General features: G+C 63.0%; 56 protein-coding genes. 27 read left to right on the forward strand and 29 right to left on the reverse strand.

The window, feature by feature from the left end:
• Together A3A9_RS0113390 and A3A9_RS0113395 are read right to left on the reverse strand one after the other, a co-directional pair.
• A partial coding sequence (locus A3A9_RS0113390) for a transposase (RefSeq protein WP_027059233.1) occupies positions 1-172 on the reverse strand: 172 nt, incomplete at its 3' end.
• 28 nt (positions 173-200) lie between these two features.
• Entirely contained in the window at positions 201-2,162 is a 1,962-nt protein-coding gene (locus A3A9_RS0113395) for an ATP-binding protein (RefSeq protein ID WP_033838542.1), read from the reverse strand.
• 52 nt (positions 2,163-2,214) lie between these two features.
• Here A3A9_RS0113395 and A3A9_RS44795 point away from each other — a divergent pair, with 52 nt between their 5' ends.
• The gene (locus tag A3A9_RS44795; RefSeq protein WP_245279030.1) at positions 2,215-2,862 is read left to right on the forward strand and encodes a hypothetical protein; all 648 of its coding nucleotides are present in this window, start codon (positions 2,215-2,217) and stop codon (positions 2,860-2,862) included.
• 302 nt (positions 2,863-3,164) lie between these two features.
• Here the strand turns inward: A3A9_RS44795 and A3A9_RS44800 are convergent, their stop codons facing one another.
• Together A3A9_RS44800 and A3A9_RS41750 are read right to left on the reverse strand one after the other, a co-directional pair.
• Positions 3,165-3,476: a hypothetical protein gene (locus tag A3A9_RS44800; protein WP_027059236.1), complete on the reverse strand. Its 312-nt coding sequence runs from the start codon at positions 3,474-3,476 to the stop codon at positions 3,165-3,167.
• Positions 3,454-3,681 (reverse strand): hypothetical protein, encoded by a 228-nt coding sequence (locus A3A9_RS41750; RefSeq protein WP_051370896.1) that lies wholly within the window; start codon positions 3,679-3,681, stop codon positions 3,454-3,456. The genes A3A9_RS44800 and A3A9_RS41750 overlap by 23 nt, the downstream gene beginning before the upstream one ends.
• A gap of 219 nt (positions 3,682-3,900) precedes the next feature.
• On the opposite strand from A3A9_RS41750, the gene A3A9_RS0113415 reads away from it, so the two are divergent.
• Positions 3,901-4,416 (forward strand): hypothetical protein, encoded by a 516-nt coding sequence (locus tag A3A9_RS0113415; RefSeq protein ID WP_027059237.1) that lies wholly within the window; start codon positions 3,901-3,903, stop codon positions 4,414-4,416.
• 210 nt (positions 4,417-4,626) lie between these two features.
• Here the strand turns inward: A3A9_RS0113415 and A3A9_RS0113420 are convergent, their stop codons facing one another.
• From A3A9_RS0113420 to A3A9_RS0113430, 3 genes are all read right to left on the reverse strand, one after another.
• A complete protein-coding gene (locus A3A9_RS0113420) occupies positions 4,627-6,267 on the reverse strand; it encodes an ABC transporter substrate-binding protein (RefSeq protein ID WP_027059238.1) in 1,641 nt (546 codons plus the stop codon).
• A 509-nt stretch (positions 6,268-6,776) separates the two neighbouring features.
• Entirely contained in the window at positions 6,777-7,283 is a 507-nt protein-coding gene (secB, locus tag A3A9_RS0113425) for a protein-export chaperone SecB (protein ID WP_027059239.1), read from the reverse strand.
• Between the two features lie 256 nt (positions 7,284-7,539).
• Complete coding sequence (locus tag A3A9_RS0113430) at positions 7,540-8,040, reverse strand: FxsA family protein (RefSeq protein WP_027059240.1); 501 nt, start codon at positions 8,038-8,040, stop codon at positions 7,540-7,542.
• A gap of 198 nt (positions 8,041-8,238) precedes the next feature.
• Here A3A9_RS0113430 and A3A9_RS0113435 point away from each other — a divergent pair, with 198 nt between their 5' ends.
• The 4 genes from A3A9_RS0113435 to A3A9_RS0113450 are packed head-to-tail and all read left to right on the forward strand — an operon-like array spanning position 8,239 to position 10,986.
• Positions 8,239-8,946, forward strand: coding sequence for a Tim44/TimA family putative adaptor protein (locus tag A3A9_RS0113435; RefSeq protein ID WP_027059241.1), 708 nt, complete (start codon positions 8,239-8,241; stop codon positions 8,944-8,946).
• Positions 8,947-8,970: 24 nt separating this feature from the next.
• Entirely contained in the window at positions 8,971-10,068 is a 1,098-nt protein-coding gene (mltA, locus tag A3A9_RS0113440; protein WP_027059242.1) for a murein transglycosylase A, read from the forward strand.
• On the forward strand, positions 10,068-10,598 hold the full coding sequence (locus A3A9_RS0113445; RefSeq protein ID WP_027059243.1) for a Smr/MutS family protein: 531 nt from the start codon (positions 10,068-10,070) through the stop codon (positions 10,596-10,598). The genes mltA and A3A9_RS0113445 overlap by 1 nt, the downstream gene beginning before the upstream one ends.
• A gap of 19 nt (positions 10,599-10,617) precedes the next feature.
• Entirely contained in the window at positions 10,618-10,986 is a 369-nt protein-coding gene (locus A3A9_RS0113450) for a helix-turn-helix domain-containing protein (protein WP_027059244.1), read from the forward strand.
• Positions 10,987-11,055: 69 nt separating this feature from the next.
• Here the strand turns inward: A3A9_RS0113450 and A3A9_RS0113455 are convergent, their stop codons facing one another.
• The 4 genes from A3A9_RS0113455 to A3A9_RS0113470 all read right to left on the reverse strand — a co-directional run bounded on the left by A3A9_RS0113455 (position 11,056) and on the right by A3A9_RS0113470 (position 14,301).
• Positions 11,056-11,298 (reverse strand): hypothetical protein, encoded by a 243-nt coding sequence (locus A3A9_RS0113455; RefSeq protein ID WP_027059245.1) that lies wholly within the window; start codon positions 11,296-11,298, stop codon positions 11,056-11,058.
• 184 nt (positions 11,299-11,482) lie between these two features.
• The gene (locus A3A9_RS0113460) at positions 11,483-12,097 is read right to left on the reverse strand and encodes a transglutaminase-like cysteine peptidase (protein WP_027059246.1); all 615 of its coding nucleotides are present in this window, start codon (positions 12,095-12,097) and stop codon (positions 11,483-11,485) included.
• Between the two features lie 273 nt (positions 12,098-12,370).
• The gene (locus A3A9_RS0113465; RefSeq protein WP_027059247.1) at positions 12,371-13,648 is read right to left on the reverse strand and encodes a polyhydroxyalkanoate depolymerase; all 1,278 of its coding nucleotides are present in this window, start codon (positions 13,646-13,648) and stop codon (positions 12,371-12,373) included.
• Between the two features lie 284 nt (positions 13,649-13,932).
• Entirely contained in the window at positions 13,933-14,301 is a 369-nt protein-coding gene (locus tag A3A9_RS0113470) for a septal ring lytic transglycosylase RlpA family protein (RefSeq protein ID WP_027032087.1), read from the reverse strand.
• 308 nt (positions 14,302-14,609) lie between these two features.
• On the opposite strand from A3A9_RS0113470, the gene A3A9_RS45190 reads away from it, so the two are divergent.
• A complete protein-coding gene (locus A3A9_RS45190; RefSeq protein ID WP_202596372.1) occupies positions 14,610-14,786 on the forward strand; it encodes a hypothetical protein in 177 nt (58 codons plus the stop codon).
• 302 nt (positions 14,787-15,088) lie between these two features.
• Here the strand turns inward: A3A9_RS45190 and A3A9_RS0113485 are convergent, their stop codons facing one another.
• From A3A9_RS0113485 to tauA, 8 genes are all read right to left on the reverse strand, one after another.
• Entirely contained in the window at positions 15,089-15,886 is a 798-nt protein-coding gene (locus tag A3A9_RS0113485; RefSeq protein ID WP_027059248.1) for an ATP-binding cassette domain-containing protein, read from the reverse strand.
• A gap of 5 nt (positions 15,887-15,891) precedes the next feature.
• Positions 15,892-16,668, reverse strand: coding sequence for an ABC transporter permease subunit (locus tag A3A9_RS0113490; RefSeq protein WP_027059249.1), 777 nt, complete (start codon positions 16,666-16,668; stop codon positions 15,892-15,894).
• Entirely contained in the window at positions 16,665-17,852 is a 1,188-nt protein-coding gene (gene ssuD, locus A3A9_RS0113495) for an FMNH2-dependent alkanesulfonate monooxygenase (protein WP_051370899.1), read from the reverse strand. The genes A3A9_RS0113490 and ssuD overlap by 4 nt, the downstream gene beginning before the upstream one ends.
• Before the next feature lie 70 nt (positions 17,853-17,922).
• Positions 17,923-18,876, reverse strand: a complete 954-nt coding sequence (locus A3A9_RS0113500) for a sulfonate ABC transporter substrate-binding protein (protein ID WP_027059251.1) — start codon at positions 18,874-18,876, stop codon at positions 17,923-17,925.
• 238 nt (positions 18,877-19,114) lie between these two features.
• On the reverse strand, positions 19,115-19,303 hold the full coding sequence (locus A3A9_RS0113505) for a hypothetical protein (protein ID WP_027059252.1): 189 nt from the start codon (positions 19,301-19,303) through the stop codon (positions 19,115-19,117).
• 25 nt (positions 19,304-19,328) lie between these two features.
• A complete protein-coding gene (gene tauC, locus A3A9_RS0113510; RefSeq protein ID WP_027059253.1) occupies positions 19,329-20,189 on the reverse strand; it encodes a taurine ABC transporter permease TauC in 861 nt (286 codons plus the stop codon).
• The gene (locus tag A3A9_RS0113515) at positions 20,186-20,959 is read right to left on the reverse strand and encodes a taurine ABC transporter ATP-binding protein (RefSeq protein WP_027059254.1); all 774 of its coding nucleotides are present in this window, start codon (positions 20,957-20,959) and stop codon (positions 20,186-20,188) included. Before A3A9_RS0113515 ends, tauC begins: the two co-directional genes overlap by 4 nt.
• 159 nt (positions 20,960-21,118) lie before the next feature.
• Positions 21,119-22,132, reverse strand: coding sequence for a taurine ABC transporter substrate-binding protein (tauA, locus tag A3A9_RS0113520; RefSeq protein ID WP_027059255.1), 1,014 nt, complete (start codon positions 22,130-22,132; stop codon positions 21,119-21,121).
• An 888-nt stretch (positions 22,133-23,020) separates the two neighbouring features.
• Between tauA and A3A9_RS0113535 the strand changes: the two genes are divergently transcribed.
• Positions 23,021-23,470 (forward strand): RrF2 family transcriptional regulator, encoded by a 450-nt coding sequence (locus A3A9_RS0113535; RefSeq protein WP_027059258.1) that lies wholly within the window; start codon positions 23,021-23,023, stop codon positions 23,468-23,470.
• A 25-nt stretch (positions 23,471-23,495) separates the two neighbouring features.
• The gene (locus tag A3A9_RS0113540; RefSeq protein ID WP_027059259.1) at positions 23,496-24,854 is read left to right on the forward strand and encodes an FAD/NAD(P)-binding protein; all 1,359 of its coding nucleotides are present in this window, start codon (positions 23,496-23,498) and stop codon (positions 24,852-24,854) included.
• Positions 24,855-24,866: 12 nt separating this feature from the next.
• Here A3A9_RS0113540 and A3A9_RS0113545 read toward each other — a convergent pair whose 3' ends face one another.
• Positions 24,867-25,637 carry a type 1 glutamine amidotransferase domain-containing protein gene (locus A3A9_RS0113545; RefSeq protein ID WP_027059260.1) on the reverse strand — a complete coding sequence of 257 codons (771 nt, stop codon included), beginning with the start codon at positions 25,635-25,637 and terminating at the stop codon, positions 24,867-24,869.
• Positions 25,638-25,748: 111 nt separating this feature from the next.
• Here A3A9_RS0113545 and A3A9_RS0113550 point away from each other — a divergent pair, with 111 nt between their 5' ends.
• Positions 25,749-26,102, forward strand: coding sequence for a winged helix-turn-helix transcriptional regulator (locus A3A9_RS0113550; protein ID WP_027059261.1), 354 nt, complete (start codon positions 25,749-25,751; stop codon positions 26,100-26,102).
• Between the two features lie 13 nt (positions 26,103-26,115).
• Here A3A9_RS0113550 and A3A9_RS0113555 read toward each other — a convergent pair whose 3' ends face one another.
• Complete coding sequence (locus tag A3A9_RS0113555; RefSeq protein ID WP_027059262.1) at positions 26,116-26,763, reverse strand: cysteine hydrolase; 648 nt, start codon at positions 26,761-26,763, stop codon at positions 26,116-26,118.
• Complete coding sequence (locus tag A3A9_RS0113560) at positions 26,760-27,092, reverse strand: hypothetical protein (RefSeq protein ID WP_027059263.1); 333 nt, start codon at positions 27,090-27,092, stop codon at positions 26,760-26,762. Before A3A9_RS0113560 ends, A3A9_RS0113555 begins: the two co-directional genes overlap by 4 nt.
• A 168-nt stretch (positions 27,093-27,260) precedes the next feature.
• Between A3A9_RS0113560 and A3A9_RS0113565 the strand changes: the two genes are divergently transcribed.
• The 7 genes from A3A9_RS0113565 (at position 27,261) to A3A9_RS0113600 (ending at position 35,749) form a co-directional block, all read left to right on the forward strand.
• Positions 27,261-27,662: a RidA family protein gene (locus tag A3A9_RS0113565; RefSeq protein ID WP_027059264.1), complete on the forward strand. Its 402-nt coding sequence runs from the start codon at positions 27,261-27,263 to the stop codon at positions 27,660-27,662.
• Positions 27,663-27,870: 208 nt separating this feature from the next.
• The gene (locus tag A3A9_RS0113570) at positions 27,871-29,310 is read left to right on the forward strand and encodes a pyridoxal-phosphate dependent enzyme (protein WP_027059265.1); all 1,440 of its coding nucleotides are present in this window, start codon (positions 27,871-27,873) and stop codon (positions 29,308-29,310) included.
• Positions 29,307-30,488, forward strand: a complete 1,182-nt coding sequence (locus A3A9_RS0113575) for a trans-sulfuration enzyme family protein (protein ID WP_027059266.1) — start codon at positions 29,307-29,309, stop codon at positions 30,486-30,488. Before A3A9_RS0113570 ends, A3A9_RS0113575 begins: the two co-directional genes overlap by 4 nt.
• Positions 30,489-30,728: 240 nt before the next feature.
• Positions 30,729-31,697 (forward strand): GlxA family transcriptional regulator, encoded by a 969-nt coding sequence (locus A3A9_RS0113580; protein WP_027059267.1) that lies wholly within the window; start codon positions 30,729-30,731, stop codon positions 31,695-31,697.
• Positions 31,698-32,584: 887 nt separating this feature from the next.
• Positions 32,585-33,889 carry a M24 family metallopeptidase gene (locus A3A9_RS0113590; protein WP_027059269.1) on the forward strand — a complete coding sequence of 435 codons (1,305 nt, stop codon included), beginning with the start codon at positions 32,585-32,587 and terminating at the stop codon, positions 33,887-33,889.
• Positions 33,890-34,118: 229 nt separating this feature from the next.
• Positions 34,119-34,799, forward strand: a complete 681-nt coding sequence (locus A3A9_RS0113595; protein WP_027059270.1) for an isochorismatase family protein — start codon at positions 34,119-34,121, stop codon at positions 34,797-34,799.
• Positions 34,796-35,749: an alpha/beta hydrolase gene (locus A3A9_RS0113600; RefSeq protein ID WP_027059271.1), complete on the forward strand. Its 954-nt coding sequence runs from the start codon at positions 34,796-34,798 to the stop codon at positions 35,747-35,749. Before A3A9_RS0113595 ends, A3A9_RS0113600 begins: the two co-directional genes overlap by 4 nt.
• 27 nt (positions 35,750-35,776) lie before the next feature.
• Here A3A9_RS0113600 and dnaQ read toward each other — a convergent pair whose 3' ends face one another.
• From dnaQ to A3A9_RS0113625, 5 genes are all read right to left on the reverse strand, one after another.
• Entirely contained in the window at positions 35,777-36,472 is a 696-nt protein-coding gene (gene dnaQ, locus A3A9_RS0113605) for a DNA polymerase III subunit epsilon (protein WP_027059272.1), read from the reverse strand.
• Positions 36,473-36,682: 210 nt separating this feature from the next.
• Positions 36,683-37,264 carry a dephospho-CoA kinase gene (gene coaE, locus A3A9_RS0113610; RefSeq protein WP_027059273.1) on the reverse strand — a complete coding sequence of 194 codons (582 nt, stop codon included), beginning with the start codon at positions 37,262-37,264 and terminating at the stop codon, positions 36,683-36,685.
• Complete coding sequence (locus tag A3A9_RS0113615) at positions 37,261-38,103, reverse strand: shikimate dehydrogenase (protein ID WP_027059274.1); 843 nt, start codon at positions 38,101-38,103, stop codon at positions 37,261-37,263. The genes coaE and A3A9_RS0113615 overlap by 4 nt, the downstream gene beginning before the upstream one ends.
• Entirely contained in the window at positions 38,096-38,695 is a 600-nt protein-coding gene (locus A3A9_RS0113620) for a Maf-like protein (protein ID WP_027059275.1), read from the reverse strand. The genes A3A9_RS0113615 and A3A9_RS0113620 overlap by 8 nt, the downstream gene beginning before the upstream one ends.
• A 169-nt stretch (positions 38,696-38,864) precedes the next feature.
• Positions 38,865-39,686, reverse strand: a complete 822-nt coding sequence (locus tag A3A9_RS0113625; RefSeq protein ID WP_027059276.1) for a pyruvate, water dikinase regulatory protein — start codon at positions 39,684-39,686, stop codon at positions 38,865-38,867.
• 405 nt (positions 39,687-40,091) lie between these two features.
• Between A3A9_RS0113625 and hemE the strand changes: the two genes are divergently transcribed.
• The 3 genes from hemE to rho all read left to right on the forward strand — a co-directional run bounded on the left by hemE (position 40,092) and on the right by rho (position 43,172).
• Positions 40,092-41,123, forward strand: coding sequence for a uroporphyrinogen decarboxylase (hemE, locus tag A3A9_RS0113630; protein WP_027059277.1), 1,032 nt, complete (start codon positions 40,092-40,094; stop codon positions 41,121-41,123).
• The gene (gene hemJ / locus A3A9_RS0113635; protein WP_027059278.1) at positions 41,123-41,671 is read left to right on the forward strand and encodes a protoporphyrinogen oxidase HemJ; all 549 of its coding nucleotides are present in this window, start codon (positions 41,123-41,125) and stop codon (positions 41,669-41,671) included. The genes hemE and hemJ overlap by 1 nt, the downstream gene beginning before the upstream one ends.
• Positions 41,672-41,906: 235 nt before the next feature.
• A complete protein-coding gene (gene rho / locus A3A9_RS0113640) occupies positions 41,907-43,172 on the forward strand; it encodes a transcription termination factor Rho (RefSeq protein WP_027032049.1) in 1,266 nt (421 codons plus the stop codon).
• A gap of 301 nt (positions 43,173-43,473) precedes the next feature.
• Here the strand turns inward: rho and A3A9_RS0113645 are convergent, their stop codons facing one another.
• Positions 43,474-45,492, reverse strand: coding sequence for a thioredoxin domain-containing protein (locus A3A9_RS0113645; RefSeq protein ID WP_027059279.1), 2,019 nt, complete (start codon positions 45,490-45,492; stop codon positions 43,474-43,476).
• A 62-nt stretch (positions 45,493-45,554) separates the two neighbouring features.
• Here A3A9_RS0113645 and mnmE point away from each other — a divergent pair, with 62 nt between their 5' ends.
• From mnmE to A3A9_RS0113670, 5 genes are all read left to right on the forward strand, one after another.
• The gene (gene mnmE, locus A3A9_RS0113650) at positions 45,555-46,883 is read left to right on the forward strand and encodes a tRNA uridine-5-carboxymethylaminomethyl(34) synthesis GTPase MnmE (RefSeq protein ID WP_027059280.1); all 1,329 of its coding nucleotides are present in this window, start codon (positions 45,555-45,557) and stop codon (positions 46,881-46,883) included.
• Positions 46,884-47,147: 264 nt separating this feature from the next.
• A complete protein-coding gene (gene mnmG, locus A3A9_RS0113655) occupies positions 47,148-49,019 on the forward strand; it encodes a tRNA uridine-5-carboxymethylaminomethyl(34) synthesis enzyme MnmG (RefSeq protein ID WP_027059281.1) in 1,872 nt (623 codons plus the stop codon).
• A complete protein-coding gene (rsmG, locus tag A3A9_RS0113660) occupies positions 49,016-49,648 on the forward strand; it encodes a 16S rRNA (guanine(527)-N(7))-methyltransferase RsmG (RefSeq protein ID WP_027059282.1) in 633 nt (210 codons plus the stop codon). The genes mnmG and rsmG overlap by 4 nt, the downstream gene beginning before the upstream one ends.
• 56 nt (positions 49,649-49,704) lie before the next feature.
• Complete coding sequence (locus A3A9_RS0113665) at positions 49,705-50,505, forward strand: ParA family protein (protein WP_080680871.1); 801 nt, start codon at positions 49,705-49,707, stop codon at positions 50,503-50,505.
• A gap of 62 nt (positions 50,506-50,567) precedes the next feature.
• Complete coding sequence (locus A3A9_RS0113670) at positions 50,568-51,455, forward strand: ParB/RepB/Spo0J family partition protein (protein WP_027059283.1); 888 nt, start codon at positions 50,568-50,570, stop codon at positions 51,453-51,455.
• Positions 51,456-51,744: 289 nt separating this feature from the next.
• Here A3A9_RS0113670 and holA read toward each other — a convergent pair whose 3' ends face one another.
• Positions 51,745-52,788, reverse strand: coding sequence for a DNA polymerase III subunit delta (gene holA / locus A3A9_RS0113675; protein WP_027059284.1), 1,044 nt, complete (start codon positions 52,786-52,788; stop codon positions 51,745-51,747).
• 455 nt (positions 52,789-53,243) lie between these two features.
• Here holA and A3A9_RS0113680 point away from each other — a divergent pair, with 455 nt between their 5' ends.
• Positions 53,244-54,476 (forward strand): 3-methyl-2-oxobutanoate dehydrogenase (2-methylpropanoyl-transferring) subunit alpha, encoded by a 1,233-nt coding sequence (locus A3A9_RS0113680; RefSeq protein WP_027032039.1) that lies wholly within the window; start codon positions 53,244-53,246, stop codon positions 54,474-54,476.
• Between the two features lie 3 nt (positions 54,477-54,479).
• Positions 54,480-55,493 (forward strand): alpha-ketoacid dehydrogenase subunit beta, encoded by a 1,014-nt coding sequence (locus tag A3A9_RS0113685; RefSeq protein ID WP_027059285.1) that lies wholly within the window; start codon positions 54,480-54,482, stop codon positions 55,491-55,493.
• Positions 55,494-55,508 lie beyond the last annotated feature (15 nt).

Here is a 55,508-nt window from a genome sequence, read left to right on the forward strand (position 1 = left end):
TGTGGGGACCATACTCGCTGGGCGCGTCGCGCCACCGAAGGCCGTTCCTGATCACGAAGATGATGCCACTGACGATCCGCCGATCATCGACCCTGGGCACTCCGTGAGACAGCGGGAAATGCCGCTCGATCCGGCGCATCTGCGCCTCCGACAGCCAGATCAAATCACTCATTGCAGCGCCTCCTCGCACCGCCAATGAATCAGCCGTTTGCTGTCTCCGCAAGAACTTTAATAGGTCCTGACCCTAGGTAATGGACTGCCTCATCGTCTGTAATTGCAATATTTAGCTTGTCTCGAACAAACTGGTGCCGGCTTATGCAATCGTGCAACAGCTGGCCCCACGTCTTAATCCACACCTTGCCATTCCCTTCTTTAAAAATGTGCGCGCACCCTGGTGCTCGGTCATTTGAGTTGACGAGCGGATCGAGGTCGTCAGCAACATCGGTACCCACCAACCAAAATGACCATTCGACATTCGTCTTATGATATCGCGTGTCTTTCATTATAGCGCTTGCATACTTTAGCAATTGCCCGAAATCACCGTAGCTCAGGGATTTACTTGCCCGCTTCAATTCTACAATAAGGTGGTGGTCGTCGTCGCGACCACTTCGTTTATTTGACTGGCAAAGCAATAAATCGATGCGCGCATTCTTTCCACCGGAAACCAAGACCGGCTCCAGCACCCTCGTATCCATTTTAAGTTGTCGTAGATGTTCCCGAAGTGCATTCGTCAACGACGATTCCGATTGGCCAAGCGTGAATTGTTCGCCAAACAACCATGAATTTCGTTCAACGATCTGATGGATGTGTTGGCGTTCCTTCATCGTTGATCTTGTGTCGTCAGAGCAGACCAGAGACCTTAGGCCGATAGCTGTGCTGATACGATGCTCAACGAAAGAGACAGCATCCAATATATCCGACAACTTCGTTCTATCGAGAAGTAGCGAAAACTGCTTCTGTTTTTCCTTAGAAAGGTTTAGAACTTCTGAAAGTAACCGGGATATCTCCTGCGGCCGTTCCTCGATTGCCTCTCGAAGTAACCGGAAAGACAGGGCTTTCGTCATACGGCTCTGTTCATCGAATCCCTTGGCATGATCGTTGATCGTCACGGCGCACATATTGAATATACGTTTCGCCTGCTTAGTCACTGGCGATACCTCGTTGTCTCCAAACGGGTAGACCTCCTCGTTCTTCCATTTTTCGATGAGAGACGACGCCTTTTCCCGTTCTCTCTTTCTGAAATGACCCGAGAGGTGTTCGCGGGCCTCTTTAACGAGCTTTACCAGACCCTCTTCCATATCGATGTCGGCCAATGAGCCGTTCTGGAGCTCGCCGAAGTGTGAGCTCTTAAGGTATGCCCCGAAATCGAAGCCGGGCGCTCTGACTTCAGGTGCACGCTCCGATAGCGTAAAGCCCGTTTCGTCGCACAGATACAATGCCCTCCCGAGGGCCATATTCCATTCAATAATCTCGAGATCGGCTTGAACTTTCTTTCCACTTGAGAGCGTATACGGCCCCAACCGAGCTTCGCTCGACCCGCTGACAATCTTCGTGACGTCGATCTGCTGGTCGTCGTATACGACTGATACAGCCCGATATTTATTTAGGTAAGGCGCGAATACTCTAGCCAGTTCATTTGAGCGTTCTCTTGTAAAGAACCATTCGGCGCGCTGGAATATATTGTCGATAGACACGATCGTTTCGGTTGATTTCTGTTTTGATATTACGACGTCACTCACCTCGAAGAGTCCCAAGGTCTCATGGCTGGCGGTGATGTTGTACGATTTGTACTCGTCCCCATCTTTGTATGTGGTCTGCCAGGTCACTATTTCACCTAGAGATAGTGCTCGGAAACGACCTTCTCCATTCCTACCCTGTAACAGTCGTTGCTTCTGAATTGAGCGACTGGCCTTAAGCTTCCAAGAATTTCCGAGCTGAGAAAACAGATGTTCGTTATTGGCGTAGGGTATTCCAGATCCGTCATCCGTGAACAGCAAACGACTGATTGCGCCGAGTGCGTTTCGTTTGACAGCAATAGTTATTAAATTTGAGTCCGCATCAAACGCATTGGAGACGACTTCCGCAACAGCTCTGACCGGAGTGCCCGAGACCAAGCGTTTCCAGAAATCTTGCTGTGCTTTGACCTCGATTGTTTCAGACATGGCGTTTATCCCAAACCGGTAAATGGCGTGCAGCAACTGTAATTATTATGGCATGAAGTACCATTCATTTCTGATGAATTGGCGGCCACCCTCCGCAGCGCCTCCACTTCGCGAGCCATCACGCAGCCGACCACTCTTTGAGGACGCTCCACCCCAGCGTATCCTCAGCCCAACTTGGGGACCCCTCACACACACCACTCCAGACACCATCGCCTCTTTCGGCCTCGCCATCGGCGGCATCTTCGGCCTTGCCGGCACCTTCGTCGCCAGCGCTCCGCTGCGCGAATCCCTCTGGGCGATCGACGGCGTGGCGCTTGTGGTGGCGACGGCCTTGCTCACCATGAAATACCAGCGGCTGGGCAATGACTGCTTCGTCGCGGGCTTCCTGACCTTCCTGGCCGGCGAGACGCTGTTGCTGGCCGGCAATGCGGCCGGCTTGCAGGCCAGCGTGCCTTCCTATGTCGGCGGCATTTCGCTTTGGGCGGCGGCTCTGATCCTGATCAGCGTGCCCTCCACTTTTGCGCTGTGGATGCGGCTCACCGCGCTCGTCGCCGCCGCGCTGTTCCTGGTCTCGGTGAGCATGGTGCTGTGGGGCACGCCCTTGCTGCCGACCTCGTCACCCCTGCCCGCCGCCGGCTATCCCTTCCTGGTGCTGACTTTTGCTGGCTGGATCTGGACGCTGGTGAGGGCTGAGGGGTGAGCTGGGCGTGCTCTTCCTTCCCCCCTTGTGGGGGAAGGTGGATCGGCGCGCAGCGCCGAGACGGATGAGGGGTGTTCCAGCGGAGTGAGGCGTTGGTGTTTTCTGGTTCGGTTCGCCGTTGACGTATCGCCAAGCTGGAACCATCCGACCTCGCTTCGCGAGGCCACCTTCCCCCACAAGGGGGGAAGGGAAGACCAGCGCCGCGCCCGCCCCGAAGCACGCCCCCGCATTGACATCGCCCAAATACCGGCGCCTTTGGACACCGGCCATTGGGGGCTAAGGGGGCTATCCATGAAGAAGATCTATGCAAAGCCGACGCTGAACAGGCGCCAGAGGCTCTCGGCCGTGACGGCTGCAACCTGTCCGATATCGCAATCCTGCGGAAAATAGGGTCCGCTTAAAGGCCCGGCGGGGCGGGTCACCGGGCGCTGTCGCTGGACAGCGCCGTCTTCCACGGTTCCAACCGGCTTTGTACGGAACCGTACTAACCGCCCGGCTTGGTTGATCGAGCTCGCGCCGCCGGCTACAAAAATCGGGCGGCGGACCTTAATCAGGTCGCCAGTGGCCGGCGCGGGACTCAGGCAATTGTCTTCACCGGCACGCGCGCCGGCCATTTCCCCTCGTCCGCCCGGCCATCTCACCGCGAACAATCCAGTTGACGAGGCCACTGTCGACATGCGCCCTGTCCGTGAGCTCGCGCAGCAGCGCCTTGCAATGGTCGGCCCATTGCGCCTCGGGGATGAGGTGTTCGGCGATGGATGCCTTGAATGCCCTGCGCAGCACATGGAAAGTGAGCGCCGGCCCGGTGGGGTCTTCCATTGCATTGCTCCCGAAGGGGGCGGGAGCACGCTGACACTCTCAAGCACCAGCGCCCATTTGCGTGGCCGGCGACAGCGCAACCATGCGCCCCGTGGCGGCGGCGGTCCACAGCCTGGCAGCGCACGCTTTGCACCGTACATGAAATGTTGGGCTGGGCGATGCTGCAGGCCGACCACGGAGTGCTCGACTCAAACCCCGCTTTGCGCTTCACTTGCGCTCATGTCCGCCCCCGTCGAAATCCGCAACAGCGCCTCCAGCAACACTCTTGCGGGGATCGCGCCGTTCATCGGTGCGGCCGTCGCCGGGGTGCTGGCGTTTCGCTCGATCTCGACCGACACTGCGCGCGGGCCGGTGTTCCTGCTTATTGTCTTTGCCGTGGGATGCCTTGGCTGGGGCCTGTTCAAGGCGAGCAGCGGGTTCGACAGCGGGGTTCAGGTGACGCTGGATGCCAAGGGTTTTCGCGACAGGCGCGCCGGCGATGTGCTTGTGCCCTGGGACACGGTGCGAAGCGTCGGCCTGGTGCATGGCAACCATGGCGGGCCGACGCTGGTGAATTTCGAGCTGACCGGGGAGATGCCGGAGGCGATCAAGTATTCAGGCGCCAATGCATTGAATCTCATGCTGCCGGGGGGCGGCAAGACGGTGCATATGGAGATGTCGTCGCTGGATATTTCCGAGGGGGATATGATGGCGGCGATACGGAGATTGGCGCCTGGGGTGAAGGTGGTGCGCTGACGCGAGCTTTGCCCTTCCCCCCTTGTGGGGGAAGGTGGATCGGCGCGCAGCGCCGAGACGGATGAGGGGTGTTCCAGCGGAGTGAGGCGTTGGTAATTCTGCTTGGTTCAGTGGTGCTGACTTGGCGCCAAGCTGGAACACCCCTCATCCGACCTCGCTTCGCGAGCCCACCTTCTCCCACAAGGGGAGAAGGAAGAGCCGCGCTGCGCCTTAACTCTCAATCCAAACCTTCTCAAAATGCTGCTCCAGCGCCTGGTGCTGTTCGCAGCCCTCCACCCCCTTGCGATAGGTCCGGAAGACCGAGCGCCAGTAGGGTTGGATGATGATGCCTGAATCGCGCAGATTCTTCTCGATGCCGGCCATGATCTCCTTGCGGGCCTTGGCGTCGGGCGTTGCCAGCGCCTTGTCGAGCAAGTCGTCGAACTCCTTGCTGGCGTAGGCGCTTTCGTTCCAGGCGGCGCCCGATCTATAGGCCAGCGCCAGCACCTGGACGCCGAGCGGCCGTCCCAGCCATTCGGTGCACGAGAAAGGGTATTTGCTCCAGTCATTCCAGAAGGTGGCGGCGGGCAGCACGGTGCGCTTGATCTTGAGGCCGGCCTCGCGCATCTGCGCCGAGATGGCGTCGGCGGTGCTCTTTTGCCATTCGACGTCGACGGAGATGAGCTCGTACTCATGGTCGGCCTTGCCGGAGGCGGCGAGCAGTTTTTTCGCCTCCTCCACGTCGCGTTTCGCGGGGCCGATATCGGCATATTCGGGGTGCATGGGCCCGACATGGTGGTTGTCGGCCGGCTTGCCGCGGCCGTCGAGGCCGAGCTTCAGCACCGCGGAATTGTCGACGGCGAGCTGGGCGGCGCGGCGCAGCTTGACGTCGTCATACGGCGAGTTGCCGATGTTGAAGCGGGCGACGATGGTCGAGCCGGTGGCGATCTCGGAGTTCTTCAGCCCCATCTTGTCGGTCTGCGAGACGGCATCGGATGCGGTTTCGTGGTCGGTGTCGATCTCGCCGGATTCGAAGGCCGACAGCATGGCGTTGGGGTCGGAGCCGTAGTCGATCCACTGGATGCCATCGAGGTAGAATTCACCTTTCCACCATGGCTTGTCCTTGCGCTTCACCTCGGCGCCAGTCTCGGCATCCCATTTCACCAAGGCGCAGGGGCCGGTGGTGATGGCAAGCGCCTTCATGGGGTCGCCGTCGCCATCATAGGAGCGGTGCATGATCAAAGCGGGATAGTCGGCCATGCCGGCGATCAGCGAAATGTCCGGCTTGGGCAGGTTCAGCTTGATGGTGTAGTCGTCGACCTTCTCGATGCCGCCGTCGACCACCTTCTTGGTGTCGGCATTGACCAGTGCGCCCATGCGCGCGGCGACCGAATTGCCGGCAACGCCGGCCTCGCACCAGCGCGTGAGGTTGTGGACGACATCGTCGGCGTTGAAGGTGTCGCCATTCGACCAGGAAATGCCCTTGCGCACATGCAGCGTCAGGGTTTTCGCGTCGTCGCTCATCTCCCATTTTTCGAGCAGCCAGGGCTCGAACGAGAAATCGGTGTTCCAGCGCACCAGATATTCGTTGCAGTGGCGGGCGACGTTGGACATTTCGACGCCGTCGAAGGTGCGCGGGTCCTTGAACCCCTTGACGTTCATGGCGACGCGCAGCACGCCGCCCTTTTTGGGCTCGGCGGCGCGGGCAGGCGTCGCGGCGAGGCCACCCAGCGCCAGCGCGCCGGCGGCGCTGACGCCAAGGCCGGCCATGAGGGCAAGATATTCGCGGCGGTTGATGGCGCCCATTTTGAAATCGTCGGCGACGGGCTTGGCCCGGGGATGCAATTTCCGATCGGTCAGCATGAATCTCATCGTCGTTCCCTTATCGTTGGTGCATGCCGCCCAAGGGTGCGAAGCAAATTTGGGACATGCACGGAAGCAGGCTCGCCCCGGCTGATCGCCTACGCGGGGCGGTTGCGACCGGCGGGGCGCCATTGCCTGAGACGGCGATGATAGGGTGAGGTGATGCCGGGGAGTGTTCTGGAATCCGCAGGAGTTATGCGGTGTTCCGCAGGGTGTGGCGCAAGTGGGTGGTCCGGAACAGGCCTGTCTACGCCGAGTTCTGTCACCGCCCCCCTCTGTCCTGCCGGACATCTCCCCCTCATGGGGGGAGATCGGATGTCATGAATGCCTTCGCCAACGATGAACGCGGAAGAAACAGCGCCAAGGCAGAAGCTGCCAATCTCCCCCCTTGAGGGGGAGATGTCCGGCAGGACAGAGGGGGGTGCTGTCCCGCCAGCATTGCCGAGGACAATGTAGAACGCCCTGACAAAAAACCCGGCTCAAGGCCGGGTTTTTCGAGCAATCCTATCAGCCGAGCCTCAGCTCACCTGGACCTTGGACGCCGCGGCCTGGTCCTCGGCCAGCTTCTGCTGGAACATCTGCGCGAAATCGATCGGGTCGAGCATCAGCGGCGGGAAGCCGCCATTGCGGGTCGCCTCGGCGATGATCTGGCGGGCGAAGGGGAACAGAAGGCGCGGGCATTCGATGAACAGGATCGGCAGCATGTGCTCCTGCGGGAAGCCTGCGATGGCGAAGACGCCGCCATAGACCAGCTCGACGTTGAACAGCACTTCCTGGTCGAAGGAAGCCTTGGCGTTCAGCGTCAGATTGACGTCGAACTGCTTGTCGGAGAGCGGGTTGGCGTTGACGTTGACGTTGATGGCGATGCCGGGCGCCTTGTCGCGGCCGCGCAGCGAGTTCGGCGCGCCGGGGCTTTCGAAGGACAGGTCCTTCACATACTGGGCGAGCACGTTGAGCGACGGCTGCGCCGCCGCGTTGCCGTTGCCGTTGGCCGCACCGGTCGGCGCGTCATCATTGCTGGCCATGAGCCGTTTCCTTTTCCCCTGGGCAGCTTTGCTGACCGAATTGAAATCGGGCGTTGGCTAGCATGGCGGGGATGACAAGACAAGGTTTGCCGCCTTGCGACGGGAGGTGACCCAGACTGTGTCGAGATTCAGGTCAGGCCGAGTCGAAAATGGTTGATACCGAGAACCGGAGCGGAGCGTACTTTTCGTACGTGAGCACCGGAAGCGCAGGTATCAGCCATTTGCAGACCGGCATCACCTGAATATCGATACAGTCTCAATCGTCCTTCAGCCGCCGCCACGGCGAGTTGTGGTCCGGGCCGCGCTTGAGATCGTCCTCGCGCGAATAGTCGCCGTCTTCGAGGTCGATGACCTTGTCGCGGCTCCGGCCGCGAAAGCCGCCGGTCGAGAAATTGGTGGCGACGACGATGCGGCCCTTGAACCGGCTCCAGGCAAAGTCCCGCACCGGCGGCACGAACAGCAGCAGGCCGATAATATCGGATATGAAGCCGGGGATGATCAGAAGGATCGCGGCGACCACGATCATGGCGCCGTGCGCGAGATGGCGGCTGGGGTTCTGGCCGGCTTCCATCTCGGCGCGAATGCGGGCCATGACGCCAAAGCCCTGGTGCCGGAGCAAAAGCACGCCGGCTATGCTGGAGGCCAGCACCAGGCCGACCGTTGCCAACGCGCCGATCTCACGGCCGACGATGACGAAACCGGCGATTTCCAGCAGCGGAAGCGCGAGGAGAAAGAAGGGAAGCAGCGAAATGCGCAAGTCTTTACCGACCATTCGTTTGTTTTGTCCCGCTGGCGACCAATCGCCGCTGGCACGGAGGCTGTTAGATAGGTATGCCTGCCATTGATTTGAATGATTGCACCTTGCGTTCTATATGCTTTGAATGTTGAACGCTATGCGACCGCGGCCTGTTGGCTGGGCGGTCCGGCCTCGGGCAGGGATTGATTGGCGGAAGATATGGGATTCTTCGACTTCGGCACGATTTTCTTCCTGATCGCGGCGGTGGTGATCTTCTTCCAGCTGCGCAATGTGCTGGGCCGTCGGACCGGTAGCGAGCGGCCGCCCTTTGATCCCTACACGGCAGCGCGCACCGACAAGGACGCCGCCCAGAAACCCGAGAATGTCGTTTCGCTGCCGCGCAAGCGCCTGCCGGGCGAGCCGGCACCGGCCGACGCCTATACGGCGATCGACGCCTTCGCCAAGCCCGACACCGACCTCAACAAAGGCCTGCGCGCGATCAAGGACAACGACCCGTCCTTCGAGCCGAAGGGTTTCGTCGACGGCGCCAAGATGGCCTATGAGATGATCGTGATGGCCTATGCCGATGGCGACCGCAAAACGCTGAAGAACCTGTTGTCGCGCGAGGTTTTCGACGGTTTCGTCGCCGCGATCGGCGAACGCGAGGCCAAGGCGGAAAAAATCCAGTCCTCCTTCGTCGGTATCGACAAGGCCGACATCGTCTCGGCCGAGATGAAGGGCGGCGAGGCGCACGTGACGCTGCGCATCATCAGCGAGCTGATTTCGGCGACGCGCGACAAGGCGGGTGCGGTCATCGACGGCGATCCCGAAACCGTGGCCGAGGTCAAGGATGTCTGGACCTTCGCCCGCGACACGCGCTCGCGCGACCCGAACTGGAAGCTCGTCGCCACCGAAGAAGAAGACTGAATCCGGCAAAGCGGCGGGGCTCCGGTGTCGCTATCGCCTCTCTTTTCGGCAAAGTCCTTCGACGATCTCCCCGGCTGGGGCGAGGATGACCATCTGCCGGCCTTCGAGGCTTTCCGCCGCTCCGCTTTCCATGTGCTGACAAAGCCTTATCGCAGCGGTGCGCTCGGCGTCGATTTCGGCGCGTTCACTGATGCCTATGCGCAAGCGCGCGCCGCCTCGCCCTTGGATGGGTCGGATGCCCGCGCGTTCTTCGAACGCCATTTTGTCCCGATGCTGGTGCGGCCCGAGACCGGCGCCGGCCTCGTCACCGGCTTCTACGAGCCGCAAGTCGAGGCTTCGCCGGTGCGGACGGAGCGTTTTGTCGTGCCACTGCTGTCGCGGCCGGCCGATCTCGTCGATGTCGATGATGCCAACCGCCCGCAGGGAATGGATCCTTATCTCGCCTTCGCGCGCCGGACCCCCGGCGGACTGGGCGAATATTTCGACCGTGGTGCCATCGAGCGCGGTGCGCTTGAGGGCCAAGGGCTGGAGATCGCCTGGCTGGCCGACAAGGTCGACGCCTTCTTCATCCATGTGCAAGGGGCGGCGCGGCTTGCCATGACCGATGGCCGGCTGCGCCGCGTCACTTACGCCGCCAAGACAGGCCAGCGCTTTACCGGGCCGGGCAAGGTGCTGAGCGAGCTGGGTGAAATACCGCTGGCTGAGGTGACGATGCAGTCGATCCGCGCCTGGTTCAAGGTGCATCCGGACCGCGTCGACGAGATCCTGTGGCAGAACCGCTCCTACATCTTCTTCCGCGAGGCTGATGTCGAGGATGCAGCACTCGGCCCGATCGCCGCGGCCAAGGTGCCGCTGACGCCGGGGCGCTCGGTCGCGGTCGACCGGCTGCTGCACACGTTCGGCACGCCGTTTTATATCGACGCGCCGACGCTGACTGCCTTCGACAAAAGACCGTTCCGGCGGCTGATGATCGCGCAGGATACCGGCTCGGCCATCACCGGACCGGCGCGCGGCGATCTGTTCGCCGGGTCGGGCGATGCCGCCGGAGAAATCGCCGGCGTGGTGCGCAATGCCGCCGATTTCCATGCGCTGGTGCCGCGCTCGCTGATCGGGGGCGCCTGATGATCAAGCGCCCGGATAAGCTCAGCGAGGACGACCGGGTGCTGTGGAACCTGGTGGCGCGCACGGCCAAGCCGCTGAAGGGCAGGACTGCCGTCGATGTTCCCGACATGGCTATCGAGGCCAAACCGTCGATGGCGCAGCCGGCCCAGCCCGCCGCCACTGCGGCGGTTGCGGCAAAGCCGAAGGCGCAGCATGTCACGCACCGCCTTGACGAGCCGACCCTGGACAAATTGTCGAAAGGCCGGCTGCCGATTGAAGGCCGCGTCGACCTGCACGGGATGACACAGGACGAGGCCTATTCGCTGCTGTTCTCGTTCCTGCACCGGGCGCATGCCGGCGGCGTCCGTTACGTCCTGGTCATCACAGGCAAGGGTTCGTCCTCCGGCGGCGACGGTGTGCTGCGGCGCGCCGTGCCGGCCTGGCTGTCGACGCCGGCGTTCCGGCCGTTGGTTTCGAGCCACGACCATGCCGCCCGCAACCATGGCGGCGCCGGCGCGCTCTACATAAGGCTGCGGCGGGTGCGCGCATGAGGGTTGAGGAGCAGCCCGCATGACGCCGTTCGGCGAGAAACTGCGCCTGCTGCGAAGCGAGCGCGGCGTCAGCCAGAAGGACATGGCGGCGGCGATCGGCGTCAGCGCCGCCTATCTCTCGGCGCTCGAGCACGGCAGGCGCGGTGCGCCGACCTGGACGCTGATCCAGAAGATCATCGGCTATTTCAACATCATCTGGGACGATGCCGAGGAGCTGGCGCGGCTGGCCGAAGCCTCGCACCCGCGTGTGAAACTCGACACGTCAGGTCTCAATCCCGCCGCCACGGAGCTCGCCAACCTTCTGGCCGAAAACATCGAAAAGCTGGACGAGGCGGAACTGCGCCGCATCACAGCCTCGATCCGCGCGGCGCTGGGTCGGCGGGCGTAGTCGCACCGACCGGGTGTTCCCCGCAAGACAGTGCCCGCCGGCGTCGGCCAGCGGGCAGCTGTGGCGGGGTCAGGGCTTGCCGGCAGCGCCGCCATTGCTATTGGTGCCGCGGCCACCATTGTCGCCGTGATCGCGACCACCGTTGCCGCCGCGCAGGCAGTCCGATGTGCCGGCGGCGCCGCAACAATTGCCGGCCCACAGATCGTTTAGGTTGGTGTGGGAGCAGCTTTTGGTCTCATCGGCCATAGCGGTGCCGGCAAGGCTCGACATGGCGATGGCAGCGAGAAGGGTGTTACGCAGGAAAGCAGTCATTTGAAGTCTCCATGGTTGGGTTTCGTCGTTCACAGCTGTGTGTCGCCGGGTGGGACGAAATGGTTCATGGAGGGTGTGGAAAAATTTTGAGGTGGCGTGAGGAACGCTGCTGGAAACGGTGGCGCCGCCCCTCATCCGCCTGCCGGCACCCTCTCCCCGTATAGTGACGGGGAGAAGGGAACTCCTACTGAACCGAGCCCACTAGGATCTGCTGGCCGCCGCGGATCGAGACCCAGCGGCCGGTGTTGTCGATCGCCTGGCGCTTGAGGAAACGGTAGCCGGTCTGGTCCCAGGCCTTGACCTTGTTGGTCAGATTGTCGAGCACGTAGTCGCCCTTGTCGGTGCGCACCGTCAGCACGGAGTGGCCTTCACCGTCTGGCTTGCGCACCACGGTGATGAGCAGATCGGACAGCGAGATGCCCATGTGGGACAGCCGGCGGCGCTTTTCCAGCACATAGTCCTCGCAATCGCCAACGCCCTTGTCGGGATAGGCCCAGACCTCGTCCTTGCCGTAGATGTCCATGTCGCTCATCGGCTTGACGGCGGCATTCACGCGGGCGGTGACGCCGGCGAGCTTGCTCATCAGCCCATTGGTCATTTTTGCCGGCGCCAGATTGCTCGGACGGATCGAGCATTCGCCGGGATGCAGCTTGCAGAAATCATAGTGACCGATCGGCTGCGAGGTTATCCCCCCGGTCGCCATCGCTCCGGCGGCCATTGCCGGCCAGCTTCCCGTGACTGCCAGTCCAGCTACAGCCGCGCACAGACGCAGCCTTTTCGCGATTGTTGAGGAATTCATTGTCCCCGTCCGCCCTGTTGTTAACGAAATGTTAAGGGGGATTTACAGCCCGTGTCAATCGCGACGACCACAGGACTGGGGACATGGTTACCCACGGGGAAGGACAGCGGCACATGTGCAACAGAATCATCCGGCCGCTGGTTTTGCCGAGGGAATATTGCGCGTGTTGCCGCTATACTTTTGTTTTACGCACGGTCGTTGTCACAAGACCGTCGCGCACCCCCGGTCAGGCCGGTGGGTGCGCCCGGTGGGTGCGCTTTGTGCGACGTGACGCTATCGCTTGGCGCTGCGGACCAGCCTCGGCTTCACCGCGACGCGGTTCTGGCGGCCATAGCTGGTGATGAAGTCGACGATGCGCGGCACGATCTCGGCGCGGAAGCGCGAGCCGTTGAAGACGCCGTAATGGCCGACCGCCGGCTGCATGTAGTGGGCCTTCTTGTCAGCCGGAATGTTGACGCATAGATCCTGCGCCGCCTTGGTCTGGCCAAGACCCGATATGTCGTCGTTCTCGCCCTCGACCGTAAACAAGGCGACGTTGCGAATAACCGACGGATCGATCTTCGTGCCGCGATGCGTCATCTCGCCCTTGGGCAAGGCCTGGCGCACGAAGACGGTGTCGACGGTCTGCAGGTAGAACTCCGCCGTCAGGTCCATGACGGCCAGATATTCGTCATAGAAGTCGCGGTGTTTTTCGGCATTGTCGCCATCATGCTTCACAAGGTGCATGAAGAAGTCCTTGTGGGCGATGATGTGGCGGTCGAGGTTCATGCTCATGAAGCCGGACAGCTGCAGGAAGCCGGGATAGACCTCGCGGCCGAAGCCCGGCACCGGCCAGGGCGCGTGCATGACGACATTGTCGCGGAACCAGTCGATGCCTTTTTCCTCGGCCAGTAGATTGACCGCTGTCGGGTTGCGGCGGGTGTCGATCGGGCCGCCCATCAGGGTCATGGTCGACGGCACGAAGGGGTCGCCCTTGGTCTCCATCAGCGCCACCGCCGCCAGCACGGGCACCGAAGGCTGGCACACCGCCATCACATGGGTGTCGGGGCCGAGCGCGTGGAACATCTCGATGATGTAGTCGATATAGTCGTCGAGATCGAAGCTGCCGTCGGCCAGCGGCACCATGCGGGCATCGACCCAGTCGGTGATGTGGACGTCGGCGTAGGGCAGCATGGCTTCCACCGTGCCGCGCAGCAGCGTCGCATAGTGGCCCGACATCGGTGCCACGATCAGAAGCTTCGGATCCGGCTTGCGGCCGGCGGGGAGGGCGCGCTCGAAGCGGACGAGGTTGCAGAACGGCTTCGACCAGACGGTTTTCTCGGTGACCGCGACGCTCTTCCAGTCGACGACGGTCTTGTCGAGGCCGAAGGCCGGTTTGCCGTAGCGGCGCGTGGTGCGTTCGAACAGTTCGGCGCCCGCCGCGATCGAACGGCCCCAGGGGGTGTGCGAGATCGGATTGAGCGGGTTGGAGTAGAACATCCGCACCGCATCGGCGTAGAGGCGCGCAGGCTGCAAGGCGGCGTGGTTCATTTCGTAGAGCTGGTAGAACATCAAGAACCCCGCTGCTGCCTCGACCGAAGGGACGACGAGCAGCGCCGAGCCTTAAATGTCTCGCGGCGAAGTTAACAACTAATTGCTGCGACGCAATACGTCACGTTGCGTGACCAATGGTTCTTTCGTCCAAACCGTTGCAAATCCGCCTGGAATGGCCGAGCCGGCTCAATGTGCAGTGCAGAAATGTGTAGGAAATGTGTCTGGCGATGCCGGACACCGGACCATGATCCCGAAAAGCGGGGTGCGGTTTTCGGTAGAGATCATGGTCCAGGGAAATCGGATCAGATGCGCGCCATGCAAACGGCTGTCTGGCCGGAGCCGATGAAGCCGAGCTGGCCGGCGGCGCCTTTCGACAGGTCGAGCACGCGTCCCCTGATGAATGGACCCCGATCGTTGATGCGCACGATGACGCTTTTGCCATTGTTCTGGTTGGTGACCCGCAATTTGGTGCCGAAAGGCAGCGTGCGGTGGGCGGCGGTCATCGCCGAAGGGTTCATGCGCTCGCCCGATGCGGTCTTCGAATGCAGCGCATACCACGATGCACGGCCGCACTGGCCGGCAGCGGCGGTTGCCGAAGTGGCGGAAGCGCCGACCATCAGGCCAGCAGCGATCGTTACCGCGACAAGCGCGGTCTGATTTAGGTTCTTCATCTTTTAGGGGTGGCTCCGTTTTTGACAGACCCTGCCGTTAGGTGGCGAATAAGGCAGGAAATGCGGCAAGCATCTGTCAGTTCCGTGGCAAGAGCACACGTTTGGAGTCACTGGGTAACAGTCTGTCAGGGATTTTCCGGAAGGCCGCGACCAATTCTTGATGATCTTCGTGGCACTATCCGGGACTATTTTGACAAGACCTAGCGTTGATATTCAAGTAGAAATGAGCGCCAAGGAGCCAGATCCTTTGGCTCTTTCATCGCGCCCACGGCGCCGCAATCGATCGACTGTGAAAGTGAGACCCGTCAATGAGACTGACCAAAAATCTGCTGGCCTTGATTGTGCTGGCCGTAGGCGCGCTGTGGTCGCTGCAAGGCATCGGAGTGGTCGGCGGCAGCTTCATGACCGGCCAGCCGCAATGGCTCTATATCGGCCTCGTCGCCATGCTGGTCGGCCTGGCCGGGTTGGTGTGGGCGAACCGATAGGGTGAGTGGCGCGAACGAGCGCATTCGCGATTGGCCGAGCCACCCTCAACTTCGTCATCCTAGGGCGGAGCAGCCGCGAAGCGGCGTCGCGGAGACCCTGGGATCCATGCCGCGACCTTCGTCGAAGGGTGCAGCGGTGCAGAATGATGAACCGTGGCGGCGCTCAGGAGTCCCGGCAGGATCCTATGGTCTGCGCCGCGTCGCTTCGCTCCTTGCTCCGCCATAGGATGACGAAGGGGTGGGGCGCTTTCGCAAAGGTCAACTAAGCGGCCAGCCAAAGCCTTGCCGCCCCCGAAAGTATCCTAACCGAACAGCCGGTCGAGAATGGTGCCTTCAAGGCGGGCAAGCTCGGCGGAACCGCGCCGGCGGGGCCGGGCCACGGGCACGTCCAGATCAAGCGCGATCTTGCCTTCGCTGATCACCACGACCCGGTCGGCGAGCGCCACCGCCTCGGCGACATCATGCGTCACCAGCACCGCGGTGAACTTCTGGGCAAGCCAGATGCGCTCCAACAGTTGCTGCATCTCGATGCGGGTCAGCGCGTCGAGCGCGCCGAGCGGCTCGTCGAGAGCCAGGATCTGCGGGTGGCCGACCAGCGCGCGGGCCAGAGCAACGCGCTGCTTCTGGCCGCCGGACAACACCGAGGGCCATTCATCGGCGCGATCGGGGAGCCCGACCTCGCCCAGAATGTCGAGCGCGCGCCGCCTGGCGTCAGTCCCGGACGCGATGCCGGTCAGCCCGACCTCGACATTTTTCACCACGCTCGCCCAGGGCAGCAGGCGCGGCTCCTGGAACATGAAGCGCGTGCGGCTGTGGCCTTGTTCCTCGGCGCCCAGCGTCAGCGATCCCGATGTCGGCCGGTCGAGCCCGGCCAGCAGCCTGAGCAACGTGCTCTTGCCGCAGCCGCTCTTGCCTATGACGGCAACGAACTGTCCGGCCGGCACGTCAAGGTCGATGCCGTCGAGCACGGTCTCGTCGCCGAAGCGTTTTCCCACGCCCTTGAAGGCGAAGGCGCGCCGTCCTTCCGCCGATATCGCCGGGCGCACAGGGGCAGGTGCTTCGACAAAGGAGCGGACGGCGGTCAGGCTGGCGGCTGGCATGGGCATTATCCGTTCTGGAAGGCCGGATGCCAGCCGAGCGACAGCCGCTCGAGCAGGCGGGCGAGACTGTCGGCGAGCTTGCCGAGCAGCGCATAGATCAGGATCGACAACACGACGACATCGATCAGCAGGAATTCGCGCGCCTGCATGGCCATGTAGCCGAGGCCGGAACTGGCCGAGATGGTTTCGGCGACAATCAGCGTCAGCCACATGATGCCCAGGGAATAGCGCAGGCCGACAAAGATCGCCGGCAGCGCGCCGGGCAGGATCACGCGGAAGAACAGCGCGCGCCGGTCCATGCCGTAGACGCGGCCCATCTCGACCAGTTGCGGGTCGACGCTCTGGATGCCGAGCAGCGTGTTGACGTAGATCGGGAAGAACACGCCAAGCGCCACCAGGAACAGCTTTGCTTCCTCGTCGATGCCGAACCACAGGATGACGAGCGGGATCAGCGCCAGATGCGGGATGTTGCGGATCATCTGCAACGTGGTGTCGGTCAGGCCGCGGCTGAGCCGCGACAGCCCGTTGGCGAGGCCGAGCGCAAAGCCGATCGAGCCGCCGACGGCGAAGCCGGCAAGGGCGCGCGCCGTCGACACACCGATGTTGCGGATCAGTTCGCCCGACAGCGTCAGCCGCCAGAAGGCCTCGGCAACGGCGCTTGGCGCCGGCAGCACATTGGCCGGCATGACGCCCGCCCGCGATGCGGCTTCCCAGCCGGCGATCACCAGGATCGGCAACACCCAGCCGATGGCATTTGCCTGGAGGCGCGAGAGAAAGCTCATGAGGAGGCCTGCAGCCGGGCGGCGCCATGGAAGCCGACCGAGAATTCATTGGCGATGTTGTGATGCGCCCGCTGCCGGCTGGTGCCGAGCCCGAGCTTCGGGAACAACAGCTCGGCGACGCGGTAGGCTTCCTCGAGATGCGGATAGCCGGAGCCGATGATGGTATCGATGCCGATCGCCTGGTACTCGCGGATGCGCTCGGTGATCTGCTCGGGCGTGCCGACCAGCGCGGTGCCGGCGCCGCCGCGCACCAGGCCGACGCCGGCCCACAGATTGGGCGACACGACGAGCCTGTCGCGGCGGCCGCCATGCAGCTCGGCCATGCGGCGCTGGCCGACCGAGTCCATCTGGTTGAGGAAGCGCGCCTGGGCGTTTTCGATCTGGTCTGACGTGACGTGGCTGATCAGCCGGTCGGCGGCGCGCCAGGCTTCGTCCTCGGTTTCGCGAACGATGAAATGCAGCCTGATGCCGAAACGCAGTTTCCTACCGCGCAGCGCTGCTTTCTTGCGCGCTGAAGCGAGCTTTTCGGTGACCTGTGCCGGCGGCTCGCCCCAGGTCAGGTACATGTCGACCAGGTCGGCGGCGAGGTCCTGCCCTGCGTCGGACGAGCCGCCGAAATAGAGAGGCGGCCGTTCCTGGCTTGGCAGCAGGTCAAGGCGGCCATTCTCGACGCGATAATATTTGCCGTCGAAATTGACGCGCTCGCCCGACACCAGGCCGCGCCAGATGGTCAGGAATTCATGCGCCTGGGCATAGCGTTCGTCATGCGGCAGGAAGACGCCGTCACCGGCAAGCTCGGTCGGGTTGCCGCCGACCACGACATTGAGCAGCAGGCGGCCATTGCTCAGCCGGTCGAGGGCTGCCGTCTGGCGCGCGGCGAAGGTGGGCAACGTCACGCCGGGCCTGAGTGCCACCAGGAATTTGAGTTTTTCGGTGAGCGTCGCAAGCCCCGTCGCGGTGATCCAGGAATCCTCGCAATTCTGCCCGGTCGGCAACAGCACGCCGGGAAAGCCGAGCCGGTCGACCGCCTGGGCGATCTCCTTGAAGTAGCCGAATTCCGGAGGCCGCTGCTGCTGTTCGGAGCCGAGACAGGAGCCGTCGCCATGCGTGGGGATGAACCAGAAGAAATCGAGCTGCCCCTCTGGCGTGATCTTGGCTGGAGCGGTTGTGTCTGGCGCAGTCACGGGCGGATCTCCTGGAGATTACAAACGGCAAAGGCGCCGGACGTTTCCGCCCGGCGCCGCGCGAGAAAAATCAGTTACCCGGCGCGGTCCACACCGCGTCGGAAATGCGGACCGCCTTCGGGATCAGGCCGAGCTTGTAGAAGCGGTCGGCGGTCGCCTGCTGGCTGGCGACAATCTCGTCGCTGAGCGGGAAAATGCCGAATTTGCTGCGGTTGGCGGCGATGATCTGGGCGTCGAGCGGCACACCGGTCACCTCATGCAGCGCCTCGGCGACCTTGTCGCGGTTCTGGTCTGCCCATTTCGCGGCCTCGCCCAGAGCAGCGATGGTCGTGGTCACGACCTCCGGATGCGCCTTGGCGAAATCCTTGTTGGCGAGAATATAGCTGTTGACCTTGAGCACGTCGCTGGAACGGGCCAGCACACGCGGCTGGTAACGTGTCTCGGCGATGGCGAAGAACGGATCCCAGACCGCCCAGGCATCGATCTGGTCGCTGGCGAAGGCGGCGGCGGCATCGGCGGGGCTGAGATAGATCGGCGTGATCTGGTCGTAGGGAAGGCCGGCCTTCTCCAGCGTCGCCACAAGAAGATTGTGCGCGGAAGTGCCCTTGCCGACGCCAACGCGTTTGCCCTTGAGATCGGCGACCGACTGGATGGGAGAGGCCGGTTTGACGAAGACTGCCTCGCCATCGCCATTGGGCGGCATCGCAGCGACATAGACAATGTTGGCCCCAGCCGATTGTCCAAAAATCGGCGGCGCGTCACCGGTGTAACCGACATCGACGGCGCCGACATTCAGGGCCTCGACCAGCGGCGGACCGGCGGTGAATTCGACCCACTTCACCGCGACGCCCTTGTCGCTCAGCGCCTTCTCGATCACCTGCTGCTGCCTGGCGATGACCGGCAGGCCGGTTTTCTGGTAGCCGACGCTGAGCTGCTTCAGCTCCTGCGCGGAGGCGCTAAACGACAGGGCAACTGTCGCGGCCACAAGGCCGGTGCCGAAAACGCGTCTCGTCAGACTGAACATGATCCCTCTCCTTCGCTGCGGATCGGCGCCGGGAAAATGTCCTCGCCGGTTGGATAGGGATCAGGCTAGGTAGTTCTATAAATTTAGTAGAGGAATTATTTTGCGAGTTGTCGATATGACGTGGAAAGATTTTCTGCGGCAACCCATCGTTCGTCATCCTAGGGCGAAGCAAGGAGCGAAGCGACGCGGCGCAGACCCTAGGATGACGAAGGTGTGGGTTGGCGCACCCCCCATCCACTCACTGCGACCAGTACTGCCAGGCCCAGTAAAAACTCTCGTCGCGTGGCGGCAGGCGGTCTCGGCCGGCCTGGAATTGGACCGGCGCCGGCGAGCGCCGGCTTTCCTGCCTCGACACTTTGTCATCGGAAGCAAGGCCCAGCAGCCAGGCACCGAAATGGGCAAACAGCACGGCGGTGGAATGGGTCATCGTCATTCTCCTGCGCTTGGTTTGATCATTCGCGTCCCGCCCAGGGGACGAGCACGCGCTCGATCCGGCGGATGATGAATTCGAGCACGAAGGCGATGGCCGCGATCACCAGAATGCCCATGATCACCACATCGGTGACCAGGAACTGGGCCGCCGACTGGATCATGAAGCCAAGCCCGCGCGTGGCCGCCACCAGTTCGGCCGCGACCAGCGTCGACCAGCCGGCGCCGAGCGCGATGCGCAGCCCGGTCAGGATCGACGGCAGCGCGCTGGGCAGGATGACGTGGCGAACCACTTGGCGCTTCGTCGCGCCAAGCGAACGTGCCGCGTTGATGCGCTCCTGCGAAACGCCGCGAACGCCGGACGCGGTCGACAGCGCCACCGGCGCCAGCATGGCGATGGCAATCACCAGGATCTTCGATGGCTCGCCAATGCCGAACCAGATGATGACCAGCGGCAGATAGGCGAGCGGCGGGATCGGCCGCAGGAATTCCAGCAGCGGATCGAAAATGCCACGGCCGACAGTGCTGATGCCGATGGCGAGACCCACCGGCACACCGATGAGAAGGGCCGCGACGAGTGCTGCAAACACGCGGCCCAGGCTGGCGACGGCGTGCTGCCACAGGGTCGCATCGACGAAGCCGTCGTTGGCGACAACGAAGAATTTGTTCCAGACGGCGGCAGGCGAGGGCAGGAACACCGGCGAGACGAGCTGCAGGCGGGCCGACAACGCCCAGATCGCCAGCACCGCCAGAATGGTGGCCGCGCTGATGATGCGCGCCGAGACGCCCTTGCGCCTCGGGGCAGCCGGCGACCATGGCACCGACAGACCATCGACCTCATCGATCTTCTGGTTCGATCGTTCGGTATAAGACGTCACAGTCATGCCACCTCTCCCTCGAAGATGGCGTCGGTCAGTTCGCCCCGCGCCGCCGCGAAGGCCGGATCGGCCTTGATCGTACGGATGGCCTCGCCCGCCGCGTAACGCCTGGAGAAACCAGGCTCGAAGGTCCGCACCACACGGCCGGGGCCGGGCGCCAGCACGACGATGCGGGTGGCGAGCACCAGCGCCTCCTCGATGCCGTGCGTCACCATCAGCACGCCGACATGGCTTGCGGTCCACAGATCGAGCAGCGTCGTCTGCATGCGTTCGCGCGTCAGCGCGTCGAGCGCGCCGAGTGGTTCGTCGAGCAGCAGGAATTCAGGTTCGGCCGCGAGCGCTCGGGCAAGGCCGACACGCTGGCGCATGCCACCCGAAAGCTCCCAGATGCGTTTGTCGCCGGCGTCGGTCAGCTTGACCAGCGCCAGCAGTTCATCGGCGCGGCGCGCCCGTTCAGCCGGCCGTACACCGCGCAGCCTGAGCGCGAAGGCCACGTTTTCGCGCGCGGTCAGCCAGGGAAACAGCGCATCGTTCTGGAACACCACGGCGCGATCCGAGCCGGGCGCGGTGATCGGCCTGCCGTTGGTGGTGGCCATGCCGCGCGACGGCGTGACCAGGCCGGCGGCGACATTGAGCAGCGAGGTCTTGCCGCAGCCGGAACGGCCGACCAGCACGACAAAGTCGCCCTTGGCGACATCGATCGACACACGCTCGACAGCGGGTGCCTGCTGGCCCTCATAGTGGATCGAGATTTTATCGAGCACGAGATGCGGCATGAGCCCTCGCGGGAGGTCTGTTGAAATCTGACTGCCCCGAAACCGCTCCTCGTCAGCGGTTGCGGGGCAGACAGCACGCGGCGTCAGGGAAGGAGCGCGCGAGCCACTTGAGCGCCCGCATGCCCGTCAAGACATGCAGGGACGCTTCAGCACTTGGGTTCAGTTCGAGGCCAGCGCCTCGGTGACGTATTTCGATGTCACGTATTTCGAATAGTCGGGCAGCACGGCGTCGATCTTGCCTTGCTCCTTGAGGAAGGCGGAAGCCGCCGCGACCGCCTTGACCGTGCCGCCGCCGAGGAACTTGTCGGAGGCCTGCTCCTCCAGCGTCGGGAAGACATAGCCCTTCAACAGCTCCGGCACCTCTTCCAGCTTGGCGCCGGTGAGCTTGGCGATCTTGCCAGCCTGCGGCGAGGATACCGACCAGGCGTCGGGCTTGGCCAGGTACTCGGCATAGGCAGCACCCGTCACCTTGACGAAGTCGCGCACAGCTTCCGGGTTCTTCTCGGCAAAATCGGTGCGCACGATCCAGGCGTCGAAGGTCGGTGCGCCCCAGGCGGCGACCTGCGAGGAATCCAGCACCACCTTGCCCGTCGTCTTGATCTGGCCGAGCGCCGGATCCCAGACATAGGCCGCATCGATGTCGCCGCGCGCGAAGGCGGCGGCGATTTCCGGCGGCCGCAGGTTGAGAATCTCAACCGACTTCGGATCGACATTCTCGTGCTTGAGCGCGGCAAGCAGGCTGTAATGCGTCGTCGAGACGAAGGGCACGGCGACCTTCTTGCCGGCGAGGTCGGCGACTTTCTCGATGCCGGCGCCGTTGCGGGCGACCAACGCCTCGGACGGCCCGATCAGGCCGACGACGAAGATGGTCTGGATCGGCAGTTCGCGGCTCGCCGCCGCTGCCAGCGGGCTCGAGCCGACATAGCCGATATCGACCGAGCCGGAAGCGACCGCGGCAATGACATCGGCGCCGGAATCGAATTTGCGCCAGTCGATGCTGGCCTTGGTCGCCTTTTCATAGGTGCCGTCGGCCTGCGGCACTTTGGAAGGCTCGACCACCGTCTGGTAGCCGATGGTGATCTTCAAATCTTCGGCCAAGGCCGGGCTGAGGATGGCGGCGCCGGCAAGGGCGGCGGACGACAGAAGAAGGATGCGTCGCGAAATGGTGGACATCAAAGGGCTCCATGAAAACAGAGAAAACCGGATTGCCCTATGATAGTCCGCTAATTCTATCGTTCTTGTAGAGTTAAATCCTTCCAACGAAGGCGGGTTTCTTGGAAAAAACGGTCGATGGCAGAGCACCCAAGCGCATAAGGCGGCTCAGCGGGCGTCCTTCCCGGCTCGCGATCGCGAACCTGCGATCCGGTTCAGTGTTCTCTGAGGCTGGCGGGACAGCACCCCCTTCTGGCCTGCCGGCCATCTCCCCCGCAAGGAGGAAGATTGGCAGCTTCGCCATTCGCGTCTCTTGTTTCGGCGTTTAAGATTGGCGAAAGCGGACGAGATCCGATCTCCCCCCTTGCGGGGGAGATGTCCGGCAGGACAGAGGGGGGTGCTGCCCCGCCGGCTTGGACGTCTACACAATCGGAAGGCTCTGACTTATCTCCCAACCAAACTTCCCTGTTTTGCTAGTGCCACGCAAACCCATGCCACAGACAGCCAGGGAATTGACAACCGGTTCCGCGTGTTCGAGGGTAAGTATAGTATCCTTATCGACATTAAGGGAATTGGAGGCGACGATGAGCGGGCACCCCATCACCAGGATCGCTCGCGGCATGAAGCGGCTGCCGACGTCGCATGAGTCGGCGCGCGACGCGGCTATCCCCGGGGGAATCAATTGTCGCCTTTTTGCTGTCGACGCGCATTTCTGTGCTCTTAATGGCCCAAAGGCCTGATAAAATTGCCACAACGGCTTGAAAACGAAGCAAAATCAACGATTCTCGGCTTGTATATCATGTCACTAGAATTTATGTGTCATGGATGCTTGGGCGCGGCGGGGAAGCTCGCCAGGCGTTTCGCAACGGATGGCGTCGCGCCATCGCATGACAGAGAAACGTTGGGTCTATGCTCACCAAAAAAGGCAAGTACGGCCTCAAGGCACTCGTCCACCTCGCGCAGCTACCGGCCGGGCAGCTGGCTTTCGTTGGCGATATCGCGACCGGCAACACCATCCCGAAGAAATTTCTCGACGCCATCCTGGGTGAACTGCGCAATGCCGGTTTCGTGCAGAGCCGCAAGGGCAAGGATGGCGGCTACCGCCTGGCGCGGCCTGCCGACGAGATCAAGGTCGGTCATGTCGTGCGCGTCCTCGACGGGCCGCTGGCCCCAATTCCCTGCGCCAGCCGCACCCAGTATCAGCGCTGCGAAGACTGCAACGAGGCGACATGCCAAGTCCGACATCTGATGCTGGAAGTCCGGCAGGCGATCGCCGAGGTGCTCGATCAGCGCAGCCTCGCCGAGATGCGCGACATTGCCATCGACGAGACCCCGCTAACGGCAAAGGCGCAGGCCTGACGCCTCTCACCGGGCAGGGCCTGTCATGACCGGGCGCGCCAATTCGATCATCCCCAGTTCCATCATCATTGTCGGCGGCGGCGCCAGCGGCGTCGTGATGGCCGCGCATCTCCTGAAATCGCCCAATCCGGATCTGCGCGTGACGCTGATCGAAAGGCGCCCGCATTTCGGACAAGGCGTCGCCTATTCGACGCTGCTGTCGGCGCATGTGCTGAATGTCAGCGCCGCCGGCATGAGCGCCTATGCCGACGATTCCGGCAATTTCTGGCGCTGGCTGCAGGGGCGTGGGCTGGTGAGCCCCGAGCAAACGCCGCAGACGCCCTTCTACGCGCCGCGCAGCATCTATGCCCGCTACCTCGGCGAGCTGCTCGACGAGCTCGAAGCGCAGGAGCAGCCGACCGGGCGCCTGCGCCTGATCCATGAGGAGAGCCGGTCGATCACGCCGACCCCGTCCGGCGTCGAGGTGGCGCTTGCCAACGGTACCAGCGTCGTCGCCCGTCTGGCCATATTGGCCACTGGCCATGACGAGCAGCCGGCGCAGGGCCATGCGATCCGGATGGGTTCGGAAGCCGACACGGAGCTTGTCCCCGACAGAAGGGTGATGGTGCTGGGCACCGGCCTCAGCATGGTCGATGCGTTCCTGGCGCTGGAGCAGCGCGGCCACAAAGGCGAGATCGTCGCCGTTTCCCGGCGTGGCCTGCTGCCGTCGCCGCACCGCAAGGGCAACCCGATCAAGCTCGATGTCGCCGACATCCCGCTCGGCACGCAGCTCTCCTATTTCGTCGGCTGGTTCCGCGACCTGATCAAGGAGAACCAGAAGGCCGGCGTCGACTGGCGCGACGTGGTCGACGGCCTCAGGCCGTTCAACCAGAAGATCTGGCAGAACTGGCCGGCTTCGGCCAAGCGCCGCTTCGTCGAACACACCAAGGCGTGGTGGGACATCCACCGCCACCGCATGCCGCCCGAAATCTATGCGCGCGTGACCGAGGCGGTGAAAGTTGGCCGCATCCGCCTTGTCGCCGGCCGCGTCGTCGACATCGCCAGGGGTGGCGACTTCACCGTCCAGGTCCAGTCGCGGCACACGCAGCGCCTCGAGACCTTCGACGTCGCCCGCATCTACGATTGCTCCGGCATCGTGCGCGACATCTCGACCTCGTCGAACAGCGTGGTGCGCTCGCTGGTCGATCGCGGGCTGGCGCGGCCGGATCCGCTGCGCATCGGCCTCGACGTGTCAGCCAATTGCGAGATCATCGCCGGCGACGGAACGGTTTCGGCCAAGATCCTGGCGGTCGGCCCGCTGACGCGCGGCACCTTCTTCGAGATCGACGCCATTCCCGACATCCGCGTTCAATGCGCCCGGTTGAGCAAGCGGCTGCTGGGGTAGCGCCCGTGGCGCTCAGCCGCCCAGCGCTTCGCAAACCAGGCGCGCGGTCTCGGCGCCGGAAAAATTCTGCTGGCCGGTGATCAGATTGCCGTCGCGTATGGCAAAGTCTCGCCAAAGCCCGGCCTGGACGTAGTTGGCGCCGATTGCCTTCAGCTCATCCTCGATGCGCCAGGGCATCAGATGCTTGCCGCGCTCGAGCGCGCCCATCTCCCAGGTCGCGTTGTCGGCGAAATCCTCCTCGGCATTGGCGAAACCGGTCACCGTCTTGCCGGCAACGAGCAGCGATCCGTCGGCGCGCCTGGCGTAACGCAGCAGCGCGGTGCCGTGGCAGAGCGCTGCCGCCACCTTGCCCGCTTCATGGAAGGCGACGAATATCCTTTGCAGCGTTTCCGCGCGGTCATAGCTGAACATTGGTGCCTGGCCGCCGGCAACGACGATCGCGTCGAAACTGTCGACGTCGATCTCCGCCACCGGCCGCGTGGTTTCCACCAGAGCGGCCAGTTTCGGGCTCGACAGGAAGCCGAGCGAGATAATATCGGTTTCGGAATAGCCTGAAGCGTCACGCGGATCGCTCAGCGCGTCGGCCTCGCATCTGCCGCCTTCAGGCGAAAAGATCTCCACGGCGTAGCCGCGTTCGGTAAAGGCGAACCACGGATGCGTCAGCTCGCTCCACCAGAAGCCGACCGGCCATCCGGTGGTGGTCGAAATGGCCGGATTGGCGATGACGATCGCCACACGCTTCGGCTTGCGCGCATTGACCGGATTGGCATCCCTGACACTCATCGTGGCTCTCCCTTATGTAGCTGTCGCCGACAAAGCCAGACCATGCAATCTGGCCACATGGCCGGGCAAAATCCGCTTCCGTCGCGGCGGCGCCTTGCCTAGGGTCGGCGCATGACCCAACGCGGAAGACTCTATGGCTGCCCGGTCGAGTTCGCGCTCGATGCGCTCGGCGGCAAGTGGAAAACGGTGATCATCGCGCGGATCAAGCAGAGCCCGCTGCGCTATTCCGAATTGCGCCGCTTGATCCCCTCGCTGTCCGACAAGATGCTGACGCAGCGCCTGGCCGATCTGGTCGAGATCGGCTTCGTCGTGCTGGAGACCTCGCCGGACGGCAAGGCGCGCTATGCTCTGACCGGACGCGGCCACGATCTGGCCGTAGCGCTCCAGGCGCTCTACGACTGGGGCAGCCTGCATGGCCGTGCGGAAGGCGTGCGCTTCCGCACCGACATCGACGCGGCGGCTTAGCAACTTTCGTCCCTCAGCTCGCATCGGCAAGCGCACCGCAAAAGCCCGCGACATCTGACATGACGGCCTCACCGAGGTAACGCAGCGTCGCCAACGAGCGGTCGCGCGCTTCACGGTTGCCGAAGCCGCAGGCGTCCTCGATCACCACGGCCACAAAGCCGGTGTCGGTCGCCTGGCGGACGGTCGGCTCGATGCCGATCTCCATGGCGATGCCGGCAAGGGCAATGGTGCGGACGCCGCAATCGCGGAGCGCAAAGCCAAGTGCGGTGGAATCGAAGGCCGACATGGTCAGCTTGTCGAACACGGCTTCATCAGCACGGGGCGCGAGTTCGGGGACGATGCCCGTCGCGTCAGTGTCGCGCAAAAACCACGGCTCGACCATGTCGGGACTGCTGCGGCGCTGCCAGGCCATGGCGGTGCGCAACTGGGTGGCGCCCATCCATTTGCGCGGCAAGGACAGATGGCGCGTGAACGCCACCCGCATGCCGGCCGAGCGCGCGGCTTCGAGCACGATGCCGGTGCGTTCGACAATCTCAGCCGCGCCGGCAAGCTGGCGGCAAATGCCGACCTGCATGTCGTAGACCACCAGCGCCATGCGGTGCGGTTCGCACCATTCGAACAGGCTGGTCGGGATCTCTATGCCTTCGCTGGACCGGATCATGCCGCGGTCCGGTCCCAGGGTCTGGCGATGTCGACGCTGGGGTCGAACAGATATTCGAGCGGCAAGGGTGCAGAGTCGAAAGCGAGGAACTGCCATTCCAGCAACCCGGCCTTCGACAGCGGGAAGTCGTCGGTGTAGCGGCGCGCTTGCTCGACGCTGTCGAGTTCGAAAACGATGATGACGCCGCCGACATCGGCGCGGGCATAGTTTTCGCGCACGATGCCTGCCTTCCACAGCCGCCAGACATTCGACACCTCATCGCGCAGATAGGGTTTCAGATCGTCGAGGGTGACGCCGGGCTTGAAGTTGTCATAGGCAATGATCTTCATCGGCTGTCTCCTCTTGGGATGTCAGGATCGCGCGGCCGGCTTGTTTCGGCCGGTATCCCGTTCGGCTAGCATGTTGAAAATGGCCGCTTCAACGAACGAGATGGTTCGTTGAAGCGGTGGGCCGAATGCCCTTTCGTGGCGCGGCATCCGGTGGAGAGGGACAAGAGAATGGTTATCGAGCGGCTGAACCCGAAAGGGATGCACAGCAACCCGGCCTATTCGCAGGGCGTGGCGCTGCCGGCCTCGGCGCGCATCGTGCTGATCGGCGGCCAGAACGGCGTCGATGCCGCTGGCCAGGTCGTCGGCAAGGGCGACATCGCGGCACAGACCAGGCAGGCGCTCGCCAATCTGGCGATGGTGCTCGAAGCCGGCGACGCCAGGCCGGACGATCTTGTGCGCCTGTCGATCTACATTGTCGGCGATGCCGACATCAGGCCGGCTTTCGGCGTCTGGATGGCGTTCTGGGCCGATCGTGGGCCGCCGCCAGTAGTGACCGGCATTCGCGTCCTTGGCCTCGCCAATCCGGATTTCCTGATCGAGATCGAGGGCCAGGCCGCGGTTGAGGCATAATGGATCAGGCACCTCTTGGAATTTCATTCCCCGTCTGGCCGGGTGATTGGCACGTTCTATCTTCTTTCCAACTGTAAACGGCTGGAAAAGGAGCTACGCTGCCGCTCCGTCGGCTCAATCAAAAAGTAGAGCATGGTGTCGTCCGAAAACCGCTTCACACTTTTCGGCATCCATGCTCTGGACGGTCGCTTGATCAGGGAGCTTCGATATGAGCGAGCACGGAAAAGCTGCGCCAGGCAGCACCCCCTCGGACGGCCCATCGTCCCGCCTGCGCCCACCTTATGCGTCGGTTCTCGACCTCATCGGCCAGACGCCGGTGGTCGAGCTGACCAAGTTCGACACCGGAAAATGCCGGCTGTTCATCAAGCTTGAAAGCCAGAATCCCGGCGGCTCGATCAAGGACCGCATCGCGCTGTCGATGATCGCGGCGGCCGAGAAAGAGGGCAAGCTGAAGCGTGGCGGCACCATTGTCGAGGCGACCGCCGGCAATACCGGCCTCGGACTTGCCCAGGTCGGCATTCCCAAGGGCTACCGCATCGTGCTGGTCGTGCCCGACAAGATGTCGCGCGAAAAAATCCAGCATCTGCGGGCGCTGGGGGCGGAAGTACGCATGACACGTTCCGATGTCGGCAAGGGTCATGCCGAATACTACCAGGACATTGCCGAGAAGCTCGCGGCGGAGGTGCCCGGTGCCTTCTATGCCAACCAGTTCGCCAATCCGGCCAACCCGCTGGCGCATGAGACGACCACCGGCCCTGAGATCTTTTCGCAGCTCGACGGCAATGTCGACGCGGTTGTCGTCGGCGTCGGTTCGGGCGGCACGCTGACCGGGCTTGGCCGCTACTTCGCCGAGGTCTCGCCGAAGACGGAAATGGTGCTGGCCGACCCGGTCGGTTCGGTGCTGGCGCCGCTGATCAAGACCGGCAAGATGGAAGAGGCCGGCAGCTGGACTGTGGAAGGCATCGGCGAGGATTTCGTGCCGCCCAATGCCGATCTGTCGCTGGTCAAGAAGGCCTATTCCATCACGGACAAGCAGAGCATGCTGGCGGTGCGCGATCTCTTGTCTCGCGAAGGCATCCTGGCCGGCTCGTCGTCGGGCACGCTGCTGTCGGCCGCCTTGCGCTATTGCCGCGAGCAGACGACGCCGAAGCGCGTTGTCACCTTCGTCTGCGACAGCGGCAACAAGTATCTGTCGAAAGTGTTCGACGATTTCTGGCTGGCCGAACAGGGATTGGCCGAGCAGGAACATCATGGCGATCTGCGCGACCTGGTGATGCGTTCGCACCGCACCGGTGACACGGTCTCTGTCGGCCCGGACGAAAGCCTGCTCAATGCCTATGGCCGCATGCGCCGCTCGGATGTGTCGCAGCTGCCGGTGCTCGACAATGGCAAGCTCGTCGGCATCGTCGACGAAAGCGACATACTGGCCAAGGTCGAAGGCCCGCATGACGGCCGCTGGGAGCGCTTCAACGGCCCGGTGCGCACGGCGATGACGTCCAATCTGCACACGCTGCAGGCCAGCCAGACGCTGGACGCGCTGCTGCCGGTGTTCGACCGCAACGAGGTCGCCATCATCTTCGACGGCGACGAGTTCGTCGGCCTGATAACCCGCATCGACCTGATCAACCATCTGAGGCGCGCACGATGACCAAACATACCCCGCCAGCCGGCAAGAACCGCCTGGCCTTTTCGACGCGCACCATCCATGGCGGCCAGAGCCACGACCCGCTGACCGGCGCGGTGATGGTGCCGATCTATGCCACCTCGACCTTTGCCCAGCAATCGCCCGGCGTGCACAAGGGTTTTGAATACGCCCGCAGCCAGAACCCGACGCGCTTTGCCTTCGAGCGCGCGGTGGCCGATCTCGAAAGCGGCTCGGCGGCCTTCGCCTTCGCTTCCGGGCTGGCGGCGATCTCGACGGTGCTGGAACTGCTTGACAGCGGCGCCCACATCGTCGCCACCGACGACATTTATGGCGGTTCCTTCCGGCTGATGGAGCGGGTGCGCAAGCGCTCGGCCAATCTGCAGGTCTCCTTCGTCGACTTCACCGACCTTGCGGCGGTCGAAGCCGCGATCCGGCCGGACACGAAACTGCTGTGGGTCGAGACGCCGACCAATCCGCTGCTGCGCATCGTCGACCTCGAAGGCGTCGCCGCGCTCGCCAAGCGCAAGGGCATCCTGTCGGTTGCCGACAACACGTTCTGCAGCCCGTACATTCAGCGGCCGCTGGAGCTCGGCATCGATATTGTCGTCCACTCGACGACCAAATATCTCAATGGCCATTCCGACATGGTTGGCGGCGTGGCCGTCGTCGGCGACAACAAGGAGCTCGCCGCCCAGCTGAAATTCCTGCAGAACGCCATCGGCGCCATATCGGGCCCGTTCGACAGTTTTCTCGCTCTGCGCGGCCTGAAGACGCTGGCGCTCAGGATGGAGCGTCATTCCGAAAACGGGCTGAAGATCGCGCAGTGGCTGGAAGCCCGCAAGGATGTGCGCCGGGTCATCTATCCCGGCCTCGCCAGCCACCCGCAGCACGCCATCGCCGTCCAGCAGATGCATGCCTTTGGCGGCATGATCACCGCCGTGCTCGACCGCGACCTTGCCGGCACCAAACGCTTCCTCGAACGCACGCAACTGTTCACGCTGGCTGAAAGCCTCGGCGGCGTGGAAAGCCTGATCGAACACCCGGCGCTGATGACGCATGGGTCTATTCCCGCCGAAAAGCGGGCGGAGATCGGGATTTCGGATTCGCTGGTCAGGCTGTCGGCGGGGATCGAGGATGTCGATGATTTGATCGCGGATCTGGAGCAGGCGCTGGGGGGATAGACCTTCAACCGCCAAGGCTGGCGCCGCCCCTCATTGCCCTGCCGGGCATTTCTCCCCGTAAACGGGGCGAAAGAGGCTAAGCGCTGCCGCCGGTGATTGGCGAAAGCGGCGATGACAGCGTCCCTCGCCCCGTTTACGGGGAGAAGATGCCGGCAGGCAGGTGAGGGGCGGCGCTGACGGTCCAGGTTCAAGCATCGGCCAGATTGACCTGGCGCGCCATTCGCCCGAGATGTAGCGCCCATGGCGACGCGCGAACCCGAAAAACCCAACGAGCCGCTCACCTTCGCGGTGTTGGTGTTCCCCGGCTTTCCGATGATGGCGTTCAGTTCGGTCATTGAGCCGTTGCGCGCCGCCAATGTGCTGGCGAAGCGGCAGTGCTATCGCTGGATCATCGTCGGCGGCACGAAAGGTTCGGTCGAGGCCTCGAACGGCGTCGTCATCCAGCCGGGCTTTTACGCCGAGGATGCGCCGAAGGTCGACCGCATCGTCGTCTGCTCGGGCGGTGACGCCGATCATCTCGTCGCCGAGGGTGCGGCGAGCTGGATCCGCCGCAGCCTGCGCAATGGCGCCCATATTGGCGCGGTGGCGGATGCGGCCTTCTTCCTGGCGCGGGCCGGCCTGCTCGACGGCCATGCCTGCACCTTGCACTGGACCAGCCAGGCTGCCTTCACCGAGGCGTTCCCCAACATCGAGCTGCGGCGCGACCTCTATGTCATCGACCGCAAGCGTTTCACCTCGGCCGGCGGTGTCGGCAGCCTCGACATGATGCTGGAGATCATCACCCGCGATTACGGCGCCGAACTTGCCGCCGGTGTCGCCGAATGGTTCGTGCACAGCCAGCTGCGCTCCAGCGTCGACCGCAAGCTGATGCCGCTGCGCCTGCGCACCGGCGTCCAGAACGAGCTGGTTCTGTCGGCCATCGCCATCATGGAGGATGCGGTGGAGGAGCGGCTCGGCATGGCGGAGCTGACGGCGCGCCTTGGCGTGTCGTCCGACAAGCTCGAACGCTCGTTCCGCTCCGAACTCGCCATCTCGCCCAACGGCTACTATCGACGGCTCAGGCTGAAGCGCGCCGCCGATCTCTTGGCGCATTCGACGCTTGCCGTGCGCGACGTGGCGCTGGCCTGCGGCTTTGCCTCGATGTCGAGTTTCGCGCGGGCCTTTCGCGAGGAGCATGGCCACCCGCCTAAGCTGGCGCGGAGGCATTAGGACTAGAATTGGCTGGTTGCCGTCAACGGCCGAAACGACCAGAAAGCGGAGTATCAAACCCGCGATCCGAAGGAACCGTGCCACTTGGGATACGTCAATAACGTTCCATCTTCTAAACGGGGCATTAAGGCGACAGGTGCATTCTGAATCCTGGAAGATTCTGCCGGGAGTAAAATGTACATCTTGATCGGTGACAAACGAGCTGTCGTAAGATTGCCCATTATCGTTGGCACTATTGCTATCTTTTTCATCCTCCTACTCTGGTTGATCGGACAGGCTTCGACATCGAACGCCGTGATTGTGATGAACTTGTTTTTTGTCTTGGGACTAGGTGCAATCTATTTTTGCCTTCGCCTTGATCATCAAGAAAGCGTGTGGAGACCTTGGGCGACTTTTTTAGACTCACCCATCCAATTTACGATATTTTTGTACATGATTTACAGCTCGTTGGGGCTGTTGTTTATAATGCGAGACAGAATTTCGAATACTTTACCCCAGTTTTCGCTCGCGTTGATTTTCTTGCTGACGGTCTTTCCGGACGCGCTCCTCTTTCTGCGCGCAAGAGCAGGCAATGGGGCCCCCGTCTATGAAAAGGCAAATCGTGTTGCCTTTTGGATGTTGATCATCGTTCTATTCATTTCGTTCGCTGCGGGATTCCTCGCGAGAGATTAATGACACCTCCGGCCGAGATACGTTGAGGTGTGACCACGAGAGCGTAGAGACGCAAATTTTCATCGTCCGATTTGGCTCAAGCCCGAGCGTTCGGATTGATTCGTTTTGGCCGAAGTGCAGCGGCATTCCGCACAACAAATGCGGTTTTCCGCACAATGCTTTCGCCCCTCCTGCGCCATGGTCAGGCCTCATAATCAAGCCAAGGCCGAACCCCCATGAGCATCGTCGTATTCGAACCGGACAGCACCGAGGATGTCGATTTCAAGGACCGCATGCGCCACCCCGCGGCAGCCGATCCGGCCGGCGGCATGTGGTTGTCCGACACCGAGCCGTCTTTCATCGATGCGGACGCCTTGCGCAAAGGCCGGCTCGCCAAATTGCGTGGCTGGATGCGCGAGGCCGGCTATGGCTGCGTGGTGCTGTTCGATCCCTACAACCAGCGCTATGCCACCGGCTCGCGCAACATGTTCGGCTATTTCCTGCGCAACTCGACCCGCTATTTCTTTATCCCAACCGTTGGGCCGATCGTGCTGTTCGAATATCCGCAGAGCTACCATGTCTCGATGGTGCTCGACACGATCGACGAGGCGCGTCCTTCCAAGCTCGTCTGGTCGTCAGTCTCGGGCCGCGACGACGAGACCGCCGGGCCCTTCGCCGACGAGATCACCGAGCTGTTGAAAAAACATGGCGGCGGCTCGATGAAGCTCGGGCTCGACCGTTGCAGCCATCTGCAGGCGCTGGCGCTGGAAAAGCGCGGCTGCGAGGTCCGCGACTGCCAGGGCGAGATCCTGGCGGTGCGGGCGGTGAAGACGCCGGAAGAGGTCAAATGCCTGCAGGTGTCGATGGCTGGCGCGGAAGCCGCTGTCTATGCCGTGCGCGAGGCGATCAAGCCCGGCGTTTCCGAAAACGATTTGTTCGCCATCATGTATGGCGAGGTCATCCGCCAGGGCGGCGAGTTCATCGAGACGCGGCTGCTGACCTCAGGCCAGCGCACCAACCCGTGGTTCAACGAGGCCAGCGGCCGCAAGATCCGGCCCGGAGAACTCTTGGCGCTCGATACTGACACGATCGGCTGTTACGGCTATTACTCCGATTTTTCGCGCACCTTCCGCTGCGGGCCGGGCAAGCCGACACCCTACCAGAAGTCGCTCTACCGCATGGCGCATGACCAGGTTCAGCACAATATTTCGATCGTCAAACCCGGCATGGCGTTCCGTGAGATCGCCGAGAAGGCATGGAAAATCCCGGACCGTTTCGTCGACCAGCGCTACACCTCGGTGATGCACGGTGTCGGCATGCATGGCGAGACGCCATTCATCGCGCATGCCATGGATTACGAGACCTATGGCCGCGACGGCCATATCGTGCCAGGCATGGTGGTGAGCGTGGAAAGCTATATCGGCGAGAAAGGCGGCCGCGAGGGCGTCAAGCTGGAGGACGAGATCCTGATCACCGACACCGGCACCGAACTCCTGTCGCGCTTTCCCTATGAGCATGAGTTTCTGGAGAGAGAGGTTTGATGCTGGTATCCGCCGCTCATAACGAGCGCCCCGTTCCTTCGCGCCCCCCTCTATCCTGCCGGACATCTCCCCCTCAAGGGGGGAGATTAGCGGTTTCGCCTCCCGCGCTTATTCCTGCAACTTTCATCGTTTGCGAAAGCATTCGCGACAGCCGATCTCCCCCCTTGAGGGGGAGATGCCCGGTAGGGCAGAGGGGGGCGCTGTCCCGCCGGCCTGACGAAGTGCGCGCATGAAATCGCCCATCTCCATCAAGCGCGGCACCGTGGCCGCAATCTTCATCGATCTCCAGGAAGAGCACCGGCAGGACCCGCGCTATCTGGTCGAGGGCTTTGCCGGCATCCTCGCCAACGTCCAGCGCCTGCAGGCGGCGGCGCGCCAAAACCACGTGCCACTCCATCACTGGGCCTATATCGTCGATCTCGACAAGCAGGACCGGCCCTTTCATCCGCTCGATGCGGACGGCAAGTCGGCTTTTTCGGACAAGAGCGACCCGCTGACCGAGATCTGCCATGAGGTGGCACCGGCGGAGGGCGAGGCGCTGCTGATCAAGGCCGAGGCGAGCGCCTTCCGATCAGGGCCGGCCGCCGACCGGCTCAAGGCTTCCGGTATCGAATGGCTGGTCGTCGCCGGCGTGTGGACCGAGGCGTGCATCGACGCCACCGTGAAAGACGCGGTGGCCAGGGGTTTTCGCGTGCTGCTGGTCAAGGATGCCTGCGGCAGCGGCAGCGCGGCCATGCATCAGACCGGCATCCTCAACTTGGCCAACCGGCTCTATGGCGGCGCGGTCACCGACACGGACGGCGCCTGCCGGCTGCTGGCGGGCGAGACGGTCACCGTCTGGCAGGTCGAAGGCTCGGTGCCGCTGCGCTTCAGTTTCGACAACGCCGCCCAGCTTTACGCGGATCTATGACAAGGCAGCGCGGCAAATACGAAACCCGGCTCGATCCTGACCTCTGGGCCTATATCGACGCGGTGAATGCCTGGTATCCGCCCGAGATCATCGGCCTGCCGATCGACGGGCAGCGCGAAATCTATGACCGGATGTGCCGCGCCTTCCACCAGGGGCGCCCCGCCGGGGTCAAGGCCAGCGACGGCCTGATCGCCGCTTCCGGCCACGGCGTCCCGATCCGGCGCTACCAGCTTGCCGGCAAGGCCGGGCGGGCCATGGTGCTCTATTTCCATGGCGGCGGTTTTATCCTGGGCGGGCTCGACAGCCATGACGACATCTGCGCCCAACTCTGCGCCGGCACCGGCTTCGACGTCGTTTCCGTCGACTACCGGCTGGCCCCGGAGCATGTCCATCCCGCCGCCTTCGACGATGCGCTGGTCGCTTTCGAATGGGTAGCGGCGGCGTCAGCCCTGCCGCTCGTCCTGTGCGGCGAGAGCGCAGGCGGCAGTCTCGCGGCGGCAGTGGCGCAGGCGACGCGGCGCCATATCAGCGCTGCAATCGGCCAGGTGCTGATCTATCCCGGTCTCGGCGGGGATGAGAGCAAGGGGTCCTATGTCGAGCATGCCGAGGCGCCGCTGCTGTCCCTCAGTGATATCGCCTTCTACCGCGATGTCCGTTCGGCCAAGCGGCAATCACCGGACGATCCGACATTTTCCCCACTGCGCGACAGCGATTTTTCCGGCCTGCCGCCGACGGTGATCGTCACGGCCGAGTGCGACCCGCTGTCATCCGATGGCGAGACCTATCGCGACCGCATCGTTTCGGCCGGCGGCAAGGCTTGGTGGCATGAGGAGCCCTGTCTCGTGCACAGCTTCCTGCGTGCCCGCATGACGGTGCCGGCCGCAGCGGAAGCTTTTGCGCGCATCATCGCGGCGGTGGCAGCGCTGGGGCGGGGCGAGTGGCCGTATTGAGGGCTGCGCCCTACGACGAGCTTCGGATCAACCGGCTTTCAGCCACAGCGCCTTTTCGCCGAGCGTGGCGACCATGGCGGCATGGGCGGCCCGTTCGGCCTCGGTCAGGCGCGGCAGCAGCGGCCTTGGGCGCTCGGCGACGATGATTTCGATGTGGCGGACATTCTCGCCCTGCGCCGGCGCGGTGGCGCTGTCGAGGATTAGGGCCGCCTGCTTGCCGCCAATCAGCTCGATATAGACCTCGGCCAGCAATTCGGAATCGAGCAGCGCGCCGTGCTTGGTGCGCTTGGTGTTGTCGATGCCGTAGCGCCGGCAGAGCGCGTCGAGCGAGTTGGGGCCCATCGGATGCTTGCGCCGCGCCAGCGCCAGCGTGTCCACGACAAGGCCGGGATCGACATTGGGATGGCCAAGCCGGCCGAATTCGACATTGAGGAAGCCGATATCGAAGGTGGCATTGTGGGCAACCAGCTTGGCACCATCGGTGAAATCGAGCCAATCCTCGGCGATGTCGGCAAAGGTCGGCTTGCCCGCAAGGTCCGCCGCGCTGATGCCGTGCACGGCCTGCGCCTCGGCGTGGATCGCGCGCCCTTGCGGGTTGATATAGTGGTGGAACGTCCTGCCGGTTGGAAAGCGGTTGACCAGCTCGACGCCGCCCAGCTCGATCACGCGGTCGTCGCGCGAATCAAGGCCGGTGGTTTCGGTATCGAAGATGATCTCTCGCATCGAATCAGGCGCTCCAAAGCAGCAGAATCATACACCGGGACAAAATGGCAATGCCTCTTTTCCCTTCTCCCCCTGTGGGAGAAGGTGGATCGGCGCGCAGCGCCGAGACGGAAGGGGTGTTCCAGCGGAGTGAGGCGTTGGCGTTCCCTGGAGTACCCCTCATCCGTCGCCTCCGGCGACACCTTCTCCCACAAGGGGAGAAGGAAAGCTTCAGCGCAAGAGCTCCGCAATGATCGCATCCACCTGAGCCCGCGCGGCATCCAACCCCTGGCCGGTGTCGATGACGAAATCGGCCAACCTGCGTTTCTCCTCATCCGGCACCTGCTTGGCCAGGATCGCGGCCAGTTTTTCCTCGGTCATGCCAGGCCGTGCCAGTACGCGCTGATGCTGCACTTCGGCGGGCGCGGTGACGACGACGACCTTGTCGACCCGGCCGCGCCCACCGGTTTCGAACAGCAGCGGAATGTCGAGCACGGCCATCGATTCGACCGCGTTACGATGCCTGGCCAGGAAGGCGTCGGCGTCGGCACGCACCAGCGGATGGATGATGGCTTCCAATGCCTTCAGCGCGGCGGTGTCGCCAAGCACACGCGCGCCGAGTTTTGCCCGGTCGACCACGCCATTGGCGGTGGTGCCAGGAAACGCCGCCTCGACCAGAGGCGCCGCCTTGCCGGCATAGAGGCGATGCACCGTCTCGTCGGAATCGTGGACCGGCACGCCGGCCTCGGCAAACATTTTCGCCGTCGTCGACTTGCCCATGCCGATCGAGCCGGTGAGGCCGAGGACGATCATGGTTTCGGCACCAGATCGGCAACGATGATTGCGCGGAGTTCAGCCGTGACTTGCGGCCTGACGCCGAACCAATGTTCAAAGCCGGGCACGGCCTGGTTGAGCAGCATGCCGAGGCCGTCGACCGTCTTCAGCCCCCTGGCGCGCGCCGCGGCGAGCAATGGGGTTTCGAGCGGCACATAGACAAGGTCGGTGACGATGGCGTGGTCGGGCAGCAGGGCCGGATCGGCCGGGAGGCCTTCATTGCCGACCATGCCGAGCGCGGTGGTGTTGACCAGCAGCCCGGCGTCAGTCAGCAGTTCGCCGGTCGCCGCCGTGCCATGCGCCGAGACACCGGCGCCGAAACGATCGCGCAATTCCTGTGCCCGGGCGAGCGTGCGGTTGACGATGCGGATGTCGGCGACACCGCGTTGCTTCAGCGCCTGGATGACGGCGCGCGATGCGCCGCCGGCGCCGAGCACAACCGCAGGACCCGTATTCGTCCAGCCCGGCGCGTAGTCATCGAGGTTGGCGGCAAAGCCGTGGCCATCGGTGTTGCCGCCCCACAGGACACCATCCTGGAACCACAGCGTGTTGACGGCGCCGATCTCTTCCGCGGCCTGGTCGCGGCGTTCTGCCAGCGCGAAGGCTGCTTCCTTGTGCGGGATGGTGACATTCCCACCGCGAAAACCGGCCGCCTGCAACGTTCGGATGAATTCAGCAAAGTCCTGCGGCGCCACATCGATGGCCTCGTAGCTGCCGTCGATGCCGTGCTTGGCCAGCCAATGGCCATGGATCTTCGGCGAGCGCGAATGCTTGATCGGATGGCCGGTGACGAAGGCCTTCTTGGTCAACTCAGCCATCGATGGCTCCCAGTATGCGCAGTTCGGCCAGCAGCGGCAAAAGCGGCAGGCCGACAATGGTGAAATGGTCGCCCTCGATCTTATCGAAAAGCTGGATGCCTTCGCCCTCGATCTGGTAGGCGCCGACACTGGCCAGCACCTTGGCGCCGACACGGGCGAGGTGACGGCCGATAAAGCCCGGGTCGAGCTTGCGCATGGTCATGGAAGCGATGCCGACATGGCGCCACAGCACCTGGCCGTCGCGCACCAGCACGGCAGCGCTGTTGAGCTGATGGGTCTTGCCCGACAGCGCCAGCAGATGCCGTCGCGCGCCTTCCATGTCGGCGGGCTTGTGGAACACTTCGTCTCCGAGCGACAAAGTCTGGTCGCAGCCGAGCACCAGCGCACCGGCTTTGCGTTCGCTCACCTCGGTGGCCTTGGCCTCGGCCAGCACCAGCGCGACATCTTCGGGCGAAACACCGCTGTGCTGCAACGGCGCCTCGAGCGCGCGCTCGTCGACTTCGGCCGGCACGGCTTCGACGTCGATGCCAGCATTGATGAGCATCGCCTTGCGGAAGGGACTGCCGGAGGCGAGGATGATTTTTTCGGTCATGTTTTTTTCGCCCGGTTTCCTGGCGCCAGCTAGGGTGTTGAGATTCAGGTCAGGCCGAGCCGAAAATGGTGGCTTCCGAGAACCGGAGCGGAGCGTACTTTTCGTACGTGAGCACCGGAAGCGCAGGAAGCCGTCGTTTGCAGGCCGGCCTGACCTGAATATCGACGCCCTAGCGCGTCTTCCCCCGCAGGGCAACGATCGCGGCCGCGGTTTCCTCGATCGAGCGGCGGCTGACGTCGATCATCGGCCAGCCATGGCGGGTGCAGATCTGGCGGGCGTAGGCGAGCTCCTCGGTGATGGAAGCGCGGTCGACATAGTCGGTTGCCTCATAGGAGCTGCTGTTGCCAAGAATGCGGTTCTGGCGGACATGCGAGATGCGCTCGGCGGTGGCGATCAACCCGACGATCAGCGGCGTCTTGGCGGCGACCAGGCTTTCCGGCACCGGCACGCCGAGCACGATCGGGATGTTGGCGGTCTTGATGCCCCGGTTGGCGAGATAGATGCTGGTCGGCGTCTTCGACGTTCGCGAGATGCCGATCAGCACGACATCGGCATCGTCCATGTTGAGCGGCAGCTGGCCGTCATCATGGTCCATGGTGAAATTGAGCGCATCGATGCGGCGGAAATATTCGGCGTCGAGCACATGCTGGGCACCGACGCGCCGGCCGGCCGGCGTGCCGAGATAGGACTGGAACACGGTCAGCACCGGCTCCAGCACAGAGACACAGGGCAGCCCCATCGTGGCGCAGCGCTCGTCTATGCCGCGCGCCAGCTTCTGGTCGACGACCGTATAGAGGATAATGCCCGGTTCCTCCTCGATATCCTCGAACACTTTCGCCACCTGCTTTTCGGTGCGGATGAGCGGGTAGATGTGCTCGATGGCCCGCGCGTCCTTGTATTGCGCCGAAGCCGCCCGGCCCGCAGCGAGCAGCGTTTCGCCGGTCGCGTCGGAAATCAGGTGCAGGTGAAAGAAGCTCTGGGGTTTGTTCACAGGGTTCACCTGGGGCTGTGGGTGGGTGTGGATAAAGCGGGACAGAAAGAGGGGCCGGTCGGGGGCGACTGTATCAGATGGCAGTTTGTCCACAATTCGCTGTGCTGTCAGCTTCGTCGGGCGGTTGGGGACAAGTCTGGGGACCGGTTTCTTTGCCCTGCCTCCGTCCACAGGGCTGACTTTTTCCGGAGGATCCTAAAGCTTTGTAACCAGTGACAGATTCCGAACTATCCCCAGAACCCTACATCCGGGAGAAAGAAGCGCGCGACAATATGCTTGCTGGTGTTTTTCGGGGCAAAGCGGGACAGGTGACAACCACCACAACCAACAGACTCTTAGAATCAGAAGAATCTTAGATATAAGAATCTTTAAGATTAATAGGAGGCTGGGAGAGGCGAGCGCTCGATGCCGAAAAACCGGATCATGCTGGACGTCCTGAAAGGCGAAGCGGTGTTTCCGCCTCCGCTCTGGATGATGCGCCAGGCCGGGCGTTATCTGCCGGAGTATCGGGAGACGCGCAGACGCGCCGGTTCATTCCTCGATCTCTGCTACGATCCCGACCTTGCGGTGGAAGTGACGATGCAACCGATCGAGCGCTTCGGCTTCGACGCGTCGATCCTGTTTTCCGACATCCTTGTCGTTCCGCATGCGCTTGGCCGCGACGTGCGCTTCGAGGAGGGAAGAGGACCGCTTTTGACGCCGATCTCCGCGCCGGAGATTCTGGCTCTGGAAAGCGATGTGTTTCACGTGAATCTCGAACCGGTCTACGAGACGGTTCGCCGGTTGCGGACCAAACTGCCTGAGGAGACAACGCTGATAGGCTTCTGCGGCGCGCCGTGGACGGTGGCGACCTACATGATCGCTGGCCATGGAACGCCTGACCAGGCCCCGGCGCGGTTGTTTGCCTATCGCGAGCCGGCGGCGTTTCAACATCTGCTGAAAGTGCTTGCCGACAACTCCGCTGCCTATCTGATCCGCCAGATCGAAGCGGGCGCGGATGTGGTGCAGATTTTCGATTCCTGGTCCGGGGTGCTTGATGATGCCTCGTTCGAGCAGTTTTGCGTTTGGCCGGTGGCCGAGATCGTCAGGCAGGTTCGGGCCGTCCATCCCGATGTTCCGATCATCGGCTTTCCCAAGGGCGCCGGCGCTCGCTACCGCACCTATCGCCAGAAGACCGGCGTAACGGGCCTGGGGATCGACTGGACGGTGCCGCTGGTAGCAGCGAAGGACTTGCAGCGCTCGGGTGCGGTCCAGGGCAATCTCGATCCCTTGCGCCTCGTGGCTGGCGGCAAGGCGCTGTCGGATGGTGTCGAGACGATCCTTAAAGCGTTGGGAGATGCGCCGCTGATCTTCAATCTCGGTCACGGCATCACGCCGGAAACGCCGATCGCCCATGTCGAGGCGATGGTGAAACAGGTGCGGAGCGCGAAACGCTGATGGCTTCTTCAAACAACGCCGGCAATGCCGGCAACAGCACCGGCCAGGCGATGATGCGGATGACCGTCGGTATCGGTGTGCTGGTCGTTCTCACCGCGCTTTTGTTTTTCCTCGCGCCCGTCAGCTTCTATCCCTGGGCGAAGGCGATCCATATCCTCGCCGTCATTTCGTGGATGGCGGGCATGCTCTATCTGCCGCGCCTATTCGTCTATCACGCCGATGCCGAGAAGGGTTCGGTGCAGTCGGAGACCTTCAAGGTGATGGAGCGGCGCCTGCTGCGCGGCATCATCAATCCGGCGATGATCGTCACCTGGGTGTTCGGCCTGTGGCTCGCCTGGAAAGTGTTTGGGTTCCAGGGCGGATGGCTGCATGCCAAGATCGGCCTGGTGCTTCTGTTGTCCGGCGTGCATGGCTATCTGGCTGGCGCGGTGCGCAAATTCGCCGAGGACCGCAATGAAAAACCGGCTCGGCACTGGCGGATCGTCAACGAAATCCCCACATTGCTGATGATCGCAATCGTGATCCTGGTTGTCGTCAAGCCGTTCTAATGCATGTCGCTCAAAAGTGGTCCCGGTTTTGGGGCAACGACATGCATAAGGTGTTTTAAGCCTTTTGCGTCCCCGCAAAACGCGGCTTGCTCTTTCACCCGACCGACGATAAAAGACGGGTCTTCCTTCCCGTCATGCGCCGCCCCTCATTGCTTTCGGCCGCGCCCGGCATTTGTCGCATCCCGTCGATATCCTCCCAAAGCCTGCCCAGACTCCATCTATTCAAGGTCCGTTTATGCAAGAAATGAAACTCGCCGAGTTCAAGAACAAGAAACCGCCAGAGCTGATCGCCTATGCCGAATCGCTCGAGGTCGAGAACGCCAGCGTCATGCGCAAGCAGGAACTGATGTTCGCGATCCTGAAGAAGCTGGCCGCCCAGGACGTCGAGATCATCGGCGATGGCGTGGTCGAAGTGCTCCAGGACGGGTTCGGCTTCCTCCGCTCGGCCAATGCCAACTATCTGCCAGGTCCCGACGACATCTATATCTCGCCGTCGCAGATCCGCCGCTTCTCATTGAAGACCGGCGACACCGTTGAAGGGCCGATCCGCAGCCCGAAAGAGGGCGAGCGCTATTTCGCGCTGCTCAAGGTCAACACCATCAATTTCGACGATCCCGAAAAGATCCGTCACAAGATTCACTTCGACAATCTGACGCCGCTCTATCCGACGTCACGGCTGAAGATGGAAATGGAGGTTCCGACCTCCAAGGACATCTCGGCCCGCGTCATCGACCTGGTGGCGCCGCTCGGCAAGGGCCAGCGCGCCCTGATTGTGGCGCAGCCGCGCACCGGTAAAACCGTGCTGCTGCAGAACATCGCTCACTCGATCACCACCAACCATCCCGAATGCTACCTGATCGTGCTTCTCATCGATGAGCGGCCGGAAGAAGTGACCGACATGCAGCGTTCGGTGAAGGGCGAGGTTGTGTCCTCGACCTTCGACGAACCGGCGGTGCGTCACGTCCAGGTCGCCGAAATGGTCATCGAAAAGGCCAAGCGCCTGGTCGAACATGGCCGCGATGTCGTCATCCTGCTCGATTCGATCACCCGTCTCGGCCGCGCCTACAACACCGTGGTGCCGTCATCCGGCAAGGTGCTGACCGGCGGTGTCGACGCCAACGCCCTGCAGCGGCCGAAGCGCTTCTTCGGTGCCGCCCGTAACATCGAGGAAGGCGGCTCGCTGACCATCATCGCCACCGCGCTGATCGACACCGGCAGCCGTATGGACGAAGTCATCTTCGAAGAGTTCAAGGGCACCGGCAATTCGGAAATCGTGCTCGACCGCAAGGTTGCCGACAAGCGCATCTATCCGGCCATGGATATCCTCAAGTCCGGCACCCGCAAGGAAGACCTGCTGGTTGCGCGTTCGGACCTGCAGAAGATCTTCGTGCTGCGCCGCATCCTGGCGCCGATGGGAACGACCGATGCGATCGAGTTCCTCATCGACAAGCTCAAGCAGACCAAGACCAATGCGGACTTCTTCGATTCGATGAATACGTAAGGTCTAGCCACCTTCCCTAACCTTTACGTCGAAACCCCATTCCGGAAGGCCGGGATGGGGTTTTTCATTGCCGGTTAGGTCTGCGGGTATGGCAACAAGTCGCATAAGTCGGCGCCCCACTCATTGCCCTTGCAGGCATCTCTCCCCCTAAACGGGGCGAAAGAGGCTGACCGCGACGCGCGCGCCTTCTTTTGTGACGCGGGCAATTGCCGAAATCGGCGACAAGATCGTCGTTCTCCCGTTCACGGGGAGAAGACGGCGGCAATCAGATGAGGGGCGGTGCCGCCGTGGGGAGTTGTTCCTATCGACGGCTCAACAGCCGCTCCAACTCTCCAGCATCCGTCACGACCGGCAAACACACCTGCCCAGTACAAAGCCAGGCACCCACCTCGTCGGTCGGCGGCAGAGTCTCTCCGGGCAGCAAGGGTCGATTCGTTTCCGAACCGATTGCGACGACAATGTCTACACGGCGCGGGTTAGGGTTTCGATTCGCAACCGGAACAAGCTTGGGATCCGCCAGGTCGTCTATCAGCACCAGTTTTAACGGCTCGATCGCCAGGGCGCAGGCATTGACGATGCCGACCTGGCCATAGGCCTGGTGCGCGGCACGGCCGGCCGCATGCTCGGCGACCTGCCAGGCTTTCTCCTGCAGGTCGAGATCGCCGGTGACGGAAGCGAGGCGGATCAGCGCTTCGATGATCTGGCTGGTGGCGGAAGGGATCGCCTCGTCGACATCGCCCCGGATGCGGATCGGCACGTCGGTGCTGTCCGAGGCGGTGAGATAGTAGCCAGTGCCCGTGGCGTCGGCATGCCAATGGTCGAGCTGTTCGATGAATTGCTTCGCCTGGTCGATATAGCTCCAATCGCCTGACGCCTCGAACAGCGAGATCGCGGCATTGGTCATGGCGGCGTAGTCGCTGGACAAAGCGGGAAACAGTTTCCTGGCGCCGAGCATGGAATGCGGCAAACGGCCCTCTCGGCTGGCGGCGCTGATATGGGCGAACGCCTTTGCCGCGGCCTCGATCCAGTCTCGACGCCCCAGCGAGCGGCCGGCCTCGGCAAGTGCTGCAATCGTCAGGCCGTTCCAGTCGCTGAGGGTCTTTGCATCGAGGCCCGGCCTGACCCGTTCTTCGCGGACGGCGAGAAGCCTGGCTTTGAGGGGATTGAGTTTTTCGCGATCGGTTACACTTTGTGCCTGCTGCGACCGGGTTTGATGGACAACCGGCTTGCCTTCCCAGCCATGCGGGCTGGATAGTGTGAAGTGTTTGAACAATATAGCTGAATCGCCGCCAAGGGCCGCTTCTATGTCGTCCTTGCTCCAGGTGTAGAACAGCCCTTCCTCACCATCGCTGTCGGCGTCGAGGCTGGCGGCGAAGGCACCGCCGTCGACGCACATCTCGCGCAGCAGCCAGTCGGTGGTCTCTTCGATTCGCATCCGGAACAAATCATCGCCGCTCGCCGCGTAGGCCCAGTTGCAGAAACGAATGAGCTGCGCATTGTCGTAGAGCATCTTCTCGAAATGCGGCACCAGCCATTCCGCATCGGTCGAGTAGCGGCTGAGCCCACCGCCAATGTGATCATAGATGCCGCCGCCCAGCATCTGTTCCAGGCTGACGAGTACGTCGTCGCGGTGGGCGGCGTTGCCGTCGCGCAACCAGGACAGCCAGAGCGTGAGCATGAAGGGGGCGTTCGGGAATTTCGGCGCGCCGCGCAGGCCGCCGAGGTCGCGGTCGATCATGCCGTCGATGCGGCCTGCGAGTTCGGTCAGTGAGCCGCGGTCCAGGCTCTCTTTGGCATGCGTGCCGGACAGACGCGCCTCGACATGCGAGGTCAGGCCATCGGCGCTCTGATGCAGGCTCGCCCGCTTCTCGCGCCACGCCTTGTCGACCGCTTCCATCACCTGGATGAAACCCGGGCGGCCATAGCGCGGCTCGCGCGGGAAATAGGTGCCGCCCCAGAACGGCTTGCCATCCGGCGTCAGGAACATGGTCAGCGGCCAGCCGCCTTGCTCGCCCATCGAGGACAGCGCGGCCATGTAGATCTGGTCGATGTCGGGGCGCTCCTCGCGGTCGACCTTGATATTGACGAACAGACGGTTCATGACGGCGGCGACGCCGTCATTCTCGAAGCTTTCATGCGCCATGACATGGCACCAATGGCAAGCGGCATAGCCGACGGAGAGCAGGATTGGCTTGTCCAGGGCCTTTGCTTCGTCGAGCGACGCCGGCGACCAGGCCCGCCAGTGCACGGGATTGCCGCTGTGCTGCTGCAGATAGGGGCTGGCCTCTTCAGCAAGCAGGTTTTGCGCGGGCAGCGTCACGATGGGCAAACTCGGGGTTGTTTCGAAGGCGCGAAGCTAGGGCGGTTCGACAGAGCGGGCAAATGATTTCAGGTGATTCGATCGTGGCGCTGTCGAGCGGCCGGCTTCCGGCCGGCGTTGCCGTGCTGCGTATTTCCGGCCCGCAGACTCGATTCGTAGTCGAAACGATTGCCGGCGGCATGGTTAAAGACCGGGCGGCGGTCCTTCGGCGGTTCCGAGCACCTGATGGAACCGTGCTGGACACTGGCCTGGTCGTCTTTTTCCCCGGCCCGGCCAGCTTTACCGGCGAGGACGTTGCCGAGTTTCAGGTCCATGGCGGACGCGCCGTGGTGGCCAGGATGCTGGAAACGATTGCTGGGTTTGACGGCGTCAGGCACGCCGAGCCGGGCGAATTCACACGCCGCGCCTTTATCAATGGCAAGCTTGACCTGGTCGAAACCGAGGCGCTGGCCGATCTGGTCAATGCGGAAACCGAGGCGCAGCGGCGCTTCGCCATACAGAATGCGGAGGGCGTCCAGAGCGAACTGTATCTGAGCTGGCGTCGCCGGTTGATCCATGCACGCGCGATGATCGAGGCCGAGATCGACTTTGCCGATGAGGATGATGTGCCCGGTTCCGTTTCGGATACGGTCTGGTCCGATGTCAGGGCGATGATCGGTGAGATCGACCATCATGTCGCCGGGTTCCACGCCGCCGAGATCATCCGCGATGGGTTCGAGGTCGTCATTTTGGGTGCGCCGAATGCCGGCAAGTCGAGTCTGTTCAATGCCCTGGCGCGCCGCGATGCAGCTATTGTAACGGATGAGCCGGGCACGACACGGGATCTGCTCGAGGTCGTGTTGGATCTCCAGGGATTGCGTATTAGGCTGACGGACACCGCCGGCCTGCGCGAGGCGCCGGGCAAGGTCGAGGCGATCGGGATCGAGAAGGCGAGGGCAAAGGCTGACCGTGCCGACCTTTTGCTGCTGTTGGCAGACATTTCTTCCCCACGGGACATCGGTTCAGTCCCAACTGCGCCTCTGTTGCGCGTCGGCACCAAGGTTGACCTGCTGGGTGAGAAGGCTGCTTGGGATGCCGCCGGTCGCTATGACCTTGTCATTTCAGTTCTTAACGGGGCGGGTGTGGAAGCGTTGTTGACGGAGATCGGCCGTCGCGCGGCAGATGCGGCCGGGGATATAGGAGATGTACTGCCTTCGCGCCTGCGCCATGTCGAGCTGCTCAACGATGCGAATCGCCACCTGGTTCTCGCGATCGATGGCCACGCCACTGGGCAGGAATTGCGCGCCGAGGAGTTGCGGCTCGCGGCGGACCGCCTGGGCAGAATCGTCGGCGCGATCGATGTCGAGGATATGCTGGACGTGATCTTCGGGCAGTTCTGTATCGGCAAATGACTCACGTGAAACAATCACTTGGCCGAACAGCGATGGTGCTGGATGCTAAGACACTCCTATCTGGCGGAGACATCAGACGAAGTTGAATGGCGCATTCGCGAGCCGTGACTCACGTGAAACAACCGCAACGGCGTGACTCACGTGAAACGTCGCTACGTGAGGCTCACAAGCTGTTTCACGTGAAACTTGCAGCGAAGTTTTCTTGACAGCTTCGCCCCGTGGGGACATGTGTCCCTCAATCTTTCGAGTCCAGGACATTTGGAAATGACCGATCACTATGATGTGGTTGTGGTGGGCGGCGGCCATGCGGGTTGCGAGGCTGCCAGCGCTGCCGCGCGCGCCGGTGCCAAAACCGCATTGGTGACGCTGCGCTTCGACACGATCGGCGTGATGTCGTGCAATCCGGCGATCGGCGGGCTTGGCAAAGGCCATCTGGTGCGCGAAATCGATGCCATGGACGGCTTGATGGGCCGCGTGGCGGATGCCGCCGGTATCCAGTTCCGCCTGCTCAATCGCCGCAAGGGCCCGGCGGTGCGCGGGCCCCGTACACAGGCCGACAGGAAGCTGTATCGCCTGGCGATGCAGGAAGCGATTCGGCAGCAGAACGATCTCGACGTCGTCGAGGCGGAGGTCCTGGATTTCGAAATCAGCGAGAGACGGATTGTCTCTGTCCTCCTGGCCGACGGTCGGCGGCTTACCTGTGGTGCGGTCGTGCTGACGACCGGGACTTTCCTGCGCGGCCTTATTCATATTGGCGAAAAGAAGATCGTCGCTGGCCGCATGAACGAGCAGGCCAGCCTTGGGCTGTCGGCGACTATGAGCCGGGCGGGCTTCAAGCTCGGCCGGCTGAAAACCGGCACGCCGCCGCGGCTGGATGGGAAAACCATCGACTGGGCATCGCTCGAAAGCCAGGCGGCGGATGATGATCCGGTGCCGTTCTCGCTGATGACCAACCGCATCGAGACGCCGCAAATCGAGTGCGGCATTACCCGCACGACGACCTCCACGCATGAGCTGATCCGCGCCAATCTTGGCCGCTCCGCCATGTATTCCGGCTCGATCGAAGGCGTCGGACCGCGCTATTGCCCGTCGATCGAAGACAAGATCGTCAAGTTCGGCGACCGCGACGGCCACCAGATTTTTCTCGAGCCGGAAGGGCTCGACGACGACACGGTCTACCCCAACGGGATTTCGACCTCGCTGCCCGAGGATGTGCAGCTCGACATCTTGAAGACCATTCCCGGTCTTGAGCGCGCGATCATGCTTCAGCCCGGCTATGCCATTGAATATGATCATGTCGATCCGCGCGAGCTCCACCAGACACTGGAGACGAAACGCGTCGGCGGGCTCTTCCTCGCCGGGCAGATCAACGGCACGACAGGCTATGAGGAAGCGGCCGGTCAAGGCCTGCTCGCCGGCCTCAATGCGGCGCGGCGGGCGTCTGGCAGCGATCAGATCGTGCTCAGCCGCACCGAGGCCTATATCGGCGTGATGGTCGATGATCTGACCAGCCGCGGGATCAGCGAGCCCTACCGCATGTTCACGTCTCGCGCTGAATTCCGGCTGTCGTTGCGTGCCGACAATGCCGATGAGCGGCTGACGCCGTTGGCGGCAAGGCTTGGAATCGCCTCGGCGCGTCGGATGCAGCGCTATGGCGACGTCATGCAACGCCTCGATGAGGCACGGGATCTGGCGAAATCGTTGACGATGACACCCAATGAGGCTGCGCGACATGGACTGGAGATCAACAGGGATGGTGTGCGCCGGTCCGGCTATGAGTTGCTGACCTATCCCGACGTCGATGTGGCCTGGCTGGCAAGGATCGATCCGGGATTTGCGGCGATCGACGCCAAGACTGCGGAACGTCTCGGAACGGAAGCGAAATATTCGGTCTATCTTGATCGTCAGAAGAGCGATGTCGCACAAATCCGGCATGAGGAGAGCCGGCTGATCCCCGAGACAGTCGATTTTGCCGATGTGCCCGGCCTGTCCAATGAGTTGAAGCAGAAGATGCAGGTAGGGCGGCCGCGTTCCATTGCTGATGCGCAGCGGATGGAAGGCATGACGCCGGCGGCGCTGGCGATCATTGTCTCGCATGTCCGCCATCATGAAAGCGCACAGAGGAACGTTGCGTGAGCTCTTGCTCCCTGGGGAGCCTGCAGGAAGCGGCGGGCCCGGTTTCACGTGAAACATTCGATCGTCTGGTGGCGTTCGAAGAGATGTTCCAGAAATGGAACCGGAGCATCAATCTTGTCGCACAGTCGACTGCAGGCGATGTCTGGCAGCGCCACATATTGGACAGCGCGCAACTCGCGCGAATCGAGCCCAATGCCACACGCTGGGTTGACATAGGCTCAGGCGGCGGGTTTCCCGGCCTGGTGATGGCGTTCCTCCTCGGCGAGCGCGACGGGGCCAGCATCGACCTGGTGGAAAGCAACCGTAAAAAAGCGTCGTTCCTGCAAACCGTTATCGGCCAGTTCAACCTGCCGGCACGGGTCGTGGCGCGCCGTATCGAAGACAGCCATGCGCTTGTTTCAGCACCGCAAATCGTCACGGCGCGGGCCCTGGCGTCGCTTTCGACCTTGCTCGACCTGTCGGCGCCCTGGCTGATATCGGGCGGGCGCGGGCTGTTCCACAAAGGCCGGGATTATCGCGCCGAAGTGCAAGAAAGCGTTAACCGATGGACCTTCGATCTGGTAGAACATCCCAGTGTGACCGACCCCCATGGCGTCATCCTCGAACTGTCTGACCTGCGACCTGTCTGATGTCAGACTTGTCGGCTATCTGGCGACCCAAAAAAATGAATTTCTGGCATAGACCCATGATGAAAAACGGCCCCCGAATCATCACTGTAGCCAACCAGAAGGGCGGTGTCGGCAAGACGACCACGGCCATCAATCTTGCCACCGCGCTCGCCGCAATCGGCGAAAAGGTGCTGATCGTCGATCTCGATCCGCAAGGCAATGCCAGTACCGGTCTCGGCATCGACCGCAAGGACCGGACGGTCTCGTCCTATGATGTGCTGACCGGCGAGCTGGATCTGGAAGCCGCGGCCATCCCGACAGCGGTGCCTGGCCTGTCGATCGTGCCGTCGACGCTTGATCTGCTCGGCATCGAGATGGAGATCGCCTCGGCGCCGGACCGGGTGCTGAAGCTGCGCAATGCGCTACGCGCGGCGACCGAGCGCGGCGCGCCCTTTAATTATGTGCTGATCGATTGCCCGCCTTCGCTCAACCTTTTAACTTTGAATTCAATGGCCGCGGCGGATTCTGTTCTTGTGCCGCTGCAATGCGAGTTCTTTGCCCTGGAAGGCCTCAGCCAGCTGTTGGAAACGGTCGAGCAGGTGCGCCGCTCGATCAATCCGGATCTCATTATCCAGGGCATTGTGCTGACCATGTATGACGGCCGCAACAATCTCGCCAACCAGGTGGTGCAGGATGTGCGGGCGCATATGGGCGACAAGGTCTACGAAACCATCATTCCGCGCAATGTGCGGGTGTCCGAGGCGCCATCCTACGGCAAGCCGGCGATCCTTTACGATCTGAAGTGCTCGGGCAGCCAGGCCTATCTGCAACTGGCCTCGGAAGTGATCCGCCGCGAGCGTAAATTGCGCGCCGCTTGATTAGATCGGATGCATAAACAGCCGATTCGATACCGAAACGATCTTGAGACTTTGGAATAGACATGAGCGAAGACCTTTCGAGAAAAAGACTGGGCCGTGGACTGGCCGCCCTGATCGGCGAAATAGATCGCCCGGTGGCACCGGAAAAGCCCGGCATGAGCGCCGACGGCAAGGTGCCGATCGAGTTCCTCAGCCCCAATCCGAAAAATCCGCGCCGGCACTTTGGCGATGCCGAATTGACCGACCTTGCGCAGTCGATCCGCGAACATGGCGTCGTCCAGCCGGTGGTGGCCCGGTCGTCGCCGACCCAGGCGGGCCGCTATGAGATCATCGCCGGCGAGCGGCGCTGGCGGGCGGCGCAGCGCGCCGGGCTGACCGAGATCCCGGTCATCATCCGCGAGGTCAACGACCGCACCGCGCTCGAGCTTGCCATCATCGAAAACGTCCAGCGCACTGACCTCAACGCGGTCGAGGAGGCGCTGGGCTACCAGCAATTGATCGACGAGCACGGCTATACGCAGGCCGATCTCGGCAATGTTATCGGCAAGAGCCGCAGCCATGTCGCCAATACGCTCAGGCTGCTGAAGCTGCCGGATGTGATCCGCGACATGCTGGTCGACGGCGCGCTGTCGGCGGGCCACGCCCGCACGCTGGTGACGGCGGAGGATCCGGCCGGCCTCGCCAAGCGCATCGTCGAAGAAGGCCTTTCTGTCCGCCAGGCCGAGGCGCTGTCGCAGATGCCGGCGGGTACCACTCCGGCCAAGCCGAAACAGTCGCAAGCCGCGCCGGAAAAGGACACCGACACGCTGGCGCTTGAAAAACTGATGACCGACACGCTCGGCATGATCGTGGCCATCGACCACAAGGGCAAAGGCGGCGAGTTGCGCGTTTCGTATCGCTCGCTGGAGCAGCTGGACGAGCTGTGCCGCAGGTTGAAGCAGGAGCGGTAGGCACTGTATTTAGCCGGCAAACTAAGTTCTGGCTTAACATCAAGAACGATAGGGGCTGGCGGTTGCTGGCCCTTTTTCTGCTGCACTGATGTTGGGCGACGGCGTCCAAGTTGCCAATCTCTCGTGGGGGAGATGCCCGGCAGGGCAGAGGGGGGCGCTGCCCCGCCGGCGCCTCATGTGCCTTCGGGTGAGTTCTCGGCCGATCGCAGATCACAAAGGTAGCGCTCTACGGCGCCCCCCTCCGGCTTGCCAGCCATCTCCCCCACATGGGGGAAGATTGGCCAATCACCTACCGTTGCCCCAGCCTTGCGCTCTCCACCGCAATGCCCAGCAGCGCCTGCCGTGCCAGCGCCACCGAAAGGTCCGGCCTTCGCCGCGTCTGCAGCACCGCGGTCTGCAGCCGGGTCAGCGCGCGGCTGAGCGCGTCGCTGCTCCAGCGATCAAGCGCCTTCTCCACCAGCTTGCGCCTTGAGAAAAAGACCGGCGGACGAGCGGCGGCAACGACCGAAGCGGCGTTGCGGCCGGCAGAGTCCATCTGGCCGCGCATGATCTGGATCTGCTGCAGCTGGCGCATGGCGGATGACAGCACCAGGAAGGGCGGGCCGCCGGACTGGCAGTGGCGGGTGAAAGCGGTGTCGAAGTCGCCGACCTTGCCTTCGAGCAGCGCGTCGACAGCATCGTCGAAGGAAGCGCCGGACACGTCGCCCGACATGGCCCTTACTTCTTCCAGCCCGATTTCCTTCTGGCCATGGGCATAGAGAATGAGCTTTTCGATCTCTCCGCGCGAGGCCAGCCGGTCGCCGCCGAGATTGCGGCGCAACGCCTGTCTGGCCTCCAGCGTCATCGACATGCCGGCCTTGCGCAACTCGTCGTCGATGACCGTGTCGATGTCGCGGGCTTCGTCGGCGTAACAGGGTAGCGCCATGGCGATGTCGGCGGTTTCGACCACGGCGCGCAGGCCGACGCCTTTCTTCAGGTCACCGGCCTCTATCAGGATGATGGCATCGCGCGCGGGCTCCGCTGCCAGCGCCTTGACGTCGTCGGCCAGCGCTTTCTGGCCGGTGGCATTGCGGACCCACAGCAGGCGCCGGTCGGAAAACATCGGCACGGTGCGGGCTTCGTCGAGCAGCCGGCCCTCGTCGCGGTCGACCTCCGAACCCTCCAGCCGGACCACGGAGAAGGGATCGTCGAGCGGCAGGCCGGTCTTTTCGGCGAAGGCCTTCGCCCGCTCGGAGACAAGCCCGCGATCGGGGCCGTAAAGCAGGACGATGGAGATGCGTGCGTCAGGCTTCGCGAGCCAGGAATCGACTTCGAACGCTTTCTTCTGTGCCATGCAGGGTGGTTAGCATGGAGAGGGGTTGGGGTGAATGGCGATCGGCGCCGACGCTTCTTTCCTTCTCCCCTTGTGGGAGAAGGTGGATCGGCGCGCAGCGCCGAGACGGTTGAGGGGTGTTCCAGCGGAGTGAGGCGTTGGCGTTCCCTGGAACACCCCTCATCCGTCGCCTTCGGCGACACCTTCTCCCACAAGGGGAGAAGGAAGACCGCGCGATGGTCTGCCGCTCAATCACCTTATCTGCCGTAAATCCCGTCCAACCTTGCGCCAAATTGCGCGCCACTGCCCAACATCGACAAGAAATTTCGCGGACATATCTACATCTTGTACCGGGAAGGCAGGATCGGCCGCAATGGCTGGTCCGATGGCGAAGGGCTTGCCCGACGAATTCGCACTGGTCTGGCGGCACGGATGTGCAAATATCCTCGGGCCAGGCACATTGGAGGACAAAGGTCATGGCCGATGCTGGGATGTTGCGGTTTCACGTTCCGGAACCGGAAGTGCGGCCGGGCGGCACGCCTGACTTTTCCAATGTGACCATCGCCGAGGCCGGCTCGGTGCCGCGTCCGGACATCGATGTCGATCCGCGCACCATCCGCGACATGGCCTTCTCGATCATCCGTGTGCTGAACCGCAATGGCGAAGCCGTCGGGCCGTGGGCAGGTCTGCTCTCCAGTGACGAACTGCTCGAAGGTCTGCGCCACATGATGACGCTGCGCACCTTCGATGCCCGCATGCAGATGGCGCAACGCCAGGGCAAGACCTCCTTCTACATGCAGCATCTTGGCGAGGAGGCGGTGAGCTGCGCCTTCCGCAAGGCGCTTTCGCCGGGCGACATGAATTTCCCTACTTATCGCCAGGCAGGGCTACTCATCGCCGACGGCTATCCGATGGTCACGATGATGAACCAGATCTATTCCAACGAGGCCGACCCGCTGAAGGGCCGGCAGTTGCCGATCATGTATTCGTCGAAGGAGCACGGCTTCTTCTCGATCTCCGGCAATCTGGCGACGCAGTATATCCAGGCGGTCGGCTGGGCGATGGCCTCGGCGATCTCGAACGATTCGAAGATCGCCGCGGCCTGGATCGGCGACGGCTCGACGGCGGAATCCGACTTTCATTCGGCGCTGGTGTTCGCCTCCACCTACAAGGCGCCGGTGGTGCTCAATGTCGTCAACAACCAGTGGGCGATCTCGACCTTTCAGGGCATCGCGCGCGGCGGCTCCGGCACCTTTGCGGCCCGCGGCCTTGGCTTCGGCATCCCGTCATTGCGCGTCGACGGCAATGATTATCTGGCGGTGCACGCGGTGGCCAAATGGGCGGCGGAGCGGGCGCGCAATAATCTCGGGCCGACGCTGGTCGAATATGTCACCTACCGCGCCGGTGCCCATTCGAGCTCGGACGATCCCTCGGCCTACCGGCCGAAGACGGAATCCGACGCCTGGCCGCTCGGCGATCCGGTCATGCGGCTGAAGAACCATCTGATCGGGCTGGGCGTCTGGTCGGACGAGCGCCACGCGCAGGCCGAGGCGGAAATCCTCGACACGGTGATCGCGGCGCAGAAGGAGGCGGAGAGCCACGGCACGCTGCATGCCGGCGGCAAGCCGTCGACGCGCGAGATGTTCGAGGGGGTCTTTGCCGAAATGCCCGCGCATCTGCGGCGCCAGCGCCAGCAGGCGGGAGTCTGAGCCATGCCAAGACGGACCATGATCGAGGCCATTCGCGACGCCATGGATGTGTCGATGGGGCGCGACGACAAAGTCGTCGTGTTCGGCGAGGATGTCGGCTTCTTCGGCGGCGTGTTCCGGGTCACACATGGCCTGCAGGCCAAATACGGCAAGAGCCGCTGCTTCGACGCGCCGATCAACGAATCCGGCATTGTCGGCTCGGCCATCGGCATGGCTGCCTACGGCCTGAAGCCGTGCGTGGAAATTCAGTTTGCCGACTACATGTATCCGGCCTACGACCAGTTGACGCAGGAAGCAGCACGCCTACGCTACCGCTCGAACGGCGATTTCACCTGCCCGATCGTGGTCCGCATGCCGACCGGCGGCGGCATTTTCGGTGGCCAGACGCACAGCCAGAGCCCCGAGGCGCTGTTCACCCATGTGTCAGGTCTGAAGACCGTGGTGCCGTCCAACCCGCATGATGCCAAGGGGCTGCTGATCGCGGCGATCGAGGACCCCGATCCGGTGATCTTTCTCGAACCGAAACGGCTCTATAACGGCCCGTTCGACGGCCATCACGACCGGCCGATAACGCCCTGGTCGAAGCATGAGCTCGGCGAAGTTGCCGACGGTCACTACACCGTGCCGCTCGGCAAGGCGGCGATCCGCAGGGCGGGCTCGGCTGTCACGGTTCTGGCCTACGGCACCATGGTCTATGTCGCGCAGGCTGCGGCCGAGGAGACAGGCATCGATGCCGAGATCATCGATCTGAGAACCCTGCTGCCGCTCGACCTCGATACCATCGTTGCGTCGGTGAAGAAGACAGGGCGCTGCGTCATCGTGCACGAGGCAACGCTGACCTCGGGCTTCGGCGCCGAGCTCTCGGCGCTGGTGCAGGAAAACTGCTTCTACCATCTGGAGGCGCCGGTGGCGCGGGTCGCCGGCTGGGACACACCCTATCCGCATGCGCAGGAGTGGGACTATTTCCCCGGACCCGCCCGGGTCGGCCGCGCTCTTCTTGAAACATTGGCAGCTTAAGTATTGGGGGAACCT

The organism is Mesorhizobium loti CJ3sym, assembly GCF_000472785.1.
GTDB classification, from domain to species: domain Bacteria; phylum Pseudomonadota; class Alphaproteobacteria; order Rhizobiales; family Rhizobiaceae; genus Mesorhizobium; species Mesorhizobium loti_E.

Bases quoted from the DNA above. Each gene is read 5' to 3' on its own strand.
- A3A9_RS0113395 (WP_033838542.1), bottom strand. From the start codon at position 2,162: ATGTCTGAAACAATCGAGGTCAAAGCACAGCAAGATTTCTGGAAACGC.
- A3A9_RS0113450 (WP_027059244.1), top strand. From the start codon at position 10,618: ATGACGCCGTTCGGCGAGAAACTGCGCCTGCTGCGAAGCGAGCGCGGC.
- A3A9_RS0113560 (WP_027059263.1), bottom strand. From the start codon at position 27,092: ATGAAGATCATTGCCTATGACAACTTCAAGCCCGGCGTCACCCTCGAC.
- A3A9_RS0113590 (WP_027059269.1), top strand. From the start codon at position 32,585: ATGAGCATCGTCGTATTCGAACCGGACAGCACCGAGGATGTCGATTTC.
- A3A9_RS0113420 (WP_027059238.1), bottom strand. From the start codon at position 6,267: ATGAGATTCATGCTGACCGATCGGAAATTGCATCCCCGGGCCAAGCCC.
- A3A9_RS0113445 (WP_027059243.1), top strand. From the start codon at position 10,068: ATGATCAAGCGCCCGGATAAGCTCAGCGAGGACGACCGGGTGCTGTGG.
- A3A9_RS44795 (WP_245279030.1), top strand. From the start codon at position 2,215: ATGAAGTACCATTCATTTCTGATGAATTGGCGGCCACCCTCCGCAGCG.
- rho (WP_027032049.1), top strand. From the start codon at position 41,907: ATGCAAGAAATGAAACTCGCCGAGTTCAAGAACAAGAAACCGCCAGAG.
- A3A9_RS0113500 (WP_027059251.1), bottom strand. From the start codon at position 18,876: ATGTTCAGTCTGACGAGACGCGTTTTCGGCACCGGCCTTGTGGCCGCG.
- dnaQ (WP_027059272.1), bottom strand. From the start codon at position 36,472: ATGCGAGAGATCATCTTCGATACCGAAACCACCGGCCTTGATTCGCGC.
- hemE (WP_027059277.1), top strand. From the start codon at position 40,092: ATGCCGAAAAACCGGATCATGCTGGACGTCCTGAAAGGCGAAGCGGTG.
- A3A9_RS0113550 (WP_027059261.1), top strand. From the start codon at position 25,749: ATGACCCAACGCGGAAGACTCTATGGCTGCCCGGTCGAGTTCGCGCTC.
- A3A9_RS0113535 (WP_027059258.1), top strand. From the start codon at position 23,021: ATGCTCACCAAAAAAGGCAAGTACGGCCTCAAGGCACTCGTCCACCTC.
- A3A9_RS0113620 (WP_027059275.1), bottom strand. From the start codon at position 38,695: ATGACCGAAAAAATCATCCTCGCCTCCGGCAGTCCCTTCCGCAAGGCG.
- A3A9_RS0113685 (WP_027059285.1), top strand. From the start codon at position 54,480: ATGCCAAGACGGACCATGATCGAGGCCATTCGCGACGCCATGGATGTG.
- A3A9_RS0113595 (WP_027059270.1), top strand. From the start codon at position 34,119: ATGAAATCGCCCATCTCCATCAAGCGCGGCACCGTGGCCGCAATCTTC.
- A3A9_RS0113465 (WP_027059247.1), bottom strand. From the start codon at position 13,648: ATGTTCTACCAGCTCTACGAAATGAACCACGCCGCCTTGCAGCCTGCG.
- A3A9_RS0113485 (WP_027059248.1), bottom strand. From the start codon at position 15,886: ATGCCAGCCGCCAGCCTGACCGCCGTCCGCTCCTTTGTCGAAGCACCT.
- A3A9_RS0113505 (WP_027059252.1), bottom strand. From the start codon at position 19,303: ATGACCCATTCCACCGCCGTGCTGTTTGCCCATTTCGGTGCCTGGCTG.
- A3A9_RS0113680 (WP_027032039.1), top strand. From the start codon at position 53,244: ATGGCCGATGCTGGGATGTTGCGGTTTCACGTTCCGGAACCGGAAGTG.
- A3A9_RS0113415 (WP_027059237.1), top strand. From the start codon at position 3,901: ATGTCCGCCCCCGTCGAAATCCGCAACAGCGCCTCCAGCAACACTCTT.
- A3A9_RS0113570 (WP_027059265.1), top strand. From the start codon at position 27,871: ATGAGCGAGCACGGAAAAGCTGCGCCAGGCAGCACCCCCTCGGACGGC.
- A3A9_RS44800 (WP_027059236.1), bottom strand. From the start codon at position 3,476: ATGGCCGGCGCGCGTGCCGGTGAAGACAATTGCCTGAGTCCCGCGCCG.
- mnmE (WP_027059280.1), top strand. From the start codon at position 45,555: ATGATTTCAGGTGATTCGATCGTGGCGCTGTCGAGCGGCCGGCTTCCG.
- secB (WP_027059239.1), bottom strand. From the start codon at position 7,283: ATGGCCAGCAATGATGACGCGCCGACCGGTGCGGCCAACGGCAACGGC.
- A3A9_RS0113670 (WP_027059283.1), top strand. From the start codon at position 50,568: ATGAGCGAAGACCTTTCGAGAAAAAGACTGGGCCGTGGACTGGCCGCC.
- A3A9_RS0113515 (WP_027059254.1), bottom strand. From the start codon at position 20,959: ATGCCGCATCTCGTGCTCGATAAAATCTCGATCCACTATGAGGGCCAG.
- tauA (WP_027059255.1), bottom strand. From the start codon at position 22,132: ATGTCCACCATTTCGCGACGCATCCTTCTTCTGTCGTCCGCCGCCCTT.
- hemJ (WP_027059278.1), top strand. From the start codon at position 41,123: ATGGCTTCTTCAAACAACGCCGGCAATGCCGGCAACAGCACCGGCCAG.
- coaE (WP_027059273.1), bottom strand. From the start codon at position 37,264: ATGATCGTCCTCGGCCTCACCGGCTCGATCGGCATGGGCAAGTCGACG.
- A3A9_RS0113545 (WP_027059260.1), bottom strand. From the start codon at position 25,637: ATGAGTGTCAGGGATGCCAATCCGGTCAATGCGCGCAAGCCGAAGCGT.
- A3A9_RS0113540 (WP_027059259.1), top strand. From the start codon at position 23,496: ATGACCGGGCGCGCCAATTCGATCATCCCCAGTTCCATCATCATTGTC.
- A3A9_RS41750 (WP_051370896.1), bottom strand. From the start codon at position 3,681: ATGGAAGACCCCACCGGGCCGGCGCTCACTTTCCATGTGCTGCGCAGG.
- A3A9_RS0113615 (WP_027059274.1), bottom strand. From the start codon at position 38,103: ATGGCTGAGTTGACCAAGAAGGCCTTCGTCACCGGCCATCCGATCAAG.
- mnmG (WP_027059281.1), top strand. From the start codon at position 47,148: ATGACCGATCACTATGATGTGGTTGTGGTGGGCGGCGGCCATGCGGGT.
- A3A9_RS45190 (WP_202596372.1), top strand. From the start codon at position 14,610: ATGAGACTGACCAAAAATCTGCTGGCCTTGATTGTGCTGGCCGTAGGC.
- A3A9_RS0113455 (WP_027059245.1), bottom strand. From the start codon at position 11,298: ATGACTGCTTTCCTGCGTAACACCCTTCTCGCTGCCATCGCCATGTCG.
- holA (WP_027059284.1), bottom strand. From the start codon at position 52,788: ATGGCACAGAAGAAAGCGTTCGAAGTCGATTCCTGGCTCGCGAAGCCT.
- A3A9_RS0113575 (WP_027059266.1), top strand. From the start codon at position 29,307: ATGACCAAACATACCCCGCCAGCCGGCAAGAACCGCCTGGCCTTTTCG.
- A3A9_RS0113470 (WP_027032087.1), bottom strand. From the start codon at position 14,301: ATGAAGAACCTAAATCAGACCGCGCTTGTCGCGGTAACGATCGCTGCT.
- A3A9_RS0113580 (WP_027059267.1), top strand. From the start codon at position 30,729: ATGGCGACGCGCGAACCCGAAAAACCCAACGAGCCGCTCACCTTCGCG.
- A3A9_RS0113600 (WP_027059271.1), top strand. From the start codon at position 34,796: ATGACAAGGCAGCGCGGCAAATACGAAACCCGGCTCGATCCTGACCTC.
- A3A9_RS0113460 (WP_027059246.1), bottom strand. From the start codon at position 12,097: ATGAATTCCTCAACAATCGCGAAAAGGCTGCGTCTGTGCGCGGCTGTA.
- A3A9_RS0113435 (WP_027059241.1), top strand. From the start codon at position 8,239: ATGGGATTCTTCGACTTCGGCACGATTTTCTTCCTGATCGCGGCGGTG.
- A3A9_RS0113565 (WP_027059264.1), top strand. From the start codon at position 27,261: ATGGTTATCGAGCGGCTGAACCCGAAAGGGATGCACAGCAACCCGGCC.
- A3A9_RS0113555 (WP_027059262.1), bottom strand. From the start codon at position 26,763: ATGATCCGGTCCAGCGAAGGCATAGAGATCCCGACCAGCCTGTTCGAA.
- tauC (WP_027059253.1), bottom strand. From the start codon at position 20,189: ATGACTGTGACGTCTTATACCGAACGATCGAACCAGAAGATCGATGAG.
- A3A9_RS0113665 (WP_080680871.1), top strand. From the start codon at position 49,705: ATGATGAAAAACGGCCCCCGAATCATCACTGTAGCCAACCAGAAGGGC.
- A3A9_RS0113490 (WP_027059249.1), bottom strand. From the start codon at position 16,668: ATGAGCTTTCTCTCGCGCCTCCAGGCAAATGCCATCGGCTGGGTGTTG.